Source organism: Polymorphospora sp. NPDC051019, from assembly GCF_040683055.1.
In the GTDB taxonomy this organism is placed as follows: Bacteria; Actinomycetota; Actinomycetes; order Mycobacteriales; family Micromonosporaceae; genus Polymorphospora; species Polymorphospora lycopeni.
The window spans coordinates 230147-287435 of record NZ_JBFBCH010000006.1 but is presented as its reverse complement, the minus strand read 5'-3'; the positions used below and the strand labels follow the sequence as shown (position 1 = coordinate 287435).

The 57289-nt window shown below is 73.6% G+C and carries 52 protein-coding genes, 1 pseudogene and 1 riboswitch (2 of these 54 cut by a window edge); of the genes and pseudogenes, 34 read left to right on the top strand and 19 right to left on the bottom strand.

Features of this window, described 5'->3' with window-relative positions:
- Both AB0M79_RS14415 and AB0M79_RS14410 read right to left on the bottom strand, forming a co-directional pair.
- Positions 1-976 carry the 5' portion of a zinc-dependent alcohol dehydrogenase gene (locus tag AB0M79_RS14415; RefSeq protein WP_364212636.1) on the bottom strand. Its footprint begins 209 nt before the window's first position, so only the first 976 of its 1185 coding nucleotides appear in the window; it begins with the start codon at positions 974-976; its stop codon lies off the left edge, out of view.
- Between the two features lie 115 nt (positions 977-1091).
- A complete protein-coding gene (locus tag AB0M79_RS14410; RefSeq protein WP_364212633.1) occupies positions 1092-2042 on the bottom strand; it encodes a TIGR03557 family F420-dependent LLM class oxidoreductase in 951 nt (316 codons plus the stop codon).
- Positions 2043-2286: 244 nt separating this feature from the next.
- Between AB0M79_RS14410 and AB0M79_RS14405 the strand changes: the two genes are divergently transcribed.
- Positions 2287-3270: a glycosyltransferase family 2 protein gene (locus tag AB0M79_RS14405; protein ID WP_364212630.1), complete on the top strand. Its 984-nt coding sequence runs from the start codon at positions 2287-2289 to the stop codon at positions 3268-3270.
- A 27-nt stretch (positions 3271-3297) separates the two neighbouring features.
- Here the strand turns inward: AB0M79_RS14405 and AB0M79_RS14400 are convergent, their stop codons facing one another.
- Positions 3298-4824: a glycosyltransferase family 2 protein gene (locus tag AB0M79_RS14400; RefSeq protein ID WP_364212627.1), complete on the bottom strand. Its 1527-nt coding sequence runs from the start codon at positions 4822-4824 to the stop codon at positions 3298-3300.
- Positions 4825-5215: 391 nt separating this feature from the next.
- On the opposite strand from AB0M79_RS14400, the gene AB0M79_RS14395 reads away from it, so the two are divergent.
- From AB0M79_RS14395 to AB0M79_RS14385, 3 genes are read left to right on the top strand one after another with little or no spacing between them, the layout of a single operon-like run.
- Complete coding sequence (locus tag AB0M79_RS14395; protein WP_364212862.1) at positions 5216-5611, top strand: hypothetical protein; 396 nt, start codon at positions 5216-5218, stop codon at positions 5609-5611.
- The gene (locus AB0M79_RS14390) at positions 5512-5973 is read left to right on the top strand and encodes a SigE family RNA polymerase sigma factor (RefSeq protein ID WP_364212850.1); all 462 of its coding nucleotides are present in this window, start codon (positions 5512-5514) and stop codon (positions 5971-5973) included. Before AB0M79_RS14395 ends, AB0M79_RS14390 begins: the two co-directional genes overlap by 100 nt.
- Positions 5974-5978: 5 nt before the next feature.
- On the top strand, positions 5979-6737 hold the full coding sequence (locus AB0M79_RS14385) for a hypothetical protein (protein ID WP_364212624.1): 759 nt from the start codon (positions 5979-5981) through the stop codon (positions 6735-6737).
- 24 nt (positions 6738-6761) lie between these two features.
- Here the strand turns inward: AB0M79_RS14385 and AB0M79_RS14380 are convergent, their stop codons facing one another.
- A complete protein-coding gene (locus AB0M79_RS14380; RefSeq protein WP_364212621.1) occupies positions 6762-7640 on the bottom strand; it encodes a helix-turn-helix transcriptional regulator in 879 nt (292 codons plus the stop codon).
- Between the two features lie 254 nt (positions 7641-7894).
- Between AB0M79_RS14380 and AB0M79_RS14375 the strand changes: the two genes are divergently transcribed.
- Positions 7895-8890 carry an NAD(P)-dependent alcohol dehydrogenase gene (locus AB0M79_RS14375; protein ID WP_364212618.1) on the top strand — a complete coding sequence of 332 codons (996 nt, stop codon included), beginning with the start codon at positions 7895-7897 and terminating at the stop codon, positions 8888-8890.
- Positions 8891-9019: 129 nt separating this feature from the next.
- Here AB0M79_RS14375 and AB0M79_RS14370 read toward each other — a convergent pair.
- The 6 genes and pseudogenes from AB0M79_RS14370 to AB0M79_RS14345 all read right to left on the bottom strand — a co-directional run bounded on the left by AB0M79_RS14370 (position 9020) and on the right by AB0M79_RS14345 (position 16748).
- Positions 9020-9417 (bottom strand): annotated as a pseudogene (locus AB0M79_RS14370) (hypothetical protein).
- Between the two features lie 70 nt (positions 9418-9487).
- Positions 9488-11344: an ABC transporter ATP-binding protein gene (locus AB0M79_RS14365; protein ID WP_364212615.1), complete on the bottom strand. Its 1857-nt coding sequence runs from the start codon at positions 11342-11344 to the stop codon at positions 9488-9490.
- Positions 11341-13254, bottom strand: a complete 1914-nt coding sequence (locus AB0M79_RS14360; RefSeq protein ID WP_364212612.1) for an ABC transporter ATP-binding protein — start codon at positions 13252-13254, stop codon at positions 11341-11343. Before AB0M79_RS14360 ends, AB0M79_RS14365 begins: the two co-directional genes overlap by 4 nt.
- A gap of 64 nt (positions 13255-13318) precedes the next feature.
- Complete coding sequence (locus tag AB0M79_RS14355) at positions 13319-14206, bottom strand: LLM class flavin-dependent oxidoreductase (protein WP_364212609.1); 888 nt, start codon at positions 14204-14206, stop codon at positions 13319-13321.
- Positions 14203-15624 (bottom strand): FAD-dependent oxidoreductase, encoded by a 1422-nt coding sequence (locus AB0M79_RS14350; RefSeq protein WP_364212606.1) that lies wholly within the window; start codon positions 15622-15624, stop codon positions 14203-14205. The genes AB0M79_RS14355 and AB0M79_RS14350 overlap by 4 nt, the downstream gene beginning before the upstream one ends.
- Positions 15621-16748 carry an aromatic ring-hydroxylating dioxygenase subunit alpha gene (locus AB0M79_RS14345; RefSeq protein ID WP_364212847.1) on the bottom strand — a complete coding sequence of 376 codons (1128 nt, stop codon included), beginning with the start codon at positions 16746-16748 and terminating at the stop codon, positions 15621-15623. The genes AB0M79_RS14350 and AB0M79_RS14345 overlap by 4 nt, the downstream gene beginning before the upstream one ends.
- Before the next feature lie 152 nt (positions 16749-16900).
- On the opposite strand from AB0M79_RS14345, the gene AB0M79_RS14340 reads away from it, so the two are divergent.
- Positions 16901-18607: a condensation domain-containing protein gene (locus tag AB0M79_RS14340; RefSeq protein ID WP_364212603.1), complete on the top strand. Its 1707-nt coding sequence runs from the start codon at positions 16901-16903 to the stop codon at positions 18605-18607.
- Between the two features lie 5 nt (positions 18608-18612).
- Here the strand turns inward: AB0M79_RS14340 and AB0M79_RS14335 are convergent, their stop codons facing one another.
- From AB0M79_RS14335 to AB0M79_RS14325, 3 genes are all read right to left on the bottom strand, one after another.
- The gene (locus AB0M79_RS14335; protein WP_364212600.1) at positions 18613-18888 is read right to left on the bottom strand and encodes an acyl carrier protein; all 276 of its coding nucleotides are present in this window, start codon (positions 18886-18888) and stop codon (positions 18613-18615) included.
- Positions 18881-20761: a non-ribosomal peptide synthetase gene (locus AB0M79_RS14330; RefSeq protein ID WP_364212597.1), complete on the bottom strand. Its 1881-nt coding sequence runs from the start codon at positions 20759-20761 to the stop codon at positions 18881-18883. The genes AB0M79_RS14335 and AB0M79_RS14330 overlap by 8 nt, the downstream gene beginning before the upstream one ends.
- A gap of 163 nt (positions 20762-20924) precedes the next feature.
- The gene (locus tag AB0M79_RS14325; RefSeq protein WP_364212594.1) at positions 20925-21986 is read right to left on the bottom strand and encodes a hypothetical protein; all 1062 of its coding nucleotides are present in this window, start codon (positions 21984-21986) and stop codon (positions 20925-20927) included.
- A gap of 166 nt (positions 21987-22152) precedes the next feature.
- Between AB0M79_RS14325 and AB0M79_RS14320 the strand changes: the two genes are divergently transcribed.
- Entirely contained in the window at positions 22153-22335 is a 183-nt protein-coding gene (locus AB0M79_RS14320) for a hypothetical protein (RefSeq protein WP_364212591.1), read from the top strand.
- Between the two features lie 100 nt (positions 22336-22435).
- On the opposite strand, the gene AB0M79_RS14315 is transcribed toward AB0M79_RS14320, so the two are convergent.
- Complete coding sequence (locus AB0M79_RS14315; protein ID WP_364212589.1) at positions 22436-23125, bottom strand: methyltransferase domain-containing protein; 690 nt, start codon at positions 23123-23125, stop codon at positions 22436-22438.
- A gap of 130 nt (positions 23126-23255) precedes the next feature.
- Here AB0M79_RS14315 and AB0M79_RS14310 point away from each other — a divergent pair, with 130 nt between their 5' ends.
- The 15 genes from AB0M79_RS14310 (at position 23256) to AB0M79_RS14240 (ending at position 40926) form a co-directional block, all read left to right on the top strand.
- Entirely contained in the window at positions 23256-24434 is a 1179-nt protein-coding gene (locus AB0M79_RS14310; protein ID WP_364212586.1) for a histidine kinase, read from the top strand.
- Positions 24431-25123, top strand: a complete 693-nt coding sequence (locus AB0M79_RS14305; protein WP_364212583.1) for a response regulator transcription factor — start codon at positions 24431-24433, stop codon at positions 25121-25123. Before AB0M79_RS14310 ends, AB0M79_RS14305 begins: the two co-directional genes overlap by 4 nt.
- An 85-nt stretch (positions 25124-25208) precedes the next feature.
- A complete protein-coding gene (locus AB0M79_RS14300) occupies positions 25209-25985 on the top strand; it encodes a hypothetical protein (RefSeq protein WP_364212580.1) in 777 nt (258 codons plus the stop codon).
- Between the two features lie 181 nt (positions 25986-26166).
- Positions 26167-26661 carry a hypothetical protein gene (locus tag AB0M79_RS14295; RefSeq protein WP_364212577.1) on the top strand — a complete coding sequence of 165 codons (495 nt, stop codon included), beginning with the start codon at positions 26167-26169 and terminating at the stop codon, positions 26659-26661.
- Complete coding sequence (gene pstC / locus AB0M79_RS14290; protein WP_357539214.1) at positions 26658-27740, top strand: phosphate ABC transporter permease subunit PstC; 1083 nt, start codon at positions 26658-26660, stop codon at positions 27738-27740. The genes AB0M79_RS14295 and pstC overlap by 4 nt, the downstream gene beginning before the upstream one ends.
- A 1-nt stretch (position 27741) precedes the next feature.
- Complete coding sequence (pstA, locus tag AB0M79_RS14285; RefSeq protein ID WP_364212574.1) at positions 27742-28995, top strand: phosphate ABC transporter permease PstA; 1254 nt, start codon at positions 27742-27744, stop codon at positions 28993-28995.
- Entirely contained in the window at positions 28988-30622 is a 1635-nt protein-coding gene (locus tag AB0M79_RS14280) for a phosphate ABC transporter substrate-binding protein PstS (protein ID WP_364212571.1), read from the top strand. The genes pstA and AB0M79_RS14280 overlap by 8 nt, the downstream gene beginning before the upstream one ends.
- Positions 30619-33168: a hypothetical protein gene (locus AB0M79_RS14275; protein WP_364212568.1), complete on the top strand. Its 2550-nt coding sequence runs from the start codon at positions 30619-30621 to the stop codon at positions 33166-33168. The genes AB0M79_RS14280 and AB0M79_RS14275 overlap by 4 nt, the downstream gene beginning before the upstream one ends.
- Positions 33169-33331: 163 nt before the next feature.
- Positions 33332-34468: a hypothetical protein gene (locus AB0M79_RS14270; RefSeq protein WP_364212565.1), complete on the top strand. Its 1137-nt coding sequence runs from the start codon at positions 33332-33334 to the stop codon at positions 34466-34468.
- A gap of 70 nt (positions 34469-34538) precedes the next feature.
- A complete protein-coding gene (locus AB0M79_RS14265) occupies positions 34539-36197 on the top strand; it encodes an Ig-like domain-containing protein (RefSeq protein WP_364212562.1) in 1659 nt (552 codons plus the stop codon).
- The gene (locus AB0M79_RS14260) at positions 36194-37117 is read left to right on the top strand and encodes a class E sortase (protein WP_364212559.1); all 924 of its coding nucleotides are present in this window, start codon (positions 36194-36196) and stop codon (positions 37115-37117) included. The genes AB0M79_RS14265 and AB0M79_RS14260 overlap by 4 nt, the downstream gene beginning before the upstream one ends.
- 74 nt (positions 37118-37191) lie before the next feature.
- Entirely contained in the window at positions 37192-37965 is a 774-nt protein-coding gene (locus tag AB0M79_RS14255; RefSeq protein WP_364212844.1) for a phosphate ABC transporter ATP-binding protein, read from the top strand.
- Between the two features lie 157 nt (positions 37966-38122).
- On the top strand, positions 38123-39316 hold the full coding sequence (locus AB0M79_RS14250; protein ID WP_364212557.1) for an Ig-like domain repeat protein: 1194 nt from the start codon (positions 38123-38125) through the stop codon (positions 39314-39316).
- 84 nt (positions 39317-39400) lie between these two features.
- Entirely contained in the window at positions 39401-40462 is a 1062-nt protein-coding gene (locus AB0M79_RS14245; protein WP_364212555.1) for a DUF916 domain-containing protein, read from the top strand.
- Positions 40459-40926: a hypothetical protein gene (locus tag AB0M79_RS14240; RefSeq protein WP_364212552.1), complete on the top strand. Its 468-nt coding sequence runs from the start codon at positions 40459-40461 to the stop codon at positions 40924-40926. Before AB0M79_RS14245 ends, AB0M79_RS14240 begins: the two co-directional genes overlap by 4 nt.
- Positions 40927-41017: 91 nt before the next feature.
- On the opposite strand, the gene metE is transcribed toward AB0M79_RS14240, so the two are convergent.
- Positions 41018-43255, bottom strand: a complete 2238-nt coding sequence (gene metE / locus AB0M79_RS14235; RefSeq protein ID WP_364212549.1) for a 5-methyltetrahydropteroyltriglutamate--homocysteine S-methyltransferase — start codon at positions 43253-43255, stop codon at positions 41018-41020.
- A 114-nt stretch (positions 43256-43369) separates the two neighbouring features.
- Positions 43370-43582, bottom strand: a riboswitch (cobalamin riboswitch).
- A gap of 106 nt (positions 43583-43688) precedes the next feature.
- Here metE and AB0M79_RS14230 point away from each other — a divergent pair.
- The 7 genes from AB0M79_RS14230 to AB0M79_RS14200 all read left to right on the top strand — a co-directional run bounded on the left by AB0M79_RS14230 (position 43689) and on the right by AB0M79_RS14200 (position 47521).
- Positions 43689-44348: a class I SAM-dependent methyltransferase gene (locus AB0M79_RS14230; RefSeq protein ID WP_364212546.1), complete on the top strand. Its 660-nt coding sequence runs from the start codon at positions 43689-43691 to the stop codon at positions 44346-44348.
- A 155-nt stretch (positions 44349-44503) separates the two neighbouring features.
- Positions 44504-44890 (top strand): hypothetical protein, encoded by a 387-nt coding sequence (locus AB0M79_RS14225; protein ID WP_364212543.1) that lies wholly within the window; start codon positions 44504-44506, stop codon positions 44888-44890.
- Positions 44887-45279 carry a MerR family DNA-binding protein gene (locus AB0M79_RS14220; protein ID WP_364212540.1) on the top strand — a complete coding sequence of 131 codons (393 nt, stop codon included), beginning with the start codon at positions 44887-44889 and terminating at the stop codon, positions 45277-45279. Before AB0M79_RS14225 ends, AB0M79_RS14220 begins: the two co-directional genes overlap by 4 nt.
- A gap of 148 nt (positions 45280-45427) precedes the next feature.
- Positions 45428-45610 carry a hypothetical protein gene (locus AB0M79_RS14215; protein ID WP_364212537.1) on the top strand — a complete coding sequence of 61 codons (183 nt, stop codon included), beginning with the start codon at positions 45428-45430 and terminating at the stop codon, positions 45608-45610.
- Between the two features lie 120 nt (positions 45611-45730).
- Positions 45731-46114 carry a hypothetical protein gene (locus tag AB0M79_RS14210; protein ID WP_364212534.1) on the top strand — a complete coding sequence of 128 codons (384 nt, stop codon included), beginning with the start codon at positions 45731-45733 and terminating at the stop codon, positions 46112-46114.
- An 87-nt stretch (positions 46115-46201) separates the two neighbouring features.
- Positions 46202-47254 (top strand): hypothetical protein, encoded by a 1053-nt coding sequence (locus AB0M79_RS14205; RefSeq protein ID WP_364212531.1) that lies wholly within the window; start codon positions 46202-46204, stop codon positions 47252-47254.
- Positions 47255-47395: 141 nt separating this feature from the next.
- Positions 47396-47521 (top strand): hypothetical protein, encoded by a 126-nt coding sequence (locus tag AB0M79_RS14200; RefSeq protein WP_364212528.1) that lies wholly within the window; start codon positions 47396-47398, stop codon positions 47519-47521.
- 22 nt (positions 47522-47543) lie between these two features.
- Here the strand turns inward: AB0M79_RS14200 and AB0M79_RS14195 are convergent, their stop codons facing one another.
- The 3 genes from AB0M79_RS14195 to AB0M79_RS14185 all read right to left on the bottom strand — a co-directional run bounded on the left by AB0M79_RS14195 (position 47544) and on the right by AB0M79_RS14185 (position 51313).
- Positions 47544-48032: a GNAT family N-acetyltransferase gene (locus AB0M79_RS14195; RefSeq protein ID WP_364212525.1), complete on the bottom strand. Its 489-nt coding sequence runs from the start codon at positions 48030-48032 to the stop codon at positions 47544-47546.
- Between the two features lie 190 nt (positions 48033-48222).
- A complete protein-coding gene (locus AB0M79_RS14190; RefSeq protein WP_364212522.1) occupies positions 48223-49791 on the bottom strand; it encodes a polysaccharide lyase family 1 protein in 1569 nt (522 codons plus the stop codon).
- A 568-nt stretch (positions 49792-50359) separates the two neighbouring features.
- Complete coding sequence (locus tag AB0M79_RS14185) at positions 50360-51313, bottom strand: DMT family transporter (RefSeq protein WP_364212519.1); 954 nt, start codon at positions 51311-51313, stop codon at positions 50360-50362.
- Between AB0M79_RS14185 and AB0M79_RS14180 the strand changes: the two genes are divergently transcribed.
- The gene (locus AB0M79_RS14180; RefSeq protein ID WP_364212516.1) at positions 51312-52715 is read left to right on the top strand and encodes a PLP-dependent aminotransferase family protein; all 1404 of its coding nucleotides are present in this window, start codon (positions 51312-51314) and stop codon (positions 52713-52715) included. The genes AB0M79_RS14185 and AB0M79_RS14180 overlap by 2 nt on opposite strands.
- A 13-nt stretch (positions 52716-52728) precedes the next feature.
- On the opposite strand, the gene AB0M79_RS14175 is transcribed toward AB0M79_RS14180, so the two are convergent.
- Complete coding sequence (locus AB0M79_RS14175) at positions 52729-53331, bottom strand: TetR/AcrR family transcriptional regulator (protein WP_364212513.1); 603 nt, start codon at positions 53329-53331, stop codon at positions 52729-52731.
- A gap of 114 nt (positions 53332-53445) precedes the next feature.
- Here AB0M79_RS14175 and AB0M79_RS14170 point away from each other — a divergent pair, with 114 nt between their 5' ends.
- From AB0M79_RS14170 to AB0M79_RS14155, 4 genes are all read left to right on the top strand, one after another.
- The gene (locus AB0M79_RS14170; RefSeq protein ID WP_364212510.1) at positions 53446-54639 is read left to right on the top strand and encodes an FAD-dependent oxidoreductase; all 1194 of its coding nucleotides are present in this window, start codon (positions 53446-53448) and stop codon (positions 54637-54639) included.
- A 292-nt stretch (positions 54640-54931) separates the two neighbouring features.
- Complete coding sequence (locus tag AB0M79_RS14165) at positions 54932-55675, top strand: iron-containing redox enzyme family protein (RefSeq protein WP_364212507.1); 744 nt, start codon at positions 54932-54934, stop codon at positions 55673-55675.
- Positions 55672-56385 (top strand): hypothetical protein, encoded by a 714-nt coding sequence (locus AB0M79_RS14160; protein ID WP_364212504.1) that lies wholly within the window; start codon positions 55672-55674, stop codon positions 56383-56385. Before AB0M79_RS14165 ends, AB0M79_RS14160 begins: the two co-directional genes overlap by 4 nt.
- Before the next feature lie 364 nt (positions 56386-56749).
- Positions 56750-57289, top strand: partial view of a hypothetical protein gene (locus AB0M79_RS14155; protein WP_364212501.1) — the 5' end (the start) only. 702 nt of this gene lie beyond the right edge of the window; only the first 540 of its 1242 coding nucleotides appear in the window; its start codon is at positions 56750-56752; the stop codon falls past the right edge of the window.

Here is a 57289-nt window from a genome sequence, read left to right as displayed (position 1 = left end):
TCTCCATCAGCGGCATCGGGTCGACCTCACCGCCGTAGACGCCGGAGAGCGAGACCGTGCCGCCCCGCCGGACCGCCTTCACCGCGGCGTGCAGGACGCTGAGCCGGTCGACCCCGAACCGGTCGGTCATCGACTGCGCCACCCGGTCCGGCAGCAGCCCGACCGCGGCCTGGGCGGCCTTGCCCCACGGCGAACCGTGCGCCTCCATGCCGACCGCGTCGATCACCGCGTCCGGGCCCCTTCCGTCGACCATGTCGATCAGTGCCCCGGGAACGTCGTCGAGGCCGGTCACGTCGACGACCTCGACACCATGGCGGCGGGCCATCGCCAACCGCTCCGGCACCAGATCCAGCCCGATGACCCGCCCGGCGCCGAGGTGCCGACCCACCCGGGCGCAGAACTGCCCGACCGGCCCGAGACCGAAGACGGCGAGGCTGCCGCCGGGCGGTACATCTGCGTACCGCACCGCCTGCCATGCCGTCGGCAGGATGTCGGACAGGTACAGGTAGCGCTCGTCCGCGCCGCCGGGCGGCACCTTCACCGGACCGAACTGTGCCTGCGGAACCCGGAGGTATTCGGCCTGCCCGCCGGGCACCGACCCGTACAAGGAGGTGTAGCCGAACAGCGCGGCTCCCTTGCCCGCGGACCGGACCTGGGTCGTCTCGCACTGGGCGAACAGTTGGCGCTCGCACATCCAGCACGAACCGCACGCGATGTTGAACGGTACGACGACCCGGTCGCCCGGCCGGAGCCGGTCCACCCCCGGCCCCACCTCCTCCACGATGCCCATCGCCTCGTGCCCGAGGATGTCGCCGGGCTTCAGATACGCCCCGAGCACCTCGTACAGGTGCAGGTCGGAGCCGCAGATCGCGGTGGACGTCACGCGTACGACGGCGTCGGTGGGCTCCTCGATACGCGGATCCGGGACGTCGCTCACCCGGACATCCCGCTTACCCTGCCAGGTCAGAGCCTTCATGCCGGTGCACCTCCGAGTCGCCGCCGTCGGAGATCTGCTACCCGGAATCACGTTCCCGAACCTCGCCGGCACCCCGACCTCGCCGGCACCCGCGCCGCGAGCCGGGCGGGGCCGCCTAGGTGAGACGGCCCCGGAGTTCACGCGCGAAGAAGTCGAGGAAGCCGTCCGGATCCGGGCCGGCGTTCTGCAACACGATGTGGTCGAAGCCCGCGTCGGTGAACTTCTTCACCGCCTCGACGTACGGCTCCGGGGCCGGCCCGACGGCGAACTGCGCGCGGATGTCGTCGGCGGTGACCGGCCGCGAGGCCGCGTCGAAGTTGACCGGATTGGGCAGCTCGCTCATCACCTTCCAGCCGAGCACCGCCCACCGCGAGGTCCGCAGCGCCTCCCGCACGGCCTCGTCCTCGGTGGCCGCCCACGCCATCGGCACCTCGGCGTAGCGCGGTCCGGCGCCGCCCGCGGCCGTGTACGTCCCGACCAGGTCGCCGCGTGGCTCGGTGGCGAACATCCCGCTGCCGTGGGTGGCGGCCAGCGTCGCGGCGTTCTTTCCGCCGGCGGCGACCGCGACGACGGGCAGCTGTTCGGGCAGGTCGAAGATGCGCGCGTCCTCCAGCCGCAGGTGCTTGCCCTCGTACGACCGGTAGCCGCCCTTCCAGAGCAGGTTGATGATGTCCAGCGCCTCGCCGAGCCGCTCGTGCCGGCCGTGCACGCTGGGGACGCCGGTGCCGACCACGTGCTCGTTTAGCCGCTCACCGGCGCCGATGCCGAGGGTGAACCGGTTGTCGGAGATGATCTGGAGGGTGGCCGCCGCCTGGGCCACGATGGCCGGGTGATATCGGATGCTGGGGCAGGTGACCCCGGTCGCCAGCCCCAGTGTCGTGGTCTGGGGCGCGATCGCGCTGAGGACGTTCCAGGCGAACGGCGAGTGCCCCTGCACGTCCAGCCAGGGGTGGTAGTGGTCGCTGATCTCGACGAAGTCGAAACCGGCCTGTTCGGCACGGATCGCCTGCCGGATGAGTTCCTTCGGGCCGAATCCCTCGGCCGCGAGCTTGTATCCGATCCGCATGGCGGCGGCTTCCCCGGCTGTAAGCCGGCAAACCTGGCGATCCCGCGACGCGTCTCCGGGACACCGCCGTGCGGCATTGATTGTTGCTGACCAGTTGTACGACCGTTCCCCATCTCGGCTTCACCCGGTGGCCGCCCAGGGCGCATAGCGTCCGCCCTGCCCGACCGCGACGGCACCTCGCCCGACAGTGCCGGACGGGCCCGACCTTGCATGCCTCGTCTTTCGAACTGATAGCGGGTCCGAAATGTCTTCTACACCTGACGTCAGCGTGGTCATCCCGACCCGGGGCCGGCCGGCACTGGTGACTCGCGCGGTCCACAGTGTACTCGCGCAGACCCTCGGGAACATCGAGGTCATCGTCGTGGTCGACGGGCCCGACGGGGAGACCGGTGCCGCGCTCGCGGCGATCACCGATGCCCGGCTCCGGGTGGTCGAACTGGCCGCACAGGGGGGTGCGCCGAACGCCCGCAACGAGGGCGTACGGGTGGCCCGGGCGCCCTGGACCGCCCTGCTCGACGACGACGACGAGTGGCTCGCCCACAAGCTCGCCGTGCAGTTCGACCTCGCCGGGCGGACGCGGGTTCCGCTGCCGATCGTCGCGAGCCGGCTGGTGAACCGCACACCTCGCGGGGAGTTCGTCATACCCCGCCGGCTGCCGGCGGACGGTGAGCCGTTGAGCGAGTACCTGACGGTGCGGCGCGGGTTGTTCCACGGCGACGGATTCATCCAGACGTCCACGATCATGGCTCCGACCGAACTGCTGCGCCGGGTACCGTTCGATCCCGCGGTGCCCCGGATGCAGGAACTCGACTGGACCCTGCGGGCGCTCGACCACGACGACGTCGACCTCGTGTTCGCCGACGAGCCGCTGGTCATCTGGCACCAGGACGAGAACCGGCCGCGGATCAGCCTGAGTTCACCGTGGAACGAGCAACTGGAATGGCTGCGGCGCAGCCGGCCGCTGCTCACGCCACGGGCGTACGCCGCCATCACGATGAGCGTGGTCAGTTCGATGGCGGCGCACACCCGCAGCCCGCGCGTGTTCCGGACGCTGCTGCGGGAGGCCCGCCGGCACGGGCGGCCCGGACCGCTCGACTACGTGACCTTCCTTCAGGTCTGGCTGATCCCGCCGCAGCTCCGGCGCAGCGTGCGGGACCTGATCCTCAAGCGGCGCGGCCGGTCGCCCGCCGGCCGGCCGGAGATGGCCGAGGGCGTCCCGGCGGCGTAGCCGTCGGGACGTCGGCCGCTCGGCCGGTCAGCCGTCGGCGCGTCGGCGGGTGGCCCGGACCGGGGCGCGCAGCACGGTCTTGAGCCGCCGCCCCGCCAGCCAGGCGACCACGACGGTTGCCCTGGCCAGCGACCGCACCCCCTCCACCTCGACGGTCGACGGCACCAGAACGGGCCGCCTGCCGGCGGTCGCACCGCCGGCACCGGGCTGCCCGGGCTCGGGACCAGACAGGTCGGTGACGCCGACCTCCGTGGCGGTGACGTCCCGGTGGCCGTACACCGAGTCGACCGCGTCGAACAGCGACTCACCGTCGGCCCGTACCCACCGCGCCCGCCCGAGCGCGGCGGTCCGCCACAGCATGACGGGCGCCCCCGGCCCGTCGCCCCGGGGTGGGCCGACGCGGACCAGACCGACCTGGTGGCGGTCGGCGAGATCGACCAGGTGCCGCAGGGCGTCCGGCGCCAGGCCGTACGCGGCCGGCAGTTCGAGGAGGTACGGCGCCGGGAACGCCGACGTGGGCCGTTCGGTGACCAGCCGGACGCGGGGTTCGCCGTGATAGGTGGCGGCGATCAGCCGCAGGTCGAGCAACGGGTCGGCCAGCACCCGCACCCGCGAGTCGTCGAGCCGGTCCCACGGGCCGACGAGGTTGACCCGGACATCGTGCTCCGCGCCGCGCAGAACGGAGTCGACGGCCGCCCGTACCCGCTCCAGCGGCTCGTCCTCGACCGCGACCACCACCTCGACCAGCGGAACGGTCCAGGTCGGTCCGCCGACCTTGCGCCAGTTGCGGGGGAACGGGATGCGGTCGGCCAGGAACGGACGGTTGTAGCGGGCGACCTGCTCGCGTGCCTTCATGACGTGCGTGCGCCCGAGATGCCAGCTGCGGGCCTGTGGTTCCGGTACGAACACCGCGCCGGCCTGGGCCAGCCGGTAGCCGAGTTCGGTGTCCTCGCCCAGGCGCAGCCGCGGGTCGAGGCCGCCCGCGGCGTCGTACAACTCGCGGCGCAGCGCGGCGGTGGCCCCGACATGGATCTTGAACGCGTGGTGGTCGGCGGTCCGGAGCTGGTCCGTCTGCGCGACGTAACGCTCGACGTAGACGTGCGGCTCGCCGGTGCGGCCACCGAACAGGTCCCCGAGCGCCCCCCGGCCCGCCGCCTCGTCGACCACCCGCGGCGACGGCCACGGCCCGTCCACGTCCGGGTCGACGAACCGTTTGTAGCCGAGTGTCACCGCGTAGGGCAGCACGTGCTGCCACCGGGCCTGGGCCGCGACGTGCTCCGGATACACCACCATGTCCGCGTCGAGCCAGTGGAGGATCTGCCCGCTGCTGTGCGCCGCGCCGAGGCGCAGCGCGTTCGCCCGCCCCCAGCCGGACTCGGCCCGCAACAGCACCGTCCGCTCGGGCCGGACCGGGGGCAGGGCCAGCGGTGGATCAGACCCGTCGTCCACGACGACGACCTCGAGCAGGTCGGCGGGGTAGGTCTGCCGGCTGAGCGACGCCAGGGTCAGGTCGAGCGTGGGCTGGCACTGGAAGGCGGGGATGACCACGCTCACCGTCAGCTCCGGCCGCCATCCGTCCAAACCGGGCGGGGTCACCGACGACCAGTCGTTACGGAGTACGCGGGGAGTACGACTCACTGGACACCAGACCCGACCTACGAGGGAATGCCGGCCGGTGAACCCATGGTCGACCGGGCCGACGCCGACAGGGCGGGCCGGGAACACCGCAGGCGCCGGGTGGACCCCGGCGGCCAGGATGCCGCGCCCTGCCCGCGCCGGCCGGACGCTAGCACCCCCACGTGTACGGAACCGGAACCCGGGATCAACAACACCCTCCGGCGGGGTCCGGTCGGGCTGTACCCGGCGGGCGGCCAGCGAGCCGGAGACCTCGTGGAACACCCTGACGGTTCCTGACCGACGTGCGGTGGGCCCGCACAGTGGTGGCATGCAGATCATCGAGGTGGGCATGCTCGGGGTCCGCGCCAGCGTGCTGCGGCTGACCCGGCGTGACACCCCGCTGCGGTTCGACGTGTTCCCGATGGTGCACATCGGCGAGCCGGCCTTCTACACCGCCGTCGCCGACCGGCTACGCCGCTGCGACCTGATCCTCGCCGAAAGCGTGGGCGGAGAACGCGCCAGGCTGCCGCTCAACCATTCGACCCGCAAACGCGTTGGCTGTATGTGGAGGATGAAGCGTTGCCTGACAGCTTCGAGGTGTTCGTCCGGACGAGTGGGCCAGGTCTGCTCCGGTACGCAACCCTGCTGTGCGGGAACGCCGCGAACGCCGAAGACCTGCTACAGGATGTACTGGCACGCGCGTATCCGCGGTGGGGTCGGGTGAGTACGGACAACCCGGAGGCCTATCTGCGACGTGCCCTGAGCAACAGTGTGATCAGCTGGTGGCGGTCGCCGTGGAGTCGACGCCGGGTGCCCTATCCGGGGGAGATGTCGGAGCCGGAAGATGCGGTCGCGCGCGCGGATGATCGACAAGTGATCCTCGCCGCGCTCAGTTCACTTCCGCCACGCATGCGGTCCGTGGTGGTGCTGCGGTACTGGCTGGGATTCAGTGAGCAGGACACGGCGGCCGAGTTGGGTTGTTCGACGGGCTCGGTCAAGAGCCAGGCCTCCAGAGGGCTGCAGCGACTCCGTGCCGCCCTACAGGTGGATCACCTGAAAACCGGCAGCAGGCGTGGCGAGGGGTGAATCGGATGAGCGAACGGGACATGTCGCACCTGCTTGATCGGGCCGCCGGGTCGGGCGAACTGCCGCCAGGATTCGTGGAGCGCGTCGTCACGCGCGGCGAAGCTCGGGCCCGACGCCGCTGGGCGCCGTCGGCCGCGGCTGCGACCGCAGCCATCATCGTCGCGGTCGGTGTCGGCTACGCGGTGCGGCCCACCGAACCGGGCGGGTTCCCGTCAGGTCACGGGGTGGCGGGGACCCCCACGGGTGATCTGACGGGTGACCTGGTGAGGCGCCTGCGGCAGAGTGTCGGTGCGGAGTTCGCGACCGATCGGCTACTCGTGGTCGGCGCTGCGGGCGACGAGACGGTCGCCGTCCTTCGACGGGACGCGCGGCCAGACGAAGCACACGTCGGCGGACGCGCCGCCGAGGTGTGGATGGCCCGCGGCCCTGGGATGTTCCACCGCGCGGTCGACTACATCTCCTACGACCTCGGCTGTACGGCAGATGACTCCGTGTGCCCGGGCATGAGGCCGGCTGGCCTCGGATTCGCCGCGATCAGACGGCAGCCGAGCGGTCGCACCTTCGTCGTCGTCGCGGCGACGGGAAGCCACGAGGTCACCATTCGAACCGCCGAAGGCGAAACGAAAAACGTGGGGCCGATCCCCACGGGCGGCATAGTCGAGGTGGCCACGAAGCATCCGTGGCAGATCCGGCTTGAGATCGCCACAGCCCCCGGCCAGGCGTACGTGTTGCCGATCCCGCCGGGAGGCGTCATCGAAGGCTAGGGCCACCGTCGACGCACGGTGACCCTAACGATCCGACGCCGAGAGGCTGGCGTCGCTGGCGCTGGCGGCCCAGGAGGCGAGGAGCGTGAGCGCGTGCGCGGTCGACGAGTCGGGTTCGGCGGCGTAGATGGTCATGGTGAGGTCCGGTTCGGCACGCAGTTCCATGCTCTCGTAGGCCAGCGCGAGGTCGCCCACGATGTGGTGGTGGAAGTGCTTGACGCCGGTGCCGTGGATGCGCACGTTGTGCGCGCCCCAGCGGCGGCGGAAGTCGTCGCTGCGGGTGGACAACTCGCCGACCAGGTCGTGCAGGCCCTTGTCATGGGGGTCTATCCCGGCCGCGGTGCGCAGGTTGGCCACCGTCATGTCGGCGAACAGGTCCCAGTCGGGGTAGAAGCGCCGGGCGGCGCTGTCGAGGAACGTGAACCGGGCGAAGTTCGGCGCCGCGGTGGGGTCGGTGTAGAAGTCGCTGTGCATGGCCCGGCCGAGCAGGTTCGCGGCGAGCAGATCCGACCGGTTGTTCACCACGATCGCCGGAGTGGTGATGGCGTCCAGCGACCACTGCAGGCTGGGCCGCACGGTCCGCCGCTTCGGGCGTCGACTCGTCCGCAGCAGCGCGTTGCTGCCGTTGGCCTCCTGCGCCAGGCGCGACAGGTGGGCGCGTTCGGCGTCGTCGAGTTGCAGGGCGCGGGCGATCGCCTCGAGCACACCGGCCGAGACCCCGGCCAGCGAGCCGCGCTCGAGCTTGGCGTAGTACTCCACGCTCACCCCGGCCAGCGCGGCGACCTCGCCGCGGCGCAGCCCGGGTACGCGGCGCCGCCCGGTGTCCGGGATCCCGGCCCGTTCCGGAGTGATCTTGGCGCGGCGCGAGGTGAGGAACTCGTGCACTTCGACTCGGTTGTTCACATCCCCGACCGTACGACGCACCTCGCTGAACTGGGATGTACTGCCGGTACACCTCTCAACAGAGACTCCCGCCCGAACGCCCGGCGCGGTTTCCTTGGATGAGGATCCGGGTCCCCACTGAACTCGCCGCACCACCGCACCTGTGATCAGCTAAGACCGACCGGTCATCACCATGTAACTGGAGGAACACCATTTCCACCGTCAACACCCGCCTCGTCAACGCCATCGCCGCGACCTCGGCCACCGAACCGCTCGTGCGCACCACGATCGAGCGGCGCGACGTCGGGCCGCGCGACGTCCTCATCGAGATCCGCTACGCCGGCATCTGCCACTCCGACATCCACACCGTCCGCGGAGAGTGGGGCGCCGTGCCGTACCCGCTCACCGTCGGCCACGAGATCGTCGGGCGGGTCGCGCAGGTCGGCGCCGAGGTCACCCGGCATGCCGTCGGCGACCGGGTCGGCGTCGGCTGCATGGTCAACTCCTGCCGGGAGTGCGACAACTGCCGCGCCGGGCAGGAGCAGTACTGCCTGAAGGGCAACACCCAGACGTACGCCGGCGTCGACCGCGACGGCACCGTCACCCAGGGCGGGTACTCCACGCACGTCGTCGTCGACGAGGACTTCGTGCTGCGGGTGCCGGAGAACATCCCGTACGAGACCGCCGCCCCGCTGCTGTGCGCGGGCATCACCACCTACTCGCCGCTGGCGCACTGGAACGCCGGTCCGGGCAAGAAGGTCGCCGTGGTCGGCCTTGGCGGCCTGGGTCACCTGGCCGTCAAGATCGCCGCCGCGATGGGCGCCGAGGTCACCGTGCTGTCGCAGACGCTGGGCAAGAAGGACGACGGCCTCGCCTTCGGCGCCGGGCACTACCACGCCACCAACGACCCGGCGACCTTCGAGGCGCTGAGGAACAGCTTCGACCTGATCATCAACACCGTCAGCGCGCCGATCGACATGGCCGCCTACCTGAGCCTGCTCCGCCTGGACGGCACCCTGGTCAGCGTGGGCGCCCCGCCGCAGCCGCTGCCGGTGCCCGTGTTCACGCTGTTCGCCAACCGCCGCTCGTTCGCCGGCTCCAGCATCGGCAGCATCGCCGAGACCCAGGAGATGCTCGACTTCTGCGCCGAGCGCGGCATCGCGCCCGAGGTCGAGATCGTCAGCGCCGACGCGGTGAACGAGGCGTACGAGCGGGTGCTCGCCTCGGACGTGCGGTACCGGTTCGTCATCGACATCGACACCCTGCGCTGACCCGGCACCGGCACAAGGGAACATCCGGGGCCGCGCAGGCCCCCGCCCGCCCAAAGGGGTCGGCCGTCCGGTGCACCGTCACGGCGGCCGGCCCCGCGAGGACGTCCCACGGCGACCTCGCCGCGGGGCCTAGTCGTGCCGGGTCTGCTCCAGGGCGGCGAGGACCGTGCCCAGCCGGCCGTCGAGCGGTCCGCTCAGCTCCAGCACCGGGGTGTCCTCCCAGGCGTTCAGCGGGTCGTCGTAGGCCAGTTCCAGCAGCGCGTCGTTCATCCGGCTACGAAGGCCGGGCAGCTCCGCCGCCGGCATGACCCGCTCCGTCTCGGGCGTGATCACCGTGACGACGAGCAGATCGAGACTCGCGAACGCCGGGCGGAGCAGCGCGGCGTCGCCCTCCTCCGTGGGGTCCGCGCCGGTCGCGGCCAGGTATGCGACTCGTCCGCCGCGACGTGACCCGGCAGGTGCGCGCACAGCGCCTCGACCAGCGTCGTCTTCCCGGTCCCGTGCGTCCCGGAGATCCCGACCCGCATCCGCGCTCCTGCCCTTCGGACGATTTCGCGCGATCATAACCATGGTCGGTGGCCCGGAAGCCGCCGTGCATCAGTCGTCCGCGCCCGCCGGCCGGCCCCGCCGGGTGTACGCCTCGGCCTGCATCCGGTAGAGCGTGGCGTACCGGCCGTCGGGGATGGCCGTCAGCTCCCGGTGGCTGCCCGCCTCGACGAGCCGGCCGTGGTGCAGGGTGAGGATGAGGTCCGCACCGGTGACGGTGGAGAACCGGTGCGAGACGATGACCGTGACGGCACCGGTCTCGGCGGCGCGGCGGCGGGAGCGTTCCATCTGCCGGTCGAAGATCTCCTGCTCGCTCGGGGCGTCGAGGGACGCGGTCGGTTCGTCGAGCAGGAACAGCAGCGGTCGCGGGCGCATCGCGGCCCGGGCCAGGGCAATCTTCTGCCACTGCCCCTCGGACAGGTCGGTGCCGCCGAAGGACGCGTCGAGTTCGGTGTCGAGACCGTCCGGCAGCCGGTCGACCAGACCGGTCGCGTCGGCCTCCCGTACCGCCGCCGCGATCCGTTCCCGGTCGGTGCGGTGCGGCAGGTCGCCGACGCCGACGTTCTCGCCGAACCGGGTCGGGAACCGGCCGAAGTCCTGGAACGTGGCGCTGATCCGGGTGCGCCAGGCCGCGGTCTCCAACTCGTCGAGCGGTATCCCGTCGACGAGGATCCGTCCGCTGTCCGGCCGGTAGAGCTTGCCGAGGAGCTTGACGAGGGTGGTCTTGCCGGAGCCGTACTCGCCGACCAGGGCGACCACCGACCCGGCCGGCAGGTGCACGCTGACCTCGGCCAGCGCCGGGCCGGTCGCGCCCGGATAGCGGTAGCCGACCCGGTCGAGGGTGATCCCGTGGGCCAGCCGGGCCGGTGCGGGCGTCGTCGCCCCGGTCCGGTCCCGGTTGGCGCGTACGTAGTCACGCAGCCACAGGTACGGTTCGATCACGCGGCCGGCGCTGGCGACGTTGGTGGTGTAGTGGACCCCGGTCGACACCGACTGCCGCAGCGCGGCGGCGACGGTGACGGCGAGCACGAGGTCGCCGGCGGAACCGGTGCCGTTGGCGGCCTGGTGCACGACCAGGGCCAGGGCGGCGCCGAAGCCGGCGGTGAACAGCAGCCAGCCGGTCGTCCGCCAGCCGGCGGCGACCAGCCGGGCCCGGAACCGTTGGCGCATCGCCTCGTCCCAGGCGCCGGCCTGGCGGCGGGCAATCTCGTCGCCCGTACCCGCGACGCGGATCTCCTTGCCGCTGGCGGGGTCGGTGGCCAGGTCGAACAGGTGCCGCTGGCGACGGATCGGTTCGGCGGTGGCGAGGTCGGCCCGGATGACGGCGTTGTTGCCGCGCTGGTCGAACCACAGCGGTACGGCGGCGAACGCCAGCAGGCACAGCAGCCACGGGTTCACCGTGCCGAGCAGGAGCAGCATGACGGTGAGTTCGAGTACGGCGAACAGGACGCCGTTGGCGGACCACAGGCTCAGGACGATCTCCCAGCCGGCGTTGCGGAGCAGGGTGAGCCGGTCCTGGAAGTCGGTCCGTTCCAGGTGTTCGAGGCCGTCGAGGGTGGTGATGGCGCGGTGGATGCGCGGGTTGAGGTCGAGGACGGCGACCTTGCCGATGAGGATCCCGGCGGTGTGCGAGTCCAGTGCGCCGAGCACGATGCCCGCCGCGCCGGCCAGCCCCGCCGCGATGGCGGCGACGACGGCGGCGGGGGGATCCGCGGCGATCAGGGCATCGACGGCCGCCCGCAGGGCGAGTGCGCCGCCGGTGACCGCGGCCGCCATCCCGGCGGGGATGACGAACTGCATGGCGGTCAACACCGGGGCGCGGCGCCAGGAGTCCACCAGCAGTTCGGCCCACAGGAGCAGGTAGCGGCGGATGGACCCGGTGCGGTCCGTCCCCGGCCGGCCGGTCATCCGTGGCCGCCGCTCGTGGTGGCGGTCGGTGCGCCGGATCCGGCCGTCGTCGTCGCCGGCCCGGTCGCCGGTTCGGTCGCCGGTTCGGTGGCGAACCGGCGGGCCTGGATCGCGAACAGTTCGGCGTACCGGCCCCGCCGGGCGACCAGTTCGTCGTGGCTGCCGCTCTCGGTGATCCGGCCGCCGTCGAGGAGCACGATCCGGTCGGCCTGGCGGACCGTGGACAGGCGGTGCGAGATCAGCACCACGCTCGCTCCGCCCCGGTTCGTGGCCAGCCGGTTGAAGACCTCGAACTCGGTGCGGACGTCGAGGTGCGCGGTCGGCTCGTCGAGGACCAGCAGGTCGGCACCCATCCGTACGGCGTAGCGGGCGCGGGCGAGCACGACCTGCTGCCACTGGCCGCCGGAGAGGTCGACCCCGCCGGTCGCTGTGCGGGCCAGCGGGGTGTCCCAGCCGGCGGGGAGCCGGGCCAGCACCGGGGCGAGGCCGGCGTCGCCGGCGGCGGCGTCGAGCACGGCCGGATCGGGCGGCTGGTCGCCGCGACCGAGTACGACGTTGTCGCGGGCCGGCAGGTGGTAGCGGACGAAGTCCTGGAAGACGATGGCCAGCCGGCGCCGCCAGGCGGCCGCGCCGATGGTGGCGATGTCGACACCGTCGGCGGTGATCCGGCCCTCGTCGGGCTCGTACAGCCCGGCCAGGAGCTTGATCAGGGTCGACTTGCCGGCACCGTTCAGGCCGACCACGGCGAGCAGTTCACCGGGCCGGATCTCCAGGTCCAGATGGTCGAGCACCGGCCGCCGGGCGTTCGGGTAGCCGAACGAGACCCCTTCGAAGCGGACGAGTGCCGGCCCGTCGGGGCGTACCGGGGTGGCGGGATCCGCGCCCGCCGCCGGGAGCGGGGCCGGGGCGGGCAGCCGCTCGGCGAGGTCCACGGTGGCGCGCAGGCATCCGGCCGCCGAGACCGCCACCCGCAGGTCCTCGCTCCAGCCCAGCGCCTGGAAGATCGCCACGCCGGCGGCCAGTACCGCGGTGGCGGCGACGACCCGGTCCGGTCCCGCCGGTGCACCGGCCGCGCCGGCGGCGACCACCGCGTAGCCGGTCACCAGGGGTACGCCGACCAGCAGCAGTTGGCCGGCCTCGCGCGGGATCGCCCGGGCCAGCGATGCCCAGACCGGAGCGTCGCCGGCCAGGGCGTGCCGCCGGATCCGCCGGGTCAGCCAGTCGCCGAGGCCGTAGATCCGGATGTCCTTGCCCTCGGCCGGCGACGTCGCCGCGTCCTGCCACCGCTGCTGGCGGGCCCCGGCGACGGCCCCCTCCCGCCAGACCGCGACCGCCCGGGCCGCGTCCCGCTGCCGGAAGAACCCGTTCACCACGGCGGGAAGCAACAGCAGCGGCACCAGCCAGCCGGCGTAGCGGGCCAGGACCAGGCAGCCACCGGCGACGCCGACGAGGTTGCCGGCCAGCCGCAGGCCGGCGACCGCGCCCGCGCCCGGGGTGTGTTCGGTCCAGTTCTCCGGATCGGCGCGGGCCGCCCGGATCAGCGCCTGGACCTGCGGATCCTCGAGCGGGGCAATGGTTTCGCCGGCGGCGGCGAGGCCGGCGACCCGGGCCCGGTGGGCGCCGTCGACGCGGGCCGTGGCCAGGAACGCCAGCGGCGCCACCGCGGTGTCCACGACGTGGCCGAGCAGCAGCACCAGGACGAACGCGAGCAGCGGCAGCGCCAGCACCGACAGCGCCGCGCCGGTGGGTACGGCGGCCTGGATGCGGCCGACGAGGTGGGCCATCGCGACCGCGCTCGCCGGCGGCAACAGGGCGCCGAGGACGAGGAGCAGCACCAGTACGGCGGTCAGCGGCGCCCGGGCGGCGCGCAGGGCGCCGGCCAGGAGCCGGGCGTCGGTCAGGATCGTCACCGGGTGCCTCCTCCTCCTTCGCCGGCCGGGGCCGGGGGCTGCCCGCGACGGCGGGGTGTCGGGGTCATGGCCGGGGCGGTTCCTGGCCGGCCCACGACCAGGCCTGCCGGGGATCGCGGCGCCACGGGTCGAAGGACTCCAGCCACCAGGTGGCGCCGGCGTCCCGGTAGCCGGCGGCCAGGGCCCGGGCGCGGGGCCGGTCGTCGGGCGGCAGCCGGCCGGGCACCGCCACCGTCCATCCGGGCGGGTGGTCGGGCACCGCGGCCAGGATGGCGGCGAGTTCGGCGCGGTCCGGTCCACGCAGCCCGCCGCCGGGCTCGCGGACCATCGGGACGACGCCGTCCCGGCGGGCCGCCCGCGCCAGCGGACCCGGGCCGTGGGCCGGCCAGGTGGCGGCGACCCAGACCGGGATCCGGGGCCGCTGCACGGGGCGGGGCAGGAACGTGACCCGGTCCAGCCGGAACCGGTCGCCGTGGTGGCTGACCTCCTGCCCGCTCCACAACCGGTCCAGCAGCGCCAGCGACTCGTCGACCCGCCGGGCCCGTACGGCCGGGGCCGGGTCGAGGCCGAAGGCGGCGAAGTCCGTGTCGGCGCTGGCGCCGAGGCCGACACCGAGGACGAGCCGGCCACCGGAGAGGTGGTCGAGGGTGACCGTCTCCCGGGCGACCTTCCACGGCTGCCGCTGGGCGAGTGGGACGACCAGGGGGCCGCCGCGGATCCGCCGGGTGCCGGCCAGGATCGCGGTGACGGCCGTCCAGGAGTCGGCCAGCGGCAGCCGGGTGGCCCGGTCGAGCAGCAGGTGGTCCCAGAGGAACACGCCGTCCCACCCGGAATCGTCGGCGGCCCGGGCGAGCTGGAGCAGCCGGCCCGGGGCGGCGTAGTAGCCGGCGTTCGGCAGCAGCAGACCGAACCGCAGCCCGTCGGCCACCGGCGGCGGGACGTCCCGGGTCACCGGACCACCCGGCCGGTGGCCGCGTCGGCGGCGACGATCTGCCGGGCCGCCCGCTGCCCGGACCGGACCGCACCCTCCAGGTGGCCGTAGAACTCGGGGCTGCGCTCGGTGCCGGCCCAGAGCACCGGCCCGTCCGGCGCGGTCGCCGACCACGGTGGCCGGCCGGCCGTCGTCCACCAGCCCGGCTCGGGTACGGCCGCGTAGCAGCCCTCGACCGTCGGCTCGGCCTGCCAGTCCCGTTCGAGCAGGGCCAGTGGCCGCCGGGCCGCGGGACCGAACCAGCCGGCGAGCCGGTCGAGCACCGCCGCCCGGCGGACGGCCGGGGCCTGGGCGGCGTACCGGTGGGCGTCCGGGCCGGTGACGAAGCCGACGAGCACTCCGAGCCCGGCGCGGCCGGCCGAGTCGTCCACGACGTACCGCAGCGGGCCGGTGCCGGCGGTCACCCAGCCGGACAGGCCGGCGTCGGTCCAGAACGGACGGTCGTAGACCAGGTGCAGCTTGACCGTGGCGCCCATGGTCCGGGCCGGGGCCGGTGGCTGCCGGACACCGGGCGGAAGCGACCGGATCCGGGCCGCCGGGCCGGGTGGCACCGCGACGACCACCCACGCGCAGCGGACGGCGAGGCCGGGGCCGACGACCCGGACCGGGTGGGAACCGTCGCCGGGGCGCAGGTCGGTGACCGGGGTGCCGAGCCGGACCGGTCGGGCCAGCGCCGCCGCCATCCGGTCGGCGAGCAGGTGGGCGCCGCCGGCGATCCGGTCCTGTTGGGCGCCGCCGGAGAACGCGGTCAGGTAGTGCAGCCCGCCGCCGGAGGACAGGTAGAACAGCAGGTGCAGCAGGCTGACGTCGGCCGGGTCGGCGGCGAGCATCTGCCGGACCAGCAGGTCGACCAGGAGCCGGGCGTCGGGGTGGGCGAGTTCGCGGGCGGCCCATCCGGCGACGGTCAGCCGGTCGAGTTCGGCGGCGTCCGCGGCGGTCCGGGGATCGGTGGGCGGTACGTCGGCGGCGAGGTCGTCGAGCCGGTCGAGCGCGTCGCCGACGGCGAGTGCGTTGAACGCCGGGCGGCCGGCGTCGGACCGGACCGGTTCACCGCGCAGGTCGTAGAGGTTCGCCCCGGGGGCGGCGGTCGGGATCAGGGGCAGCCCGAACCGGCGGGCCAGCTCCCGTACCCGGGTGTGGCGGGTGCCGACGTAGGCGCCGCCGGCGTCGAGCGCCTGCCCGTGCCGGTGGTGGCTGGCGGTCCTCCCGCCGGCCCGCGGTAGTGCCTCGACGACCTGGACCCGCCGTCCGGCGGCTTCGAGTTCGGTGGCGGCGGCCAGGCCGGCGAGGCCGGCACCGACGACCACCACGTCCACTACGTCAACCACGTCCACCGTGGGCTCCACCGGGCCGGTGTCGGCCGGAAGGCCGCCGGTCACGGCGCCGGCTCCACGGTGGGTCCGGCCGGTGGCAGCGGCCCGCCGGTCCGGTACGCGGTGGCGACCCGGACGAGGAAGGTGTGCAGCAGGTCCTCGTGCGGGGCCAGCGGCCCGGGCCGGTAGCCGCCGCCGGAGATTCCGCGCTGCACCGATTCGCAGGCGGCCCAGTCCTGCCGGTTCGTGGTGTGCCAGAAGTCGACGGCGTAGCCGGGGTCGGTGCCGGCGGCGACCAGTTCGGCCGGGAGGAGCCATTCGCATTCGACCCGGGTCCGGTCCGTCGCCACCGGGACCAGCCGGTGGGTGACCAGGTGGTCCGGGGTCGCCGTGACGAACAGGTCGGGCGGCAGCAGGTGGTAGCGGACCTGGCGGGCGGCGTCCTCGTCGAGTCGCGGGAAGGTCCAGCCGGGGCCGGTCCCGTCCAGCGACATGGCGTTGGCCGAGTTACGCAGGTCGAGGTGCCCGCCGAGCCAGCCACCGGTCGGGGTGAAGCTCTCCCCGCCCTCGGTGCGCTGCACCCGGCTGAGCTGCGGGTGGGTGCTCGGGCAGTGGTAGCACTCCAGGTAGTTCTCCACGACCAGTTTCCAGTTCGCGGCGACGTCGTAGCTCCGGCTGGCGACGACCCGAAGCTCCTCCGGCCGGTACGGGGCGAGCACGCTGTCGAGATCGCCGACCACGTCGGGCAGCGGTGGCGCGTCGCCGGACAGGTCGGCGAACAGCCAGCCCCGCCACTGTGCCGACCGGACCGGCAGCAGGTCGAGGTCGGCGTCCGGCGGCGGGTCGTACCGGGGTGCGTTGCGCAGAGTGCCGTCGAGCCGGTAGACCCAGGCGTGGTAGGCGCACCAGACGGTCGGACGGCGGACCACGCAGTCGCGGGCGACGAGTTCGTGACCCCGGTGCCGGCAGGTGTTGCGGAAGGTGCGCAGCCGCCCGGCGGCGTCGCGTACGACGAGCACGCCGGCGCCGGCGACGTCGAGGCCGGCCTGGTCGCCGGGCTCGGCGAGCCGGTCGGCCCGGCCGAGGCAGGTCCAGCCGCCGCGCCAGAACCGGTCGCGCTCGAAGGCGAACACCCGGTCGCTGGTGTAGGCGGCGGCGGGCAGCCCGCGCGCCCGGCCGGACGGGCGCAGCGTCGCCGCCAGCTCCTCCGGTGGCAGCAGCGGCGGCCCCGCGGATCCGCCCGATGTGGATCCCGCCGGCACCGTCCTGTCAGGACCGTCGGCGGCAGCCGCGCCGGCCGTCACCGTCGGCTCCCCGTCGCCGGCCGTGGCATCATCGTCCGGTGGCCGGAGGCGTGGAGGTTCGGCGGGCACCGCTCGGCGGTGCCCAGCAGTTCGAGTGGTGGAAGCTGCTCACCGGAAGCTGCAACGCCATCACCGTCTCCTACCGGCCCGATCCGCCGATCCCGCACCGGCACGCGGTGGCGGTGCTGCGCGACCTGGTCGCCGCGCACGAGGCGCTGCGCACCACGTTCCGGCTCGACGACGCCGGCTCGCCGGTCCAGGTCGTGCACGCCGCCGCCGAGCCGGCGGTCCGGTTCTGCGACGACGACTCCGACGCCGCCCGGGACGCGTTCCGCAGGGCGCTGGCCGAGCCGCCGTTCACCGCCGCCGACACCGAACTGGTCCGGTTCGGCGTGGTCCGCTCCGGCGGTCGCGCCGTGGAACTGCTGGTGGTGGTCAGCCACGCCGTCTTCGACGGGCACAGCGAACGGCTCGTGCTCACCGGGCTGGCGGCGGCGTGCCGGGCGGTGCCCGCCGACCCGGCCGGCCGGGACCGGCCGGACACCGGCACCGCCGGTGCGGACGCCGACCCGCCGCCGGCCGGCGCCGTACGCCCCGGCGGCCACCAGCCCGCCGACTCGGCACTGGACGAGCGGTCCGGCGAGCTGGTGCCCGGCCGCGAGGCCGCGGAACGGTTCTGGCGCGACGAGGTACGCCGGATCCCGGCCCGCCTGTTCGTGCCGCTGCGCCCCGACGTGTTGCAGCGGTACGGCGCCAGCTACCGCTCCGCCGCCCTGCCGGCGGCCCTGGTCCTCGCCGCCCGCCGGCACCGCACCAGTCCGGCGGTGGTCTACTCGGCGCTGGTGCACGCCCTGCTGGCGATCATGTCCGGTGCCCCGTCGACCGTCGTACGCGACCACTTCGGCGGGCGGACCGGCCGGGAGCGCGAGGTGGTCGGCTGCTACCACTGCATCCTGCCGACCACGGTCGATGTCTCCGACCGGCCGACGGTGGGCACGCTGATCGAGCGGCTGCGCCTGCGGATGCTGCGGGTGCAGAGCCGGTACCGGCTGGGGCAGTTGACGCTGCGCGAGATCCTGGCCACGGAGGAGCGGCGGCGCGGTGTCGCGTTCGCGTCCGGGACGACGGTCAACTTCGACCACGGCCCCGAGCTGACCGAGCTCCAGCGGCGCGACGACCGGGAGCTGACCGGCCTGCTGGCCACGGCCGGCGAGCTGGAGCTGGGGATGGGCCGCAACGAGACGAGGATCGACCGGGAGGGTTTCGACTCCTACCTGATGACCACCGTCGAGTCGGGTGCGATGTGGGTCCTGGCCAGCTTCAACGGCATGGTCTTCGACCCGGCGCAGATGCGGGCCCTGCTGGCCGGCCCGGAACGGATCCTGCGGACCCATCTCGACGGCCCGGACCTGACCCTGGACCAGGTCGCGGCCCGGCTCGGCGCGGACATCGGCGATCCGGTGCGGGCCGACCTGCGCCCCGGGGAGGAGCCGGCGGACGCCCGGGTCGACGGCGACCCGGGCCGGCCGGCGCTGGCGGCGCTGCGCGGCGCGGTGGCCCGGTTCAACGGGCTCGACGACGCCGATCCGCGGCACTGCTACCTGGCGGCCGGTGGCCGGCTGCTGCTGGTGCCGGCGGTCCTCGACCGGCTCGCCGCCGACGGCTGGTCCGGCCTGGTACCGGACGACTTCGCCACGCCGCAACCACTGACCCGGCTCGCGGGGCGGCTGCGTCGGGTCGGCTGACCCGGTCATGCCGGCGTACCGGGCCCGGACCCGTCCACCGCCGGCGTGGTGGATCCGGCCAGCCGGGACGCCAGGTCGCGGAAGTCGGCGGCCTCGAAGAACACGGTGACGTCGAGTTCGACGCCGAGCCGGGCCTCCAGCCGCAGGAACAGGTCCGTGGCCTGCGCCGAGTCGCCGCCGAGGTCGAAGAAGTTCTCCCCGGCGGCGACGTCGCGGCCGAACACGTCGGCGCAGATGGCGAGGAGCTCCGCCAGGTGGCGGTCCGGTGCCGGCTCACCCATGACGGGGCTCCGTCCGACCGTCGGCGGGACCGGTGGGGCCGGAACCGGTAGGGCCGGCGGCCGCCGAGCCGGCGGGCCGCAGCAGGTCGGCCAGGCCGCGCGGCGTACGCCACTCGAACAGGTCGACGAAGGTGAGTTCGACGTCGAAGCGGCGGTAGAGGCGGGAGATGAGCCGGGCGGCGAGGATCGAGTCGCCACCGGCGTCGAAGAAGTCGTCGTCCGGGCCGTGGGAGCGGTCGAGGACCCGGCTGAAGATCGCCGTGACGTCGGCGACGACGGGGTCGCCGACCACCTCCGGCCCGCCGCCGTCACCAGCGTCGTCGGGAGCGAGCGCCGCGTGGTCGACCTTGCCGTTCGGCAGCATCGGCAGCGCGGTACGCACCGACCAGCGGGTCGGCACCAGATGGGCGGGCAGCCGGTCGTGCAGCCAGGCGGCCAGCTCCGGCCCGGTCACGGCCGTCCCCGACCGGGGCACGACGGCGGCCGCGAGTCGCCGGCCGCCGGTGGCCGCGTCGATCCCGTACGCCGCGACGGCGACCAGTCCCGGATGGCCGAGCAGGGTCCGTTCCACCGCCTCCGGCTCCACCCGGTGGCCGCGTATCTTGAGCTGCCGGTCGACCCGGCCGACGTAGGCGAGCTGGCCGTCGGCGCCGGCCGTCACCAGGTCACCGGTGCGGAACAGTCGGTCACCGCCGGCGCCCGGTACGGGGCCGAACCGCCGCGCGGTGGCCCCCGGCCGGGCCCGGTATCCGAGGCTGAGCCCCGGCCCGCCGACGTACAGTTCGGCGACCGGGGAGCCGGGTGCCGTCGGGACGAGTACCTGACGTACGTGCGGCAGGGGCCGGCCGATCGGCACCGGCACGTCGTCGGGCAGCCGGCGGCCGGTGGCGCCGCCGAGTTCGGCCTGGTGGGTGACCAGGACGGTTTCGGTCTGGCCGTACGTGTTGACCAGCCGGACCCGGTCGGGCACCAGTTCGCACCAGGCGCGGACCGGTCCGGCGGCCACCTCCTCGCCGCCGATGACGACCAGACGCAGCGACGGCGGCAGCGGTCGACCGGTCGTCCGGAGGAAGTCCACCACCTCGTACCAGAACGAGGTGGGCAGGTCGACGACGGTGACGCCGTTCCGCTCGACCGCCGTGAGCAGCCCGGTCACGGTGCCGTCGGTGGCCCGCCGGTCGATGACGAGGGCCGCCCCGCCGAGCAGCGTCGGGTAGGTCTCCTCGCCGCTGGTGTCCCAGGTCGGTGCCGCGAAGCTGAGGAACCGGTCGCCGGGCCCGATCCGCCAGGACTCGAGCAGGGCGGTGGCGGCCGTCGCCAGGGCCCGGTGCCCGACCAGGACGCCTTTGGCGGGGCCGGTGGACCCGGAGGTGTGGATGATGTACGCCAGCCCGCCGGTCGCCGGCCGGAGGGGTGCCGCGGCGGTGCCCGGTCCGGGGGCCGGCGCGGGTTCGACGATCCGCAGCGGCAGGCCGGCGGTGACGGCCGGGGGGAGTGGCGCGGCGGGCACGATCCGCCGCAGGCCGCAGGTCCGCACGATGTCGCGCAGCCGGTCCGGCGGGTCGGCGGGATCCAGCGGCACGTACGCGCCACCGGCCCGCAGCACCGCGAGCAGTGCGCCGATCCCGGTGGCCGAGCGTTGTACGGCCACTCCGACCGGTTCGCCGGCCGCGACGCCGTCGTCGAGCAGCGCCGACGCCGTCGCCGTGACGTCGCGCCACAGGGTGCGGTAGTCGATGACCGTCCCGTTCTCGACCAGCGCGACGGCGTCCGGGGTCCGGGCCACCACCTCTTCCAGCAGGTCGATGACGACCGCCGCGGCCGGGCCGACCGACGGCGCCTCCTCGTGGACCGGCGCCTGGTTCGTGGGCATCGGACTCCTTCCCGGCCGCCGGGGCGACGGGGCGGGGTGTGGCCGTGCGGGCCGGGACGCGCGGGCGCGCCTCTTCGCGCGCTGCCCGCCCGGATGGGGAGTCGAAGCGTTTCGACCAGCGAGAAAGTAGCCGGTCGCCGGCCGGCCGGTCAATGGCGTCCGGTCATCCTCCGGTGTGGACAGCGGCGTCGATCTGCTCGACCATCCGCCGCTCGGCGGCGGCGATCAGCCGCAACAGCTTCGGCACCTGGTGCAGGCCCCTGGCGACCAGGTCGGCGGCGGCCGGATCGACCACCTGACCCGACCGGGCACCGGCGAGCCACAGCGAGGCGGCGACGTCCCACTGCCGCGACACCGCGCGGACCCGGTCGGCGCACTCGCCCAGCGCCGGACGGCCGAGCCCGGCGACCCGGGACAGCCAGAGCGCGTGCCCGCGACGCATCGCGCCGAGGTCGGTGAAGCTGCTCACCGCCAGCTCCCGGCGGCGGCCGGCGTCGGGCTGGAAGTCCGGACCGGCCAGCCAGTCCGCCAGCCGGTCGGCGACCAGGCCGATCGCGGCGACCCCGTGCCGGTCGGACGGGTCGAGCATCGCGGCGACGTTGCGCCGGATCCGGTCCCGCCAGTTGCGGGCCAGCCAGCCGGCCGCTTCCTCGGCCGCGCCGGGCCGCACCGCCAGTTCCACGGTCGCGTACCGGGCCGCGCCGAGATGTGGCGAGTCGGCCCACCGGGCGAACCGGGACGGCTCGACGGTGCCGGCGAACCGGGACGCGGGGAAACTGTCCAGCACGTCGAGCCCGCTGCCGGTGGCGGAGGTGACCACCAGGTCGTGTGGCACGTGGGCGACGCGGTGGAACGGGGCGGGTTCGTAGTCGTACTGGTCGACGGTCACCGCGACCGGCCGCCCGTCGCGGGTCCGGTCGCGCAGGTGCCGGCACAGGTCCGGCAGGTCCGTGGCCCGCCACCGGGTCGGCGTGATTCCGGTGCCGGCCGGGCCGGTGGCCGGGGGCAGGGCGGGCCCGCTGCGGTACGACAGGGACAGCCCGTCGGCGACGCCCCGGTCGACGGTGACACCGAACGCCAGCTCGCCGAGGATCAGGTCCTCGGGATGGGCGACGCCGGCCAGGCCCAGCAGGGTGCCGAGTGCGGTGTCGTGGCAGTCACCGTGCCCGAACCCCGGTGCGGTGACGCGGTCGCCGTCGGCGGGCGGCCCGGGCGGTTGCCGCATCGGATCTCCTCGCTGCACCGTGGCCGGGCACCCGGACCCGGGCGACGATGACGGCCGTGGTGACGACGGCGCGACCGTACCGGACCCGCTGTCCCGGCCGTTTCACCGGCGTGCCGGCGGGTACGGGGCTCGCGGCAACCGAGGACGCGGAGGGACGGTGGGCGTGGTGAACGTGAGCAAGCTCGGGGACACGGTGGTCGACGCCGTGGCGGACGCCGCCGGGACGGTGGCCGACCCGCGTGCGGGGCTCGACCGGCTCCGTACCAACTTCCCCTCGCGGATGTTGGCCGTCCTGGCGGTCGGGGTGGCGATCGGATACCTGGTCGCCCGCTCCCGCCGCCACGCCTGACCCGCCCACCGGCCGGCCCGCCCGGCCGCTCGACGGGGTACGTGTCAACGGCGTGCGCGCGGGTCGTTCCTGGTCCCGGCTACGGAAGACGACGTACCGCTCACGTCCCGGCGACGCCCGCCCCGCAACGTGTCGCAGCCGGTGCACACCCGGAGCCTGTGCCCGCCGGCGTTCCCGCCGGGGCGGGTGGAGGACTCCCGGCGCCGGCCGGCCGGCGGCAGTGGTAGACCAGGGCCGGCGGCAGGTTGCCCCAGACGGTCCGGCCCACGGTCACCTCCTCGAACGCCCCGTCGAGCAGCCGGCGGAAGCGGCGCGCGGGCCGGGCCGGCAGCGCGTGCCGGTACGCGAAGGTGGTGAAGACACCGCCGGCGTCGAGCGCTCCCACCACGGCGTCGAGGATCGCCCGCTGGCGTCCGGCGGGAAAGGCGGCCCAGGGGAGTCCGCTGACCACCACGTCGACGGACGGCAGCCGGCGGTCCAGCAGCACCCGGCCGAGCGCGGCGGCGTCGGCGCGTACCACCTCGACCGCCGGGTGCCGGCGGGCCAGTCCGGCCGCGAAGGCCGGATTGACCTCGACCGCCACGTGGCGTCCCCGGCCGGCCAGCCGCCGCTGGATCGCCCGGGTGAACACCCCGGTCCCCGGGCCGAGTTCGACCACGACCGGATGTCCCGTACGGGGCACCGCCGCCGTGATGTCCGCGGCGAGCCCGGGCCCGCTGGGCAGCACCGCGCCGGTGGTGAACGGGTGCCGGACGAACTGGGCGAGGAAGGTCGGGGCGTCGCTGATCACAGCGGTCGACGCTAGGCGCGCGGCCGGGGCGCCACCGTCGTGCCGGTGGTCGGTGTCCCGGCCACCCGGAGGAGGCGAGGTGGCCGGTGGGAGGGCCGGTGGCCGGCGCCGGCCGCCGTATGGTGGGCCGGTGACGGAGGCGCGACGCCGCTGGTGGCCGGACGTCCTGCTCGGGCTGGTCACCGCCGGGCTGGGGCTGGCCGGCACCTGGATCGTCCAGCCCGGGGCGGCACGTGGGGACTGGGCGGGGATCGTCGTCGCGGTCCTCACCGGGCTCGCCCTGATCGCCGTACGGCGGCGGCCCTGGCCGGTGCTGGTCGTGGAGTCGGCACTGCTGCTCGTCGCCGTGGCGGCGACCCCGGCCGGCGGCGGCACCTCGTTGCTCGCCGCCGCGGTCGCGCTGGGTTACGTCGCGTACCGGTCCGGCCGTGCGTCGACCGCGGCGGCGTACGCGCTGTTCCTCGGCGTGGCGCTGGCCAACGTCCTGCTCCAGGGCGACGCGGCGGTGCGGTTCAGCGTCACCGGGGTGCTCAGCCTGATCATGCTGGCCGGCGTCGCCGCGGCGCCGGTGGCGTTCGGCCGCTACCTGCGCGGGGTACGCCTCGCCGCGGCGGCGGCCGAGGAGCGGGCCCGGGAGATGAGGGAACGCCGCGCCGCGGAGACCCGGGCCGCCCGTCTCGCCGAACGGGCGGCCATCGCCCGGGACCTGCACGACATCGTGGCCCACCACATCGCGGCGATCGCCCTGCGGGCCGGCGCGGCGCGGTACGCCGTGCAGCACACCGGCCGGACCGAGCCGGCGGTGGCCGCCCTCGGTGAGCTGCGCGAAACGGCCGGCCAGGTGCTGGACGAGCTGCGGGAACTGCTGGAGGTGCTGCGGGACCCGGAGACGGTCGAGCGGGACGGCCCGCAGGTGGAGCTGGAGCAGATGATCGGGGACGCCGCCCGCCGGGTGGGCGAGGCCGGTGTCACGGTCCGGGTGAGCGTTCCCGAGACGCTGTCCCGGGTGCCGCTGTCGGTGGGGACGACGGCCGCCCGCGTGGTGCAGGAGGCGCTGACCAACACCCTCAAGCACGCCGGGCCCGGAGCCACCGCCACGGTCGACATCCGGGTGGCCGACGGCACGCTGCTGCTGGAGGTGGTGGACAGCGGGGCGGTGCGGGAGCGTCCCGTGCTGCCCGCGTCCGGGTACGGGCTGGCCGGGATGCGGGAGCGGGTCGGCCTGCTCGGCGGCACGCTCACCGCCGCGGCCGCGGACAGCGGTGGCTGGCGGGTGTCGGCCCGGCTGCCGATCAGGGAGAACGCGTGATCAGGGTGCTGGTGGTCGACGACCAGAGACTCGTCCGGGCCGGGGTCGGCCTGTTGTTGCAGACGGCCGGCGGCTTCGAGGTGGTGGGCGAGGCCGGCGACGGCCACGAGGCCGTACGCCTCGCCGAGCGGCTGCGGCCCGACGTGATCCTCATGGACCTCCGGATGCCCCGGACGGACGGCATCGAGGCGACCCGACGCATCCTGGACCGGCAGCCGTCCGCCCGGGTGCTGGTGCTGACCACCTTCGCCGACGACGTCAACATCTACGGGGCGATCGGCGCGGGCGCGATCGGCTACCTGGTGAAGGACGGCGCCCCGGAGGAACTGGTGGACGCGGTGCGCCGGGCGGCGCGGGGTGAGACGTTGCTGGCGCCGCCGGTGCTGGCCCGCGTCCTGCGCCGGGCGCTCGCCGCCCATGACCGGGAACGGGGGCCCGACCGGTCGTGGGCGGCGCTGCGGTCGCTCAGCGCCCGGGAGCGGGAGGTGCTGGCCCTGGTCGGCGCCGGGCTGTCGAACGCCGAGATCGGTGTGCGGCTGCACCTGGGGGTCACCACCGTCAAGACGCACGTGTCCGCCGTGATGGAGAAGCTGGAGTTGCGTAACCGGGTGCAGGCGGCGGTGCTGGCGCACCGGCTCGGCCTGGTCGACGACGAGTTCAACCCGGTGCCGGAAGCGGGCGCACCGTAGGGGTCCGGCTCCCGTTCACCCGTTGTCCGTCTGGCGCGTGGTCCGGCGTGGACGTGCCGTCGCCGGTCGTCCGTACGACCGTCTGGTGAAGCCAATCCGAGTCCTTCGCCTGTTCGTCCACGCCGTCCTGGCGGTTGGTGCGGCCGTGTATCCGGTCGCGCGGACCGCGCCGGACCAGACCGTGTTCCTGGGGACCGTCCGGCTCGACCCGGGCAGCGGGTCCGTCGACACCACTCCCGTCTTCGCCTCCGGTGTGACGTCGGCGTCCTGCCCGGCCGGGTACGGCTCCGACGCGTTGTTGCGCATCGGCCGGCCCGGTGGGCCGTACACCAATCTCGCCCGCCCTCTCACCTCCGGCGGCTACGACCGGGCGGCGGTGACCGCCACGCCGAACCGGTCCTTCACGACCGCCCTCGGCGGCACCGCTCCGCAGGCCGGCGAGTGGTGGGTGGTGGCGGAGTGCTTCAGCCAGACGCAGGGGCAGCATCCGGGCCGGTTCGTCACCTCGATCACCGTCGCCGGCAGCGGCTGGCGCCTCAGCCCGGGCGGCGGTACGGCGGCAGCGGCGGCCACCGCGAACCCGGCGGGGGCGGCGTCGCCGTCGGCCGGACCGCAACCGTCGGCGCCGGACGTCGTACCGGAAGCCGGCCCCGGCACGGAGGCGGCGCCGGGCGCTCCCACGCCGCTACCCGTGGCCCGCACCGGGTCGGCCTCCCTCGGGGTGAGCCTGTGGTGGCTGGCGGGTGTCGTCGGTGTGCTGGCGCTGGTGGGAGTCGGGTGGCTGGCGACCCGGCCGGCCGCGGCGGCCGCCCGGACGGGCGGTGCGAACCGCCCCCGTTCCCGATCCGGAGGTCATCCGTAAGCGGGGCATCGGTCATACGGATGGTTGATGTCCGCGTACTTTCTGTTCACCTTGCGCATGTCTGGCGTGAGTCCCGGTCTGCTGGTCCGGTCATCGAGCCTGCGCACGCTGACCGACGGCGGGGGCCGAGTTGGGGAGCCGGGCGATACGTGCCTCGGTACGGGCCAGGAAAGGCATCAGGATGCAGCGATCACGTTTCGTGTTCTTCGCCGTGCCGCCGCAGCGGGGGATCGACGGGGACGGTCCGCAGGCCGGCGTCTTCTGGATGCTGGTGTCGCCGAACAACCGCCCGCTCGGGCGGGGCAGCGGCTGTCATCCGACGTACGGCGAGTGCCGGGACGCCGTGGTGTGTCTCCAACAGGGACACGACCGGCTGCGGGTGAACGAGTCCACTGTAGAGCAAAACGGCCAGTGGTGCTGGTGGGCCGAACTCGACCGGGCCGTCGTCGCCGTCTCCAGCCGGTCGTACCTGCGCGGCCGGGAGTGCGCCTACAACGTCGAGCGGTTCCTCGAGGCCGTCCCGCAGGCCGCGATCGTCGACGGGACCCGCGGCACCGGACGGGACGGCCGGCGCGGCCGCGACGACGACCTCCGGCCGCAGTGGTCGGGACGTACCCCGCCGACGGGCATCCGCCCGGTGTCCCGCCCCGGGCAGCCGACCAGGACACCCCGGTGACGACCACGACGTTGCGCGGACCCGACGCCGCCCCGCCGCCGCCCACCGTCGCGGGCCCGCCCGCCGACCAGCCGGACGGCGCCCCCGGCCCCCGCCGCATCGTGCAGCGGCGCGGCCCGTCCGACCTGGTGTTCCGCGGCATCGCCCGGGCCGGGGGCGCGGCGGTGCTGTTCATCATGGTGCTCGTCGGGCTCTTCCTGACCATCCAGGCGTGGCCGGCGATCGAGGTGGCCGGCTGGCGGTTCCTGACCGTGCAGGACTGGGACCCGGCGGGCAACAACTTCGGCGTCGCCGGGGTGCTGACCGGCACGGTGCTCATCGCCCTGGTGGCGATCGCCATCTCGGTGCCGCTGGCGACCGGTGCCGCCCTCTACATCTCCGAGTACGCGCCCCGGCGGATCCGGCCGCTGCTGGTCAACCTGGTCGACCTGATGGCCGCCGTGCCGAGCGTCGTCTACGGCATCTGGGGCTTCTTCCTGCTCCAGCCACGGTTGCTGGTCGCCGGTGACCAGGGGGAGGGGCTGCCCCGCTGGCTGGCCACCTACCTCGGCTGGATACCACTGTTCAAGGTGGACGGTTACGACCCGCGTGACCCGGTGGCGAGCCCGACCGCGCTGACCTCGTCGACGTTCATCGCGGGCGTCGTCGTGGCGATGATGGTCGCCCCGATCATCACCTCGGTCATGCGCGAGGTGTTCTCCCAGGCACCGGTCGGCGAGCGGGAGGGCGCGTACGCCCTCGGCGCGACCCGCTGGGGCATGATCCGGTCGGTCGTGTTGCCGTTCGGCCGCGGCGGCATGATCGGCGGCACCATGCTCGGGCTCGGCCGGGCGCTGGGCGAGACGATCGCCGTCTACCTCATCGTGTCGATGGTCTTCGTCGTGCAGCCGCACATCCTGCAGAACGGTGCCGGCTCGATCTCCGCGCTGATCGCGCTGCGGTACGGCGACTCGACCGCCCTGGGGATCGCCGCCCTGATGGCCGCCGGTCTGGTGCTGTTCCTGATGACCCTCGTGGTCAACTTCGTGGCGTCGATCGTCATCAGCCGCAGCCGCTCCGGCGCCGCGAGCGAGGTGTGACGTGTCGACATCGCCTGATCTGACCAAGGCCGGACCGGCCGTGCCGGGGTCGACGGTGCTGCCGGCCGCCGAACCCCGCCCCGACGTCCCCGAGCGGCGCCGGGTGATCGGACGGCCGCGCCGCACCGACGGCTTCGCACTGGCCGGTGCCGCCGTCGCCGGCGTGAGCCTGACCGCCCTGCTGTTCACCCGGCTGGCGCCGTTCGACGGCGTACTCGGCTTCGTGGTCGTGTCCTACCTGGCGTTCCTCGGCTTCTACACCCTGCTCGTCTCGTTCGACGAGAGCGGGCCGACGGTCCGCGACCGGCTCGCGGCCGCCGTGGTGCACAGCCTCGCCGCCCTGATGCTGCTGGCGCTGGTCGTGGTCGTCGTGTTCACCCTGTGGCGGGGCCGCGAGGCCCTCGTCTACCTCAACTTCTTCGCCGACGACATGGGGCGGGCCGGGCCGTTGCAGCCGCTGAGCGTCGGCGGGATCCGGCACGCGATCATCGGCACCCTCATGCAGATCGCCATCGCGCTCGCGGTCACCGTACCGCTGGGCCTGGTCTGCGCGGTCTTCCTCAGCGAACTCCCCGGCCCGTTCAGCCGGCTGGTCCGCACGATCGCCGAGGCGATGACCGCGCTGCCGTCGGTCGTCGCCGGGCTGTTCGTCTACGCCACCGTCGTCCTCGCCCTCGGGATGGGCAAGTCCGGGTTCGCCGCGTCGCTCGCGCTCGGCGTGATGATGCTGCCGATCATGATCCGGGCCGCCGACGTGGTGATCAGGCTGGTGCCCGGCACCCTGCGGGAGGCGTCGCTCGCGCTGGGCGCCTCGCAGTGGCGGACCATCTGGCACGTGGTCGTGCCGACCGCCCGCTCCGGCCTGACCACGGCGGTCATCCTCGGCACCGCACGCGGCATCGGCGAGACGTCCCCGGTCCTGCTCACCGCCGGCTTCGCCGCCTACACCAACGCCAACCCCACCAGCGGCCCCCAGACGTCGCTGCCGCTGTTCGTCTTCGACGCCGTACGTCGCCCGGACGAGGCGATGATCGCGCGCGGCTTCGGGGCGGCCGCCGTACTGATGGGGCTGGTCCTGATCCTGTTCGCGATCGCCCGACTGGTCGGCGGGCGGGCGCCCGGCCAGCTCGGCCGCCGCGCGGCCCGCGCCCGGGCCCGGGCGTCCCGCCGCGACGCGGCCCGGTTCGCCGCCCGCGCCCGGGCCCGTCAGGCACCCGGAGTCCACGCAAGTGACAGCGAGGTAAGTGATGCGTAGCAGCCGTTCCCTCCTGGCCGCCCTCGCGGCGGTCATGGTCGTGCTGGCGGCGTCGCCGGTGCCCGCCCGGGCCGCCCCGACCCTGGTGCAGATCAGCGGCACCGGCTCGTCGTGGAGCGCCAACGCGCTCGACAACTGGCGGCGCAACGTCGAGCAGCGCGGCATCTACGTCAACTACGACGCGACCGGCTCGACCGACGGCCGCAACCAGTTCCGCAACGGGACCTCGGACTTCGGCGTCTCGGAGATCCCGTACGGCCTGCGGGACGTCTTCGGCGGTTCGGACCTGCGGCCGGACCGCGGGTTCGGGTACATGCCGATCGTCGCCGGCGGCACGGCGTTCATGTACAACCTGACCATCGGCGGCCGGCGGGTCACCAACCTGCGGCTGTCCGGCGAGGTCATCGCCAAGATCTTCACCGGGGCCGTCAAACGCTGGAACGACCCGCAGATCGCCGCGCACAACCCCGGACTGACCCTGCCGGCCCGCAACATCGTCCCGGTGGTGCGGCAGGACGGCTCGGGCACCAGCGCCCAACTGACCCTGTGGATGAGCAAGCAGCACCCGCAGATCTGGAACGCCTACTGCGCCAGGTTCGGCAAGCCCGCGCCGTGCGGCATCACCTCCACCTACCCGTTCCGGTCCGCCGACGGGTTCGTCGGGGCCACCGGCTCGACCGGCGTCTCCGGCTACGTCGGACAGGACAACGCCGAGGGCGCCATCACCTACGTCGAGTACTCGTACGCGCTCAACGCCCGGTTCCCGGTCGTCAAGATGCTCAACGCGGCGAACTACTACGTCGAACCGACGGCCGCGAACGTCGCCGTCGCGCTGACCCGGGCGACCATCAACGACAACCCGTCGTCGCCGGACTACCTGACCCAGATCCTCGACGGGGTCTACACCTACGACGACCCGCGCGTCTATCCGCTGTCGTCGTACTCGTACATGATCGTTCCACAGCGGATCGAGATGAACGTCACCGAGGACAAGGGCTTCACCCTCGCCTCCTTCGCGAACTACTTCCTGTGCGAGGGCCAGCAGCAGGCCGACGTCCTGGGCTACTCGCCGCTGCCGATCAACCTGGTCCGGGCCGGCATGGAGCAGGTCCGCAAGATCCCCGGGGCGCCGCAGCGGAACATCGGCATCGAGAACTGCAACAACCCGACGTTCTCCCGCGACGGCACCAACACGCTGGCCCGCAACGCGCCCCAACCGGCCGCCTGCGACCGGCAGGGGCCGACGCAGAGTCCCACCGGCACCGCCGGCGCCCGGCAGGAGACGCCGGTCAAGGCCGCCGCCCGGTGCGGCACGGGCGGCGCCAACCCACGCCCCGGCGGACCCACGCCGTCCGGCGGCCCGTCGGCCGCACCGTCGGCGACCGCGACCGGCGACCCGACCGGCGGCCTCGTCGACCCGGAGACCGGCGAGGTCGTCGACCCCGGCACCGGCGGCGGCGGCGAACAGGTCGCCGCCGTACCGGTGTCCCTCGACGGCGAGGGCGGCTGGCGGCTGCGGCACACGGTGATGCTGATCGCCGGCGTCCTGCTGGTCGGCGTACTGTTCGGCCCACCGCTGCTGGCACACACCCTCGCCGGGCGCCGCGACCGCGGAGACCGGCGATGACCGCCCGCCGGACCCGCGTCGCCACGCTCGTCCTCGGCCTGCTGGCCCTCGCACCGCTGCTGGCCGTACCGCCGGCGGCCGGGCCCGCGCGCGGCGGGGACGGCGCCGGCTCGGCCGTCACCGTCCCCGGCCGGGCCGACGGGTACGAGGACTTCTCCGCCCTCCGGATCACCGTCTCGCAGACCCGGGACCTGACCAACCAGGCGGTCCTGGTCACCTGGACCGGCGCCGAACCGACCCCGCGCAACCGGCCGGTCGGCGTCGACTACCTCCAGCTGATGCAGTGCTGGGGCGACCCGCAGGCCCCCGACGACCCGCTCGGCCTGGCGTTCCGGGAGACCTGCCAGTTCGGTCTCGGCCTGCCGCAGCCGGCGATGGCCCAGGGCTCGGACGCGCCGGCCGGCAAGAACGCCAGCCGGCGGCGGCTCGACGCTATCGCCGGCTACCCGCACCCCGACCCCGCCGAGCCGCTGCCCGCCGACGCGCAGATGGTGCCGTTCCGGACCGTCGGCGGCGCCCGGACCCCGGACGGCAGCCCACGGCAGCCGTTCGGCACCAAACCCAACCCCAACGTCCCCGGCGGCACGATGGACCAGACCGACGACGACGTGCTGCGGGCACACTTCAACGAGGCGTCGACGAACGAGTACCCCTACGCGCTCAGCGCCGCCGACGGCACCGGCCGGGTCGCCTTCGAGGTACAGAACGCGGCGCGCGCGCCCCACCTCGGCTGCGGCGCCCCGGCCGGCGCGGGACCCCGCCGCTGCCACCTCGTGATCGTGCCGCGCGGCCGCCACGACCCGTACGCCGGCACCGACGTCTCCACCACCGCCGCGGTCCACGGCTCACCGTTCAGCCTGCCGGTGTGGCGGCACCGGATCGTGGTCCCGCTGGACTTCCGGGCGGTCGGCGCCGCCTGCTCGCTGACCCAGGCCGAACGGCGTACCGCCGGCACCGAACTCGTCGCCGAGGCGATCACCTCCTGGCAGCCGGCCCTGTGCGCCAACTCGGGCCCGGTCATCGGCTACTCGGCGATCGGTGACTTCGAGGCGCAGAACCAGGTGCTGTCGCCGTCCGCCGGCGCACCCGGCGTGGTGTTCAGCTCCGCCCCCGTGCCCGGCAGCGAACCGCCGCTGGTGCACGCCCCGGTCGCCGCCAGCGGCGTCGTCGTCGCCTTCAACGTCGACGGCAACCTCGACCCGTACGCCTCCGGCGGGGAACAGGAGCGGCTGCGCGGCGCGGTGCTGTCCCAGCTCCGCCTGACTCCGCGGCTGGTCGCCAAACTCCTCACCCAGTCGTACCGCCGCGACGTGTCCGGCATCGGCGGCCCGGCCGACAACCCCAACAGCATCAAGTACGACAAGGAGTTCCTGGACCTCAACCCGGTCTTCCGGTTCTGGGACCAGACCCCCTCGGCGACCCTCAACGGGCTGATGACCCCGGTCGGCAACTCGATGGCGACCCGGGAACTGTGGCGGTGGGTCCTCGCCGACCCGGCGGCCCGCGCCTGGCTGGCCGGCACCGCCGACGACCAGGGCACCGGCAGACCCGGCATGGTGGTCAATCCGGCCTACCAGCGGCTGTTCGCCGCCGGAGCCGTCGACTACTTCCCGAAGGCCGACCAGACCTGCGCCAAGGAGTCCTTCCAGGACGTCGAGTACACCAACTGCACACTGGACTACCGGCCGTACGCCGGCTCCCTCGGCGAAGCCGCCCTGCTGACCCTGCGCGCCGACAGCAAGGGCACCGCCGTACCGCTGCAGACGATCAACCTGCCGGCCGGCGAACAGCCGAAGTGGACCCGGATCGCGCGCCAGGAGCCCGGCTTCCGGCTGGCGATGTCGGTCACCGACTCCGCCTCCGCCGCCCGGTACGGCCTGCACACCGCCGAACTCTGCGCCGCCGCACCCGACGCGGCCGGCACGTACGTCGCCACCGACTGCCGAAGCGCGACCACCGCGCAGATGACGACCGCCCTGTCGGCCATGGCACCGACCGAGGTGCCGGGCGTGGTGGCCGTCGACCCGGAACGGGCCCGGGCCACCCCGGGCGCGTACCCGCTGACCATGGTCACCTACGCGATCGCGAACACGGCCGCCCCGGCCGACGCCCGACGCGACTACGCGGCGATGCTGCGGCACGCCGCCGGCCCCGGTCAGACCCCGGGGGTCGCACCCGGCAACCTGCCCGAAGGGTACGTGCCGTTGCCGCAGCCGATGCGCGACCTGACCCGCACCGCCGCCGACACCCTCGGAAAGGCGACCGCGCCGACGACCCCACCGCCCGGCGGGGAGGCCCCGGCCGGGCCGCCGCCGGCCGGCGGCCCGCCGACCGGCGTACCGGCCACCGGGACACCGCCGTCGCCCGGTCCGGTCGCACCGTCGCCGGCCCCGTCCGTCCGGCCCGCCGCCGGAACCACCCTCGGCAGCGCCGCCGGAGCGATCCGGTACGTACTCGTCGGCGCGCTCGTCGTCGGCCTGCTCGGCGGCGTGGCCGGCCCCGTACTGCGCCGCCTGGCCGTCCGCGCACCCCGGAACCGTCCATGAACGACGGTCTTGGGCCGGCCCACCGGTCCGCCAACAGTCGTTCATCCGGCCTACGTGTTGGCGGAAGACAGCGGCCCGAAACGTTCGCCCGCACGCGGTTTCGGCCACCGGCACGGCGACAGACGATTCTCCCGACTCACCTGTCACCAGAAAGGGAGCAAGCATGAAGGTCCACACCTTCGGCAAGGTGGCGGCGGCGGGCTTCGGCGCGGCACTCGCCGTCGTCATGGCCGCCACCCCGGCCGCCGCCGACCCGTCGCCGGCCACCGACTACCGCGTCCTGGCCGGTGTCGGCTCGGACACCACCCAGGACGTGATGAACGGCCTGGGCAACGTCATCACCTCCGGCGGTGGCAAGGTCGTCGCCTCCTGGGACGCCCGGGGCACCGACACCATCAAGGTCAAGTCGGCCGGCTGCACCCTCAACCGGCCGAACGGCTCCGGCAACGGCCGGCGCGCACTGCGGGCGTCGGGCGGCGAGAACCTGGGCGGCACCAACGGTGGCCCCGGCTTCTACGAGGGCGCCGACATCCGCAACTGCGTCGACTACGCCCGCTCGTCGTCGTACGGCGGCGGCAGCACCCCGTCGAGCACCGGCAACTACACGTACATCCCGTTCGGCGTCGACGCCGTCTCGCTGGCCGTCAACCAGAACGGCGACCTGCCGTTCAACATGTCGTTCGCCCAGATCCAGCGGGTCTACAAGTGCTTCGACACCACCATCGCCGGCAACCCGGTGCAGCCCCGGACCATCCAGGCCGGCTCCGGCACCTGGGAGTTCTGGATGAGCAAGATGCAGATCAACGAGACCGAGATCGGCCTCGGTGACTACCCGTGCCTCACCGGGCTGCCCCGGACCCAGGAGCACGACGGCTCGGCGCTGACCGGCAACCTGACCCACGTCGTGCCGTTCTCCTCCGGCCAGTTCGTGGCCCAGAGCAACGTCACCGCCATCGCCAACCTGACCGGCGTACCGGTCACCGACCGGCGCGGCGCCGCCCGCCTCGTCGGCATCAGCATGCCCGGCCAGTCGGTGCAGCAGCCGCTGGTCGGCGGCACCACCAACCCCAGCTTCGGGCTCCGGCGCGACGTCTACAACGTCGTACCGACCGCGAAGCTCACCGACCCGACGATCGCCGCCACGTTCGTCGGCGCCAACTCGGCGGTCTGCACCGCGACCGTCAACGACGGCGGCACCAACCGCAACGTCGTGCAGCTGTTCGGCTTCGGCCTGCGTACCACCACCCTCGACGACCTCAACGCCGCCTGCGGCTACACCAACCTGCGGTTCAACAGCTAGTTCCCCGCCGGTCCGGGCGGCCCGCCGGCCGCCCGGACCGGCGCATCCGTCACGCAAAGGAAGCAAACCGATGAGCAGGCGAATCCTGGCCGCGCTGGTGACCAGCGCCCTGAGCCTCTGCGCCGTCGTCGCCGGGGTGGTGCTCGTCGCCGCCGGTCCCGCGCAGGCGGCTTCGCTCGGCGAGGTGCGGCTGTCGCAGACCAGCGGCAACGTCGACGACACCCCGATGTTCGCCACCGCCGGCAGTGCGGCATGTCCCACCGGGTACGGGGAGAACGCCGGCCTGCGGGTCGGCCGTCCCGGTGGGCCGTACTCGAACCTGGGCCGTCCGCTGGGCGGCGGCGGCTTCGACACGGCCCCGGTCTCGATCGAGGCGAACCGGTCCTTCACCACCGCGCTCGGTGGTGCGGCCCCGGCCGCCGGCGAGTGGTGGGTGATCGTCGAGTGCTTCAGCCTCACCGAGGGCCGGCACCCCGACCAGTTCCAGACCACCATCCACGTCTGCGGCACCCAGTGGCGGGTCGGCACCAGCTGTTCGTCGGTCGCCGCCACCCAGACGACGCTGACCGTCGAACCCGCCGACCGGATCGCGGCCGGGACACCCGTCACCCTCACCGCGGCCGTCACCCCGGCCGTACCCGGCACCGTCGTCTTCCGCCGGGCCACCGAATCCACTTCCGGCAGCTCCGGCGAACTCGGTGCCGTCCCGGTGACCGAGACCGGCACCGCCGTCCTGGAGACCGGCGACCTGCCACTGGTCGGCGCGACCCAGGTCGACTACACCCTCACCGCCACCTTCAACCCCACCGACCCCGACGCCTACGCGGTCTCCACCGCCAGCCGCCCGCTCACCGTCTACGTCGGCGCCGAACCGGTCACCGTCGACCTCACCGTCGACCCGGCCAGCCCGGCGCCGAGCGGCGGCCAGCCCGTGCTCACCGCGACCGTCGACCCCGCCGCCGCGGCCGGCACCGTGACCTTCGAACGGCGCGACTCCGGCGAGGCCGCCTTCGCCCCGGTGCGGGACGTGCCGGTCGCCGACGGCCGGGCCACCCTCACCATGACCGGCCTCGCCGACGGCGCGTACGACCTCCAGGCGACCTTCCGGCCGGCCGACCCCGACCGCTACACGCAGGCGGTGTCGAACAGCGTCAACAGCTACCGGATCGGTGCCGACGGCCTGCCGGCCACCGACACGACCACCACCCTGACCGTCACCCCCGACGGCAGCCGGCCCGCCGACACCCCGCTGACCCTGACCGCGACGGTCGCCCCGAACAGCGCCACCGGAACCGTCCGCTTCCTCGACGGCCAGACCGAACTCGGCACCGCCGCCGTGGCACAGGGCACCGCGGCCTTCACCGCCACCCTGGCGGTCGGCACCCATTCGCTCAAGGCGGTGTTCACCCCGGCCGACGCCACCGCGTACCGGCCGTCGGAGTCGGCGGTCCGGACCGTGGAGATCACCGCCCACGACCCCGGCGGCGACCCGGACGACCCGGGTGACGACCCCGGCGGTGACCCCGACGGCGGGGGCGGCATGCTGCCCAGGACCGGTATCTCGCTGATCGCCTTCGGGATGGCCGGCCTGTCCCTGGTCGGTGCCGGCTCCGGCGCGATGCTGCTGACCCGGCGGCGGCGCCCGGAACCGGCCCCGGTCACCTGGCCGGACAGCCCGGCCGGCACCGGAGCACCGGACCCGTCCGTCGGGAACGGGCCGGACCGGTGACCACCGCAACGCCGACGACACCACCCGGTGCCGCCCCGTCCAGGACGGGGCGGCTCGGTTTCTACCTGCCGGGCACCGCCCTGACCATCCTGGCCATGCTCACGCTCGGCTTCGTCGTCCACCTCACCCTGGTCTCGCATCTCCAGTACGCCCGCGGCCAGCAGACGCTCTACTCCGACTACCGCGCCGAACTCGCCCGCGGCACCGCCCCCGTCGGCCAGACCCGGCTCGAGTTCACCGACGGCATCGCCGGCGACGAACGGATCGTCGAGACCGGCTCCCCGGTCGCGGTGCTGCGGATACCGGCCATCGGGCTGCGGGCCGTCGTCCTCGAGGGCAGCGACGCCGAGGTGCTGCGCGACGGCCCCGGCCACCGCCGCGACACCGTGCTGCCCGGCCAGCCCGGCACCAGCGTCGTCATGGGCCGCCAGGCCGCGTACGGCGGCCCGTTCCGGGACCTGGACCTGCTCATCCCCGGCGACCTGGTCACCGTCGTCACCGGGCAGGGCGAGCACAGCTACCGGGTCACCGGAACCCGCCGCCCCGGCGACCCGACCCCGCCGCGACTGGCGTCCGGCGCCGGACGGCTCACGCTGATCACCGCCGACGGCGACCGGTACCTGCCACAGGACCTGCTCCGGGTCGACGCCGACCTGGTGTCACCGGCCCAACCCGCCCCGGCCCGCAGGTTCGGCGCCGCCTCGCTGCCCGCCGCCGAGCAGCCGATGGCGACCGACCCGGACGCCTGGACCCCGCTGATGCTGTGGAGCCAGGCACTGCTGCTGGCCACCCTCGCCGTCGCCTACCTGCGCGGCCGGTGGGGCGGCTGGCCGGCGTGGACCGTCGGCGTGCCGCTGGTCGCCGCCCTCGGCGGCGCCGCCGCGGACCAGGTCGCCCGACTCCTGCCCAACCTGCTGTAACCACCCGACCGGAAGGCGCCGCGGTGACCCAGACCACCGACCCGACCCTCGTCGACCCCGTCCCGGCCCACGGACTGGCCACATTGGACGCACGTGACGTGTCCGCCTGGTTCGGCGACCACAAGGTCCTCGACCGGGTGTCGCTGACCATGCCCGCCGGCCGGGTCACCGCACTCATCGGCCCGTCCGGCTGCGGCAAGTCGACCTTCCTGCGCGTCCTCAACCGGATGCACGAACTCGTCCCCGGCGCGTCGCTGGCCGGCGAGGTGCTGCTCGACGGGCACGACCTCTACTCCCCGGACCGGCGGCTCACCGACGCCCGCCGCCAGGTCGGCATGGTCTTCCAGAAACCGAACCCGTTCCCCACCATGTCCATCTACGACAACGTCGTCGCCGGCCTGCGACTCACCGGCACCCGGGTCGGCCGCGCCGGCCGCGACGACCTGGTCGAGGAAAGTCTCACCAAGGCCGGCCTGTGGCGCGAGGTACGCGACCGGCTCCGCTCACCCGGCGGGGCCCTGTCCGGCGGGCAGCAGCAACGGCTCTGCATCGCCCGGTCCCTCGCCGTACGTCCCCGCGTGCTGCTGATGGACGAACCGTGCTCGGCACTCGACCCGACCTCGACCCGCCGCATCGAGGAGACGATCGCCGAACTCGCCGACGAGGTGACCATCGTCATCGTCACGCACAACATGCAACAGGCGGCCCGGGTGTCCCACCGGTGCGCCTTCTTCCTCGCCTCGCACGGCACCCCCGGCGTCATCGTCGAACATGGACCCACCGCGCTGATGTTCGACAGCCCGCAGGACCAGCGCACCGCCGACTACGTACACGGGCGGTTCGGGTGAACCGGCCACCTGCCCGGACGGCACCCAGAGTTCGCCTTCCGCACGTCCGGCGGAGACGTGGGCCTGCATGCCGGGTCACTGCCCGTGTAGAGCCTCATTGCCGGTCGGACCAGCAGGGTCCGGCCGGCACCATCACCCTCACGAGAGGAAGTGATTCATGAGCAAGCGTGTCTTGGCTCGGGCGGTCGCGCTGTTGGGGGCAGCCGCGCTCGCCGGCGGCGTCCTCGTCGGTGTCGCCGGTCCCGCGCAGGCGGCTTCGCTCGGCGAAGTGCAGTTGTCGCAGACCAGCGGCAACGTCAACGACACCCCGATGTTCGCCACCGCCGGCAGCGCCGCGTGCCCGACCGGGTACGGCGAGAACGCCGGCCTGCGGGTCGGTCGGCCGGGCGGGCCGTACTCGAACCTGGGTCGTCCGTTGGGTGGTGGCGGGTTCGACGCCGCTCCGGTGTCGATCGAGGCGAACCGGTCGTTCACCACGGCGCTGGGCGGCACGGCTCCGGCGGCCGGTGAGTGGTGGGTCATCGTCGAGTGCTTCAGCCTCACCGAGGGCCGGCACCCCGACGAGTACCGCACCGCGATCGTCGTCACCGGCGACACCTGGCGCATCCCGGTCGCCGAGGCGACCTCGACCGCGCTGGCCGTCGTGCCGGCGAGCCCGGTCGAGCAGGGCACCGAGGTCACCCTCACCGCCACCGTCACCCCGAACACCGCCACCGGCACCGTCGAGTTCCGCCGGGGTGCCTCGGTGATCGGCTCGGCCCCGGTCTCGGCCGGCACCGCCACCCTCACCACGACCGCGCTCCCGGTCGGCACCCACGCGCTGACCGCGGCGTTCGTGCCGTCGGACGCGACCGTCTTCGGCGCGTCCACCTCCTCGTCCACCTCGTTCACCATCCAGCCCGGCGACGATGTGATCACCAAGCAGCAGGAAATCATCGCCGATGTGGCCCCGGGTGCGTTCACCCTCGACCTCGCCGGTGACACCGCCATCCTGACCGGCGGCTCCGTCGGCGGCACCGCCACCGGCGCGCTCCAGGGCGCCACCGTCACCGACCTTCGGGGCAGCAACGCCGGTTGGGACCTGACCGGCCAGCTCGCCGACTTCGTCGGACCCGACGCGACCATCGCCGGCGGCAACCTGTCCTGGACGCCGTCGGCCAGCAAGACCAGCGGCTCCGGCGCGGTCACCGCGGGAACCGCGGCCGACCTCGGCGACACCCGCACACTGTGCTCGTCGGCGGCCGGTGCCAGCGCGGGCGTCTTCGCCTGCGGCGCCGACCTCGACCTCGCCATCCCCGACAACGTGGCGCCGGGGGAGTACAAGGCGACCCTGACCCTGACCCTGGCCTGACCTTTCCGCGACCGGGGGATGCCGGGCCCGCCGGGCCCGGCATCCCCACCACCGTTGCCGGATCGACTCCACGGAGCCGCTGACATGACCCACTCCCGTGCCACCCGCCTGGTCGTCCGGCTGCTCGTCGGGTCGGCCGTCATCCTCGGCGCCACCGGTCCGGCCGCCGCCGCGCCCGCCCCGCCACCGGCGCTGCCCGGGTACGCCCCGGCCGAGGAGTTCCGGTGGAGCGTGCAGCCGTCGAGCCCGCGCGGACCCAACGGCCGCAACGAGTTCGCGTACGAGCTCAACCCCGAGGAGAAGATCACCGACTGGGTCGCGGTCAGCAACCTCACCGGAAAGCCGCTGACCGTCAACGTGTACGCGACCGACGCGTTCACCGCCCCGGACGGCGGATTCGCCCTGCTGACCGCCGACGAGCCGGCCACCGGCGTCGGGAGCTGGGTCACCCTGCCGAAGAAGTCGTACACGCTGCCGGCCGGCAAGCGGGCCGACGTCCCGTTCGAACTGGCGGTACCGGCCAACGCGAGCCCCGGCGACCACATCGGCGGCCTGATCGCCTCGGTCAACACCGAGGAACGGCAGGAGGACGGGCAGACCGTCAACGTCGAGCGACGCATCGCCGCCCGGATCTACCTGCGGGTCGCCGGCCCGGTCGAACCGGCCGCCCTGATCTCCGCCCTGGACGTCGACTATGCCAACCCGCCGCTGTCGCTCGGCGGCGACATGACGGTGACGTACCGGATCGCCAACGACGGCAACGTCCGCTTCTCCGGCAAGGCCCGGGTCCAGGTCACCGGACCGTTCGGGATACGCGTCGCCAACAGCGAGGTCATCGACATCCCCGAGCTGCTGCCCGACTCGGAACTGCGGCTGACGCAACGGTTCCCCGGCGTGTTCCCGGCCGGCCTGCTGACCACGACCGTCACCGTCAACCCGCAGGAGAGCGGCGGACCGCTGCCCTCGCTGAGCCGCGACTCGGCGCTGTGGGCGGTGCCGTGGCCGCTGGCGGCCGGGCTGCTGCTGGCCGGGGCGCTGCTGCTCGGCTGGTGGCTGCGGAACAGGCGCTGGCACCGCATCGTCGCCGCCGGCGGCTTCGACGCCGCGCCGGAGGCGGCGCCGACCGTCCGGCCGGTGGCGTCATGACACCGGCCGGCCGCGCCCCGCGTCCGGCCAACCGGGCGGCCGTCCCACGGGTCGCGGTGGGGCTCCTTCTCACCGCCGGGATGACCGGTGCGGCCACCTCCGCGCCGGCCGCGCCCGTGCCGCCGGCCGTGGTCTCGGCCGCCCTCGCGACACCGCTGGCCGGCGGATTGCGGGCCGGGTCGGCGGCGCCGGACTCCGGGACCGCGCGCCGGACGGAGGTCACGGTGTCGATCGCACCGGCGCCGACCACGCCCGGACCCACCCCCACCGGCCCTGAACCGACCCCCACCGGGACCCCCGGCCCTGTGCCGACCGGCACCCCCGCGCCGCCGACCCCGTCGGCGTCACCCGATCCCGGCGGCCGGCTCCCGCAGACCGGGCTCGCCATCGGCGGCATCCTGGTCCTCGGCGCGGCCCTGGTCGGCGCCGGCGCCGGACTGCGTACGCTCAGCCGCCGCAGGTGAATCCGCAGGGGCCGTTTCGGACGCCGTGCCGTGCGTCGAGGTCGCCGGCGCCCGGCCGGGCGGACCGGAGAGCCCGCCCGACCCGGTGCCGTCAGTTGCCGCGTACCTCGGCGGCGGCCGCGACCAGGTGCCGCAGCGACGCCTCGACCTCGGGATAGCCGCGGGTCTTCAGGCCGCAGTCCGGGTTGACCCACACCCGCCGGGCCGGTACGGCCGCGACGGCGCGGCGCAGCGCCTCGACCACCTCGGCGTGGGACGGCACCCGTGGCGAGTGGATGTCCCACACCCCGGGGCCGACACCCCGGCGGTAGCCGACCGCGGCGAGATCGTCGAGGACCTCCATCTTCGAACGGGACGCCTCGATGCTGGTCACGTCCGCGTCGAGGGCGTCGATCGCGGTGATCACCTCGCCGAACTCGGAGTAGCACAGGTGGGTGTGGATCTGGGTGTCGTCGGCGACGCCGCTGGTGGCCAGGCGGAAGGCCGCCACCGCCCAGTCCAGGTAGGTCCTCTGGTCGGCCCCGCGCAGGGGCAGGGTTTCCCGCAGCGCCGGCTCGTCGACCTGGATGACCCTGATCCCGGCCGCCTCCAGGTCGTGGCACTCGTCCCGCAGGGCGAGCGCGACCTGGTCGGCGGTGTCGGCCAGCGGCTGGTCGGCGCGGACGAACGACCAGGCGAGGATGGTGACCGGGCCGGTGAGCATGCCCTTGACCGGCCGGCTGGTCAGCGACTGGGCGTACGTGGACCACACCACGGTCATCGGCGCCTTGCGGGCGACATCGCCGTAGATGATGGGCGGACGTACGCAGCGGGAGCCGTAGGACTGCACCCAGCCGTGCTCGGTGGCGGCGAACCCGTCGAGTTGCTCGCCGAAGTACTGCACCATGTCGTTGCGTTCCGGCTCGCCGTGCACGAGCACGTCCAGACCGAGCCGCTCCTGGAGCCGGATGACGTGCTCGACCTCGGCACGCATCCGCCGGGTGTAGCCGGCCTCGTCGAGGGTGCCGGCCCGGTGGGCGGCGCGCGCCCTACGCAGCTCGACGGTCTGCGGGAACGACCCGATGGTGGTGGTCGGCAGCTCCGGCAGCCCCAGCCGCTCCTGCTGGCGGGCGGCCCGGTCGGCGTGGTCGCCGCGCCGCCGGTCGGCGGGACCGAGCGCGGCGAGCCGGGCCCGTACGTCGTCGTGCCGCCACGCCGCCGGCGCCGGGCGCGGCGGTGCCGGCAGGTGCCCGGTGCCGTCGCGCACCGCGCGGCCGAGCAGGACGACCTCGTCCACCTTCTGCCGGGCGAACGCGAGCCGCTCGTACAGGTGCGGGTCGAGGCGGGTCTCGACGGACAGGTCGACCGGGACGTGCAGCAACGAGCAGGACGTGGCGACGGCGACGTGGTCGGCGAGCCCGGCGACCGCCGCCCCGGCGGCCGCCGCGGCACGCAGGTCGGTACGCCAGATGTTCCGTCCGTCGACCAGGCCGGCGACGATGGTCCTGCCGCGCAGTGACCCCGCGACGGCGAGCCGGTCGAGGTTGCCCCGCCCGGCGACCAGGTCCACGCCGATCGCCTCGACCGGTGTGTCCAGCAGGGCCGGCAGGGCCTCGCCCAGCTCGCCGAAGTAGGTGGCCACGAAGATCCGTGGCCGGTGTTCGATCCCACCGAGCCGGGTGTAGGCGCGGCGCAGCGCGTCGATCTCCGCCGGGGCGCGGTCGGCGACGTACGCGGGCTCGTCCAGCTGCACCCAGGCCACCCCGGCGTCGGCCAGGGCGGTGAGGATCCCGGCGTACGCCTCGACCAGGTCGTCGAGGCGGGCGAACGGATCGTCGCCCTTGGCCAGCAGCAGGAACGTGGCCGGCCCGACCAGCACCGGCCGGGTGGTGATGCCCAATTCGCGGGCCTCGCCGTACTCGCGCAGCGCCTTGGCCGGGTCGGCGACGAAGGCGGTGTCCGGGCCGATCTCCGGCACCAGGTAGTGGTAGTTGGTGTCGAACCACTTGGTGAGTTCCAGCGCCGGCTCGGCGTCGACGCCACGGGCCATGGCGAAGTAGGTGTCCAGCTCGGACAGTCCGAGCCGGGCGAACCGGTCCGGAACCGCGCCGACGGCGACGGCGGTGTCGAGCACGTGGTCGTAGTAGGAGAAGGTGTTCGACGGGATCGCGTCGAGACGGGCGTCCCGCAGCGTCCGCCAGACCTCGGCGCGTAGCCCGGCGGCGGTGCGCTCCAGTTCGCCGGCGTCGACGGTGCCGGCCCAGTAGGCCTCGACGGCCCTCTTCAGCTCCCGGTTGGTGCCGATGCGCGGATAGCCGAGCACGGTGCTCTGGCCGAATGCGGTGCTCAACGGATGGGTCCTTCCCTCGAGGTGCCCGGCGGGGCACGGGAGGGGGAAGGCAGGGTACGGGTCGGTACCGGCTTCCGCCCTGGCCCTCCCGAGAGGCCGCCGGCGGCGCACACCGGCGGCGTGCGCGGCGCTGGCAGGTCTTCGGACTCGTGGGCGTGACCCGATGGTCGCCTACTGGCCGTCGCTTCCCAGACCTCGCGGTCCAGTGCTCTGATGACGGCGGTCGTTCCCACTCACCGCTGCGGGGCAGTCCCGGTCTCGCACCGGGTTCCCTCTTACGACGCCCCACCCTCACGGGTCGGGCGAACCAGCACCGTCCGCCATCGTACGGGCCTTCGGGCGGTGTCCGGGTGAGGGTGTCCGACGTACGGGACGGCGGGGTGCTACTTTGCGGTTTCCGCAAACTTCTTTGTCAACCCGTCCGGGGTGCGGCATGTTGGCGCCGGAGGCGGTCACCTCCGGCACCGACGAACCGAGGGTGGTAACCATGGACGCGAAGTTCTGGGACGACAGGTACCTCAGCCGGGAACAGCTCTTCAGCGGCAACCCCAACGGCGTCCTCGTCGCCGAGGTGGCCGACCTGCGGCCGGGGCGGGCCCTCGACCTCGGCTGCGGCGAGGGTGCCGACGCGCTCTGGCTGGCCCGGCGCGGCTGGCAGGTGACCGGAGTCGACATCTCGGACGTGGCCCTGCGCCGCGCCGCGGCCGGGGACGACACCGGCCGGGTGACGTGGACCCGGGTCGACCTGGCCACCGAGCCACCACCGGCCGGCCCGTTCGACCTGGTCTCGGCCCAGTACTTCCCGCTGCGCCGCGAACCGGGTCACGCCGTACTGCGCGGCCTGCTGGCCACGGTCGCACCCGGCGGAACCCTGCTCGTCGTCAGTCACGATCTGGCCGATCTTCCGCCGCGGCACGACCTCGACGTCGACCCGGCCGACTTCTACCAGCCCGGGGAGGTCGCCGGGCTGCTCGACGACGACTGGGCCGTCCTGGTCGACGAGATCCGGCCACGGACGGTTCCCGCGCCGCCGGGGACGCACCACCGCAACGACATCGTCCTGCGGGCGCGACGGGAGCCGTCACTGCCCTGACCGGCCGCCGGCCCGACGGGTGGCGCCGACCCGTCGGGCGCGCGGGTGAGGGCGCGCGGCGGTCCGGGCTGTTGCATCCGGTACCCGGGTACAGGCTTACCGTCGGATGGCCGGCGCCGACCCGGCACCGGAACCGCCCGTACGAGGAGGCTGTGATGCCGTTTGTCGTCCCGGACGTTTGTAGCCTGCCCACCGCCGACCGGCCGCCCCGGCTGGCCGAGTTCGACGCCCTGCTCACCACCGCCGTGCGCGCCGTCGAGTCGCTCACCCCGACCCACGCCCGACTTCGCCTGGCCGGCCCGCCCGACCTCGAAACGGCGGTAAGGGACCTCACCGCACGCGAAGCGAGCTGCTGCTCGTTCTTCACCTTCACCGTCAGCCCGGCCCACGACGGCAGCCCGCTGACCCTCGACGTGCGGGTGCCACCCGGCCACGCCGACGTACTGCGGTCCCTGGTCGGCCGGGCCGCCGCGGCCGCGCCCGGGCCGGCCCGGCGACCCCCGGGCTACGCAGCGGCGAGGTCGCCGAACAGGCCGGGGTGAACATCCAGACCCTGCGCTACTACGAGCGCCGGGGCCTGCTCGCCGAACCGGCCCGCTCCAACGGCGGCCACCGGCTCTACCCGCCGGACACCGTCGCCCTGCTCCAGGTGATCAAGGCGGCGCAGCGGCTCGGATTCACCCTCGACGAGGTGGCCGACCTTCTCGACACCGGCCGCCGCCGGCACCCGACCGCCGACCTGCGACAGCGCGCGATCGACAAGATCGCCGAGATCGACGCGCGGATCGCCGACCTGAACGCCATCCGGACGACCCTGGTCGAGGTCGTCGACGCCCGCTGCGACAGCCTCACCGACTGCACCTGCGCCGACTGCCCGATCCCGTTCCTGACCATCGGCAGCGCCGCCGACCCCGACGGAGACCCCGCGTGAACCAGACCGCCCCGCCGCCCGCCAATCGCCCCGGCACAAGCCGCACCGGACGGACGGCGACCCGCCCACCCGCAGCAAGATCACCGGCGGCCTCGCCGCCCTCGCCTGCGCCGCCTGCTGCCTGATCCCCCTGCTCATCGCGACCGGCGTGGTCACCGCCGCCGGCGCGGCCGTACTCAGGAATGCCCTTCTCGCCGTCTCCGCCGCGCTCACCGTGGCAGCTCTCGGCATGTGGTGGCTGCACCGGCGGCGCGGCACCCGGGCCGCCGCCGGGACCGGTGCCGCCGGCAACTGCGCCGGCAGCGGCTGCGGCTGCGGCTGCGGCTGCTGAACGTACGACCGGGTCACCGGCGGCCGCACCGGGTCGGCGCCGGTGACCGGGGCGCGCCCACCCGTGATCGACGGGACCACCCGCTCCGGGCCGGATCGCGGGCCACTAGGATCGGCGGCGATGAGATCCGGGGCGCCATGGCGGTTGCGGCAACACCTCCGGCGCCTGTGCCTGCTCACCGCCGTCCTCGTCGGCATGATCATCGTTCATCCCGGCATCTGCGGCACCTGCCCGGCCGATCACCATGGCTCCCATCCCGCCGGCTCGGTGACCGTCGTGCTGGAGGCACTCTCCAACCAGCACTGCGCCGCCGACTCGTCGGGCCACGACGTCCAGCGCTGCGCCGCCCTCCCGCCCGGCACCGCGGCACCCGAGACCGCGATCCCCGCCACCCGGTTGCTCCAGTCCGCCCCCGGGGGCACGTCCGGCAGGAGTGTCGGCGAGCCGGCGGTGGGTGCACATCTGCGTCCCAGCCTGATCCGGTTGGCCGTCAGTCGAACGTAGGCAGATCTCCACAAGAGGAGTCGCACCGGCGCGCCCCCCACGCGCCCGCCCCCGCCGGCCCGGCCGGAGATCCTTCTGGAGACCACGATGAACACTTCCAAGCACCCACCCGAACGGCTACGGCCGGTCCGGCCGCGCTGGCCGGTACGGGCGCTGGTCCGGGCGGTCGCCGCCGGGCTCGCGGTCGTCACCCTGGGCACGCCCGCCCTCGCGGTTCCCCCCGAGCCGCCGCCGTCCGGGCACGGAACCGACGGGCCGCCGCTGCTTCGGGACGTACTCGAATCCACCAACCGGGAGTTCGTGAAGGCCAAGGCGGCACTCGAGGAATCCCGCGCCCGGCAACTGCATCTCACCCTCGAGCTGAACAAGGCCGAACACGACCTGGAAGGTCTGAGCGGTCAGGTCCAGGTCATGGGTGCCCAGTCCTACCGGGACGGGCGCCTGCAGGCGGCGGCCGTCATGCTCAACAGCGCCACCCCGGACTCCTTCCTGTCCCGAATGATCATGCTCGAAGAACTGAACATGGTGAACGCGAGGAAGGTCCGCGACCTCAACGCCGCCAGGTCCCGCGCCGAGCAGGCCAAGCAGGCCATCGACGCCGAGGTCGCCCAGCAGCAGCGGCAGCACGCCCTCATGGGCAAGCAGAAACGCGACGCCGAGAAGGAACTCGCACTGCTCGGCGGATCGGGCCTGACCGCCGGCGGACTTGTCGCGGCCGACTCGCCGGTGGCCCGCCCGGCCCCGAACGGTGGCAACGGGAACTGGCCGTCCGAGGCCTGCAACCAGAAGGACCCGACGACCTCCGGCTGCCTGACCCGCCGCACCCTGCACGCGTACAACGAGGTCAAGCGGGCCGGCTTCAACCGGTTCGTCGGCTGTTTCCGCACCGGCGACCGCTGGGAGCATCCGAAGGGACGCGCCTGTGACTGGTCGCTCCAGTCCCGCGGATTCAGTCCCGCCCGCACCACCGACCAGCGGCTCTACGGCAACAACCTGGCCGCCTTCCTGGTCCGCAACGCCGACCAGCTCGGCATCTACTACGTCATCTGGTACAAGCAGATCTGGATGCCGGCGACCGGCTGGCAACCGTACGTCGGAGCCTCGGACCATACCGACCACGTCCACATGTCCATGCTGTGAACGACGACCGCCACGGGGACCCGCCCGGTCCCCGTGGCGGCCGGCCGCCGGGGTCGCCCTTACGGCCGTTGCGTGCAGCGCCCGGCGTCGATGAAGATGAGTGCTGACATGGAATCGCATCGCTGTCCATAGGAGATCGTCATGCGGGTACGAACCATGGTCAGGACCACCGCTGTTCTCCTGGTCGCCTTCGGGGTGGCCGCCGTCCTCGGGTTCACGCAGGCGCAGGAAGCCTGGAACCTGGCGGGATACACCTGGTCCAACTGAGCGCGGTTGGCCCGGCGGACCGTCAGCTGGCCCGCCGGGCCAGACCGCTCAGGGTGGAGATCTCCGCCGGGCCGAGACGGTAGGAGACCTTGCCGGCGTGCACCGTCGCCGAGAGCGAGCGGTAGAACTCCTGCGCGTCCCTGTTCTCCAGGCCGGTCGCCCACTCCATCCGGGTGCAGTCGTGCCGCACGGCGACGGCGGCGACGTGGCTCATCAGGAGAGTTCCCAGCCCGTGGCCACGATGACTCCGGGCGATGTAGAGCTCCTTGAGGTAGAGGGAACTCGTGACGCCGACCGCGGGCCACAGGAAGGTGTAGGACGCGAATCCCACCGGCTCGTCGGTATTCCTGACCAGCAGCACGTCGGCGACGGCGCGGGGGCCGAAGAGAGCCTGCTCGATCTGCGCGATCCGTCGCGCCAGCGGCTCGAACACCGTGTCGCCGTAGAAGCGGCCCATCTCCTCCATCAGGGCGGCGAGGGCCGGGACGTCCGCTGGCGTGGCTGCGCTCACCTGTGGCACGACGGTCCTGCCCTCCCATCGACGAGGTTGTCCAGGAAGCAGGTTACGAGACCCGGCGGGGCCGGGGGCGCCCGTGGCCGCATCGGGCCACGGCGACGTGGTCGGGGGCGGGGGCGTCGTCTCCGACGCCCCCGCCCCCGTGGTGGGCGGTCAGCCGTGGCCGGCGGTCACCGGGTCGGTGCTACCCGGCGTACGTCTCGAACTCGGCGACCCGCGGCGTACCGCTCGCGCTGGTGATCCGGAAGGTGATCTTCTTCAGCGAGGTCGGGGTGAAGCTGACGATGCCCGCCCGGCTGCCGGAGGCCAGGACGGCACCGGTGTCGTGGTTGATGACCTGCCAGTTTCCGATGACGCCCACGGCGCCGGAAGCCTCGCGGATCGAGATCCTGCCGACCCGGGTGGCGGAACCCCACTTCACCGAGATGTCACCGGTCGAACCGGACGGCGACCAGTAGCTGCTCATGTTGCCGTCGATCACGTTGCCGTAGCTCGTCCCGCTGCCCTTGCTGGAGCCGTCGGCGCCGGCGCCGAGGCTGAGGTTGGTTCCACCGGGCTGGGTCGGCCCGGGCGTGGGGGTGGTCGGGCCGGGGGTCGGGGTCGTCGGACCCGGCGTGGGGTTGGTCGGACCCGGGGTCGGGTTGGTCGGCGTGCAGTTGCCGTCCGACACCCGCATGCCCTTGTTGGCGCCGGCCGTCTGGCGGACGATGTCCGGCACGCAGTTCGCCCCGTCGAGGCGGTAGGAGTACGGGATGCTGACGGTGGTGTTGGACTGCGGGTTGGGGCCGGCCGGGTAGTTGTCGCTGCCCTGGCTGGACCAGGTCACGTTGTCGAAGATGTTGCCGGCGACCTGCCAGTAGCCGCGCTCGCTGGTGTAGAAGGTGCCGAGCACGTCCTTGGCGTTCTTGAAGTAGTTGTTCTCCACCTTGGCGCGGCCACCGGCCCGGGAGTTGATGCCGGACTCGTGGATGCCCACGTAGTGGTTGTTGTAGATGTGGGAGATGCCGCCCCGCAGCAGGGGCGTACGGGAGTCGATGTTCTCGTACAGGTTGTTGTGGTAGGTGACGTAGCCGTTCGAGCGGTCGCTCTCACTGGACCCGATCAGGCCACCCCGGCCGGAGTTGCGCAGGATGCTGTAGGACAGGGTCACGTACTGGGTGTTGTCCTTCATGTCGAAGAGGCCGTCGAAGCCCTCCGACTCGCCACCGGAGGCCTCCAGGGTGACGTGGTCGACCCAGACGTTGCGGACGTCGCTCTCCATGCCGATGGCGTCGCCGCCGTTGGACGTGGGGGAACCCGACTTCTTGACGTTCCGGACGGTCACGTTCTGGATGACGATGTTGCTGGCCTCGCGGATGTGGATGCCGATCTGGTCGAAGACGGCTCCGCCACCGACCCCGATGATCGAGACGTTGCTGATCTGCTTGAGTTCGATCACGCCGGCGGCCGTGTTGCAGCTCGAGCCGGACACCTTGGTGGTGTTGCCGTGGTTGATGGTCCCCTCGACCTGGATGATGATCGGGGTACTGCTGCTGGCCCGGTTGCACAGGGCGGCGTGGATCGCGGTTCCCGTGGTGGCCCGTACCGTCTGTCCGCCCCGCCCGCCGGTGGTCCCGCCGTTCTGGGTCGCGTAGCCGGTGACGGTGCCCGTCGCCGCCGACGCCTGCGGCGACGGCAGGGCGACGACGATCGCGCCTCCGACGGCCGCCGTGGACAGCGCCGCCAGGAGTCGCAGTGCGACTGGTCGTCTCATCTCGCCTCTCCTTTGTCTTCGAATGCTCGTTCGCTGATAGCTGCCGGTCAGGTCGGCGGGGCGTAGCGGTCGCCCCGGACCCCGGTGTTCCTGTCGATGAATCGGGTCGACGGCTCGTCGCGGGCACCGTGCCGGGTCCGCCGCTTCGCCGCCCGTGTCGCCGTACACGGTCGGCTCGTGGTTGCGGGCACGGAGTGCCACCCGCGCGGCGATCACCGTCGGGGTGGAGTGATTCGGGGGGTGCCGGCGGCGACGGCGGTCGCCGCTACCGGGACGTTGCGGGTGTCGATCGCGGTGGTGCGGATCGCGGCGGCCGGTCAGCCCCGTGCGGGGTCGTTGTGGCGGCCACCCCGGGCGACGGCGGGCCGAGGTCCGCGCCGACCGCGTCGGCGGGGTCCGCCGGGAACGGTTTGCGTCTCATCAGAATCTCCCATGCTGTGATGGCGGCGCGGACACCGCCGTACTGCCCGCGCCGCTGGTGGCATCGCCCGATATGCCCTCGCCCGGCTCCACAATGAAACATCAATGAAACGCAATCGTAGGAAAGCGGTTTCCATGAATGCAATAGTTACTGTTTGCAGGTTTTTTGCAGTCCGTCCCGGTCGGGACGTGCCGAACCGCGGGTGCGCTGGATCAACACGACGCAGGTCAGCACCACCAGCGCCGCCACGATCGAGGCCGGCGTGACGGCCTCCGCGAGCAGCAGCGCCGACCAGATCAGGGTGAGCACCGGCTGGGCCAGCTGGACCTGGCCGACGTACGCGATGCCGCCCCGGGCCAGGCCGGCGTACCAGGCGAAGAAGCCGAGGAACATGGAGACCACGGTGAGGTAACCGAACGCCGACCAGGCCGCGACGTCGGCGCGCGGGGGAGCGGCGATCGCGGCGACGGCGGTGACGGGAACGGTGACCGGCAGTGCGAGCAGCAGCGCCCAACAGATCGTGCGGGCGCCACCGAGTTCGCGGGCGAGCGCTCCGCCCTCGGCGTACCCGAGTCCACACAGGACGACCGCGGCGAGCAGGAACAGGTCGGCGGCGGACAGTGCGCCGTGGACGGCCCCGCCGGTGGTCAGGAAGGCGAGCACCGCCACCAGGCCGCCGGTGCTCGCGACCCAGAACAGCACCGGTGGCCGCTCGCCGGCCCGCAGCACCGCGAACACGGCGGTCGCCGCCGGCAGTACGGCGATGACGACCGCGCCGCGCGCGGACGGCTGGGTGGTCAGCGCCAGCGAGGTGAACAGCGGGAAGCCGGCGACAACGCCGACGGCGACGACCGACAGCCGCCGCCACTGGTCGCGGGTGGGGCGTGGCGCACCGGTGAGACGCAGGTACGCGAAGGCCAGCAGCGCCGCGCCGACGGCCCGGCCGAAGGCGACGAACCACGGGTCGAGTTGCTGCACGGCGACGCGGGTGGCGGGCAGCGACAGGCTGAACGCGAGCACGCCCAGCGCGCCGAGGGAGAGGCCGGCCGCCCGGTGTGCCGTTACCGTCGTCCGGTCGGTAGCGCTACTCTGTCCATTCATGAATAACGGTAACGCCGCCGATCGCGTTATCCAAGATCTGCGTGCCCTCGTGGCCGCCGCCGAGCCCGGCACCCGGCTGCCGTCGGTGCGCGAGCTGACCGCCCGGCACCGGGCCTCGCCGGTCACCGTCGCCGGAGCGATCCGGCAGGTGGTGGCGGAAGGACTGGTCGAGACACGGTCCGGCAGAGGCACCTTCGTGGCCGCCCCGCCGTACCGGCGCCCCGCTCCCGACCTGTCCTGGCAGACCGTCGCGCTCGGCCCCCGCCGGCCCGGCGAGGAGGAGATGCAGGCGTTACTGGCGTTACCATCCCCGGGGGCGATCCCGCTGTCCGGCGGTTACCCGGACGCCGATCTCCAGCCGGCCGCCGCGCTCGGCGCCGCCCTCGCCCGGGCCGCCCGGCAGCCCGCGTCGTGGCAGCGTGGACCGACCGAGGGACGGGCGGATCTGCGTGCCTGGTTCGCCCGGGAGGTCGGCGCCGGGCTGCGCGCCGACGACATGGTGATCTGCCCCGGCGGGCAGGCCGCCCTGTCGACGGCGCTGCGCGCGCTCGCCGGGCCCGGCGACACCCTGCTCGTCGAGTCCCCGACCTACCTGGGCGCGCTGGCCGCCGGCCGGGCGGCCGGCCTGCGGATCGTCCCCGTGCCCGCCGACGCCGACGGCGTACGACCGGACCAGCTCGCGGCCGCGTTCGCCCGTACCGGCGCCCGGCTGTTCTACTGCCAGCCGTTGCACGCCAACCCGCACGGCGCGACGCTGGCGGGTCACCGCCGGGACCAGGTGGCGCGTGCCGTCCGCGACGCCGAGGCGTTCCTGATCGAGGACGACTACGCCCGCGACCTGACCATCGACGGGCCGGCCCCGTCGCCACTGGCCGCCGACGACCCGGACGGGCACGTCGTCTACCTGCGCTCGCTGACCAAGTCGGCGGCTCCGGGGCTGCGGGTCGCCGCGATCGGCGCCCGTGGCCCGGCCGGAGCCCGGCTGCGGGCGGCCCGGCTGCTCGACGACCTCTACGTCGCCGGCCCGCTGCAGCAGGCCACGCTCGATTTCGTCACCGCGCCCGCCTGGACTCGGCACCGGAAGACCCTGCGCGCCGCGCTGCGCGACCGCCGCGACGCGCTGCTGGCCGCGCTGGACCGTCACGTGCCGGAACTCGCCGGCCAGCCGGTCCCGCGCGGCGGACTGCACCTGTGGGTCCGCCTGCCCGACGGCACCGACGACATCGCACTGGCCGCCGCCGCGGCCGGCGAGGGCGTCGTCGTCTTCCCCGGCCGCCCCTGGTATGCGGCCGAACCCCCGGCCCCGCACCTTCGCCTCACCTATGCCGCGGCGCCACCCGACCTGATCGACGAGGCCGTACGTCGCCTCGCCCGGGCCGTCCACGCGGGAGCGGCACCCTAGCCGTCGCCGCCGCCTACCGGCGCGGTACGGCGGTGGTGAAGTTGCCGACGAGCGCGGTGACCGCCTGCCGGACCGACGCGGGCAGGTCCGACCCGGTGTCGGCGGTGAGCGCGAGGCGGTGGAGCACGCCGACCACCGCCAGCGCGAGCGGGGCGGGCTGAACGGCCGCGGCGAGGCGCCCGAGCCGTTGCTCCTCGGTCAGGTACGCGGTCACCGCGCCCTCGATGGCGTCGATGCCGCTCGTGTCGTCCCCGAGCACCGCGTGGACACGCGCGATCAGGTCCGGTCGTGCGACGAGAAGCCTGGTCAGTGCCATGAGGGCCGCCGGCGGGGTCGCGAGGGCGGCGTCGCACAGGTTCGCGGCGATGTCGCCCGTGCCGGCCCGTTCGGGCAGCGCCGCCGCGTGGGCGGAGACCGAGAAGGTCCGGTCGACGGCGTATCCGGCCAGGAAGTCGTCGAGGTCGGCGAAGTGGGCGTACAGCAGTCCGGTCGCGACGGCGGCCTCGCCGGTGATGGCCCGGCCGTTGAGCCGGCCGGGTCCGTCGCGGACGATCACCCGCTCGACGGCGGCGAACAGGTGCTGCCTGATCTGCGGGATCGCGACACCTCTGGGCATGCCGTCCACCCTATGCGTTCCACGGCGCCCGCCGATCGCCTTGCGTCAAGTATGAGCGGATGCTCATACTGACTTTGAGCATCCGCTCATATCGGTCGAGAGGTGGGAGTGGCAGTGACGGGTGACGCGGACCGCGGCGTACGCGGGAAACGGGTGATCGTCGTGGGAGCCGGCATCGCCGGTCTGGCCACCGCGCTCCGGCTCGCCCGGTCGGGAGCCGACGTGCTCGTGATCGAGCGCGCCCCGCACCGTCGCGGTGGCGGTTACATGGTGAACCTGCTCGGACCGGGTTACACGGCGGCGGAGCGGCTGGGGCTGTTGCCCGCGCTGGCCGACAAGGACCTCGGGCCGTTCACCTCGATCCTGGTCAAGGCCGACGGTCGGGAGAAGTTCACGGTCCCGACCGCGATCGCGCAGGCGGCGCTCGGCCCACGGGCGATCTCGGTCTTCCGTGGCGACCTGGAATCCGTGCTGTACGAGGCGGTGCGTGACATCGCCGAGATCCGGTTCGGCACCACCGTGCGGGCCGTCGCCCAGGACCCCGGCGAGGTACGGGCCACGCTGAGCGACGGCACACCGGAGCGTGCCGACCTGCTCGTCGCCGCCGACGGCCTGCACTCCGGCGTCCGCGAGATCGTGTTCGGCCCCGAGGCGGATTTCCGGGTGGACTTCGGGCACCTGGTGGCCGCGTTCCCGCTCCAGCGGGTCCCGGGCGACGTCGCGGTCGGGAGCGGCACGACGTTCATCGGTCCGGGACGGACCGCGGCGGTGGTCAATTTGGGGCCGGGACGGTCGTCGGCGTTCTTCGCCTACCGCAGCCCCGATCCGTTGTCCGAACTGGCGAGCGGGCCGGTACGGGCCCTCACCGCGGCCTTCGCGGATCTCGGCGGGGGAGTGCCCGACGCCCTCGCCCAGCTCGAGGCCGAGTCGGCCCGCGCCTACTTCGACTCGGTCAGCCAGATCGTGATGGACCGGTGGAGCCACGGCCGGGTCGTCCTGCTCGGCGACGCCGCCTGGTGCGTGACCCTCTTCGCGGGTGCCGGAGCGGCCCTGGCTCTCGCCGGCGCCGACCAACTCGGCACCGCCCTGCGCGAGCACGGCGACGACATCCCGGCGGCGCTGGCCCGCTGGGAGGCGCCGCTGCGCCCCGAGGTGCACCAGCGGCAGGCGCTGGCCCGCAGAGGAATGGCGCAGTACGCCCCACCCAGCAGGGCGCACGTCTGGGTCCGCGATCTGACGATTCGGGCCATCCTTCTTCCCGGTATTCGCGGTTTGGTGCAGCGCCGTATCCAGCGGGCGAACCAATAGTCGCCCGCTAACCGTCCAACCCCTGACGATTTCTCCACCGCTAACACGGCTATATGTCCGGCAAGTTTCCGGATGGGCGCCCGGTGCTGAACATCGACCGGAGTTACGCGCTGTCATATGCTGATGAGTAGCGGCTACCGATGCGTACGGCCGGCGTAATGATCATTGTTTGAGGGCAGGTTCGCGGTGCCCCGGTAGACGATCCGGGCCCGCGGAACCCGGTGCGGAAACCCGCAGGAATGTTCCGGAAAGCCCTTCACCCACGAGGGCTTACACAAAAAGGGGATACCCAGTGAGTGCTGAGACCTTCGAGCGGTACGAGGCGGAGCTCGCCGGCCACCGGGCGGCCTTCGCCGCCGACGAAGCGGTGAACCTGCTGATGTCGCCGTCGTGCGACGAGCGCCTGCTCGTCCGCTGGATGCTGCGCTACAGCGTGCACGGGGTCGCGATGACCGCCCCCGTCGAGTCCTGGATCGCCGGTGCGGGGGAGCGGTGCGCGCAGCTCGGCAACGAGGCCCTGGGCAAGGCGCTGAAGGCGCACGCCCGCGCCGAGGCGGGCCACGACCAGATGATGGTCGACGACGCGCGCGCGATCGCCGCCCGGCTCAACGCGGAGGCGCCCGGCACGGTCGACGTCGAGGCGCTGCTCGCCGAGCCCGCCCTGGCCAGCACCGTTCCGTACATCGAGCTGCACGAGCGGGTGATCGCCGGACCGAACCCGCAGGGGCAGCTCGCCATCGAGTACGAGATCGAGCAGTTGTCGGTCACCATGGCCCCGCACATCCTGCGCAACTGCGAGCGCGTCTTCGGCGGAGACCCGAGCTTCTACAGCTTCCTCGCCGAACACGTCGAGTTGGACGCCGGCCACACCGCGTTCAACCGCCGGCAGTTGCAGGGCGTGCTGGCCGAGTCGCCGGAGGCGCTGCCCACCATGATCGAGGCCGGTCGGACCGCGCTGGCCTGCTACGGGGCCTTCATGGCGGAGTGCCTGCGGCTGGCGCAGGAGGACCTGGGCAAGGTCCCGGTCTCCGCATGAGCGCACCGGTCCGCACGCCCGCCCCCGTCGTCGGCCCGTTGTGGGACGTGGTCGTCGAGCAACAGGGCTGGCACCTGCGCATCCGCCAGCTACCGCTGGCCGCGTGCAACAACACGAGGCTGCTGCAGGAGCTGCGTGCCTTCCGCGCGGAAATCCTCTACGCCGGCGGCCGACGACCGGAGTTCCGCAACCCGGCGGGTCAGTACGTCGACGCCCAGTTGCTGGACTTCGGCGCGTACCACATCACGGCACACGCCACGCCGACCGCGCCAGCCAGCGGCTACATCCGGCTGGTTCCACCCGCTCTGAACGGCCAGTTCCAGAGCCGGGAACTGCTCGGCCCCGACCGGTTCGCCGCCGTTCTGGACCTCCACCGGATTGCCGGGGAGGGCGTCTACGAGCCCAGCCGGCTCGTGGTCGCCGGGTGGGCCCGTGGCCTGGGCCTCGGAGCCGTGCTGAACGCCGGCGCCATCGCCACCGCCCGGGCACTCGGCGCGGCCGGCATCGTCGCCATCTGTGGCATGGACGACGGGCAACACCGTTTCCACCAGCGGTTCGGCTACCGCGTCTGCGCGGGAACCGAGCACTACTCCACCCACTACCAGGACCACGTCTGCGCCATCGTCCATCCTGTCGACGGTCCCGGCGGGGAGTACGCCGACCTCATCGACCAGCTCCACGCAGGCATCGGCTCGGCCGCCGGGCGATGACCGATCCCGGCGGCGGGCGACGGGCCGGACGGTGCCGCCGTCCGGCCCGGGTCCTGATCCTGGTGGGCCGGTCCGGTGCCGGGAAAGTGTCCGCGGCGTCGATCGGTTTCGAGCTGATGAATCACTCAGGAAACCGTCCGCGTCGCTTCGAAATGATATTCGCGGGCGGGACGCGAATGATGTTCGCGACGAAGTTGACCTGTGTATATCCATTAACTGAGATCAATGCAATTGTTTCAAATGACGACTGCGATCGTGTGCGAAAGAATCTTTACTGATAGTGACTTGCCGCATCCCGGCCGGAACACTACGGAATCGCGGCGGCCGATCGACCGCCGCGATTCCGCAGTAGGAGGTCGCACAGATGATCGGATCACAGCCCGCGAACAGGCGCGCGATTCTGCATCGCGCGCTTGTCACGGCAGGCGTCGCCGTACTCGTCGCCGCGTCGCTCACCAGCCCGGCGTCGGCGGCGCCGAACGCCAAGCCGGTCACGCCCGGCGCGGGGCCGGTCGGCGCCGTACCGGGTGGCTTCGCCGACTGGTCGGAGCTGATCGCCGTCCAGAGCAAACTCAACGCCGCCGCCGAGAAGGTGGCAGCGGCCAAGAACGCCGGCTTCGCCGGGATCGTCGCCGCTCCGGAGAACCGCGAGGTGCGGGTCTACTGGAAGAACCCCGGCGCGAGCGTGCGTTCACTGGTCACCGACCTGAACCGCAACGTGCCCGTCAAGCTTTACCCGGCCCGGTTCTCCGAGGCCGAACTGGCTTCCGCGGCCCGCGGCCTCGCCGCCGTACCCAACGTCGTCAACGTCACCCCGGCGGTCGACGGAAGCGGCATCCAGCTCACCGTCGAGGGCAACAGCGCTCAGGTCAGCGCGGCTCCGGCCGTCCGCGACTCCGCCGTG

Excerpts from the sequence above, each read along its gene's own strand:
- AB0M79_RS14410 (WP_364212633.1), bottom strand. The coding sequence starts at position 2,042 with ATGCGGATCGGATACAAGCTCGCGGCCGAGGGATTCGGCCCGAAGGAA.
- AB0M79_RS14405 (WP_364212630.1), top strand. The coding sequence starts at position 2,287 with ATGTCTTCTACACCTGACGTCAGCGTGGTCATCCCGACCCGGGGCCGG.
- AB0M79_RS14395 (WP_364212862.1), top strand. The coding sequence starts at position 5,216 with ATGCAGATCATCGAGGTGGGCATGCTCGGGGTCCGCGCCAGCGTGCTG.
- AB0M79_RS14385 (WP_364212624.1), top strand. The coding sequence starts at position 5,979 with ATGAGCGAACGGGACATGTCGCACCTGCTTGATCGGGCCGCCGGGTCG.
- AB0M79_RS14365 (WP_364212615.1), bottom strand. The coding sequence starts at position 11,344 with ATGACCGGCCGGCCGGGGACGGACCGCACCGGGTCCATCCGCCGCTAC.
- AB0M79_RS14335 (WP_364212600.1), bottom strand. The coding sequence starts at position 18,888 with ATGGGTGAGCCGGCACCGGACCGCCACCTGGCGGAGCTCCTCGCCATC.
- AB0M79_RS14330 (WP_364212597.1), bottom strand. The coding sequence starts at position 20,761 with ATGCCCACGAACCAGGCGCCGGTCCACGAGGAGGCGCCGTCGGTCGGC.
- AB0M79_RS14325 (WP_364212594.1), bottom strand. The coding sequence starts at position 21,986 with ATGCGGCAACCGCCCGGGCCGCCCGCCGACGGCGACCGCGTCACCGCA.
- AB0M79_RS14295 (WP_364212577.1), top strand. The coding sequence starts at position 26,167 with ATGCAGCGATCACGTTTCGTGTTCTTCGCCGTGCCGCCGCAGCGGGGG.
- AB0M79_RS14280 (WP_364212571.1), top strand. The coding sequence starts at position 28,988 with ATGCGTAGCAGCCGTTCCCTCCTGGCCGCCCTCGCGGCGGTCATGGTC.
- AB0M79_RS14275 (WP_364212568.1), top strand. The coding sequence starts at position 30,619 with ATGACCGCCCGCCGGACCCGCGTCGCCACGCTCGTCCTCGGCCTGCTG.
- AB0M79_RS14270 (WP_364212565.1), top strand. The coding sequence starts at position 33,332 with ATGAAGGTCCACACCTTCGGCAAGGTGGCGGCGGCGGGCTTCGGCGCG.
- AB0M79_RS14265 (WP_364212562.1), top strand. The coding sequence starts at position 34,539 with ATGAGCAGGCGAATCCTGGCCGCGCTGGTGACCAGCGCCCTGAGCCTC.
- AB0M79_RS14250 (WP_364212557.1), top strand. The coding sequence starts at position 38,123 with ATGAGCAAGCGTGTCTTGGCTCGGGCGGTCGCGCTGTTGGGGGCAGCC.
- AB0M79_RS14245 (WP_364212555.1), top strand. The coding sequence starts at position 39,401 with ATGACCCACTCCCGTGCCACCCGCCTGGTCGTCCGGCTGCTCGTCGGG.
- AB0M79_RS14240 (WP_364212552.1), top strand. The coding sequence starts at position 40,459 with ATGACACCGGCCGGCCGCGCCCCGCGTCCGGCCAACCGGGCGGCCGTC.
- AB0M79_RS14230 (WP_364212546.1), top strand. The coding sequence starts at position 43,689 with ATGTTGGCGCCGGAGGCGGTCACCTCCGGCACCGACGAACCGAGGGTG.
- AB0M79_RS14225 (WP_364212543.1), top strand. The coding sequence starts at position 44,504 with ATGCCGTTTGTCGTCCCGGACGTTTGTAGCCTGCCCACCGCCGACCGG.
- AB0M79_RS14210 (WP_364212534.1), top strand. The coding sequence starts at position 45,731 with ATGAGATCCGGGGCGCCATGGCGGTTGCGGCAACACCTCCGGCGCCTG.
- AB0M79_RS14205 (WP_364212531.1), top strand. The coding sequence starts at position 46,202 with ATGAACACTTCCAAGCACCCACCCGAACGGCTACGGCCGGTCCGGCCG.
- AB0M79_RS14200 (WP_364212528.1), top strand. The coding sequence starts at position 47,396 with ATGCGGGTACGAACCATGGTCAGGACCACCGCTGTTCTCCTGGTCGCC.
- AB0M79_RS14190 (WP_364212522.1), bottom strand. The coding sequence starts at position 49,791 with ATGAGACGACCAGTCGCACTGCGACTCCTGGCGGCGCTGTCCACGGCG.
- AB0M79_RS14180 (WP_364212516.1), top strand. The coding sequence starts at position 51,312 with ATGAATAACGGTAACGCCGCCGATCGCGTTATCCAAGATCTGCGTGCC.
- AB0M79_RS14185 (WP_364212519.1), bottom strand. The coding sequence starts at position 51,313 with ATGAATGGACAGAGTAGCGCTACCGACCGGACGACGGTAACGGCACAC.
- AB0M79_RS14175 (WP_364212513.1), bottom strand. The coding sequence starts at position 53,331 with ATGCCCAGAGGTGTCGCGATCCCGCAGATCAGGCAGCACCTGTTCGCC.
- AB0M79_RS14160 (WP_364212504.1), top strand. The coding sequence starts at position 55,672 with ATGAGCGCACCGGTCCGCACGCCCGCCCCCGTCGTCGGCCCGTTGTGG.